The organism is Gluconobacter albidus, assembly GCF_002723915.1.
Classification (GTDB): Bacteria; Pseudomonadota; Alphaproteobacteria; order Acetobacterales; family Acetobacteraceae; genus Gluconobacter; species Gluconobacter albidus.
Genome location: NZ_BEWL01000010.1, coordinates 57672 through 111630, shown reverse-complemented (window position 1 = coordinate 111630; position 53959 = coordinate 57672). Strand labels below are relative to the sequence as shown.

At 57.0% G+C, this 53959-nt stretch carries 60 protein-coding genes, 1 tRNA gene and 2 pseudogenes (2 of these 63 only partly in view); 29 read left to right on the top strand and 34 right to left on the bottom strand.

Annotated features, from left to right (window positions below):
* From GAL01_RS11955 to GAL01_RS11885, 15 genes are all read right to left on the bottom strand, one after another.
* Positions 1 to 1095, bottom strand: the 5' portion of a protein-coding gene (locus GAL01_RS11955; protein WP_062028802.1) for a DUF3383 family protein. The gene continues 51 nt to the left of window position 1, outside the view; 1095 of the gene's 1146 nt are visible here — the first part of the coding sequence; the start codon lies at positions 1093 to 1095; its stop codon lies beyond the left edge, outside the window.
* 6 nt (positions 1096 to 1101) lie between these two features.
* The gene (locus GAL01_RS11950; RefSeq protein WP_145995635.1) at positions 1102 to 1665 is read right to left on the bottom strand and encodes a phage neck terminator protein; all 564 of its coding nucleotides are present in this window, start codon (positions 1663 to 1665) and stop codon (positions 1102 to 1104) included.
* Positions 1617 to 2003, bottom strand: coding sequence for a hypothetical protein (locus GAL01_RS11945; protein ID WP_062028805.1), 387 nt, complete (start codon positions 2001 to 2003; stop codon positions 1617 to 1619). The genes GAL01_RS11950 and GAL01_RS11945 overlap by 49 nt, the downstream gene beginning before the upstream one ends.
* Positions 1996 to 2490: a hypothetical protein gene (locus GAL01_RS11940; RefSeq protein ID WP_099253300.1), complete on the bottom strand. Its 495-nt coding sequence runs from the start codon at positions 2488 to 2490 to the stop codon at positions 1996 to 1998. The genes GAL01_RS11945 and GAL01_RS11940 overlap by 8 nt, the downstream gene beginning before the upstream one ends.
* Entirely contained in the window at positions 2490 to 2936 is a 447-nt protein-coding gene (locus GAL01_RS11935; protein WP_062028807.1) for a DUF4054 domain-containing protein, read from the bottom strand. Before GAL01_RS11935 ends, GAL01_RS11940 begins: the two co-directional genes overlap by 1 nt.
* A complete protein-coding gene (locus GAL01_RS11930; RefSeq protein ID WP_062028810.1) occupies positions 2936 to 3379 on the bottom strand; it encodes a hypothetical protein in 444 nt (147 codons plus the stop codon). The genes GAL01_RS11935 and GAL01_RS11930 overlap by 1 nt, the downstream gene beginning before the upstream one ends.
* Positions 3380 to 3381: 2 nt before the next feature.
* Positions 3382 to 4425 carry a hypothetical protein gene (locus tag GAL01_RS11925; RefSeq protein WP_062028813.1) on the bottom strand — a complete coding sequence of 348 codons (1044 nt, stop codon included), beginning with the start codon at positions 4423 to 4425 and terminating at the stop codon, positions 3382 to 3384.
* Positions 4425 to 4940, bottom strand: coding sequence for a structural cement protein Gp24 (locus GAL01_RS11920; protein WP_062028815.1), 516 nt, complete (start codon positions 4938 to 4940; stop codon positions 4425 to 4427). Before GAL01_RS11920 ends, GAL01_RS11925 begins: the two co-directional genes overlap by 1 nt.
* Before the next feature lie 12 nt (positions 4941 to 4952).
* Positions 4953 to 6119: a DUF2213 domain-containing protein gene (locus tag GAL01_RS11915; RefSeq protein ID WP_082790664.1), complete on the bottom strand. Its 1167-nt coding sequence runs from the start codon at positions 6117 to 6119 to the stop codon at positions 4953 to 4955.
* Positions 6120 to 6257: 138 nt separating this feature from the next.
* The gene (locus GAL01_RS11910; RefSeq protein ID WP_197458969.1) at positions 6258 to 7070 is read right to left on the bottom strand and encodes a phage head morphogenesis protein; all 813 of its coding nucleotides are present in this window, start codon (positions 7068 to 7070) and stop codon (positions 6258 to 6260) included.
* Positions 7067 to 8686: a phage portal protein gene (locus tag GAL01_RS11905; protein WP_062028820.1), complete on the bottom strand. Its 1620-nt coding sequence runs from the start codon at positions 8684 to 8686 to the stop codon at positions 7067 to 7069. The genes GAL01_RS11910 and GAL01_RS11905 overlap by 4 nt, the downstream gene beginning before the upstream one ends.
* On the bottom strand, positions 8686 to 9915 hold the full coding sequence (locus tag GAL01_RS11900; RefSeq protein ID WP_062028822.1) for a PBSX family phage terminase large subunit: 1230 nt from the start codon (positions 9913 to 9915) through the stop codon (positions 8686 to 8688). The genes GAL01_RS11905 and GAL01_RS11900 overlap by 1 nt, the downstream gene beginning before the upstream one ends.
* Positions 9916 to 9917: 2 nt before the next feature.
* The gene (locus GAL01_RS11895) at positions 9918 to 10373 is read right to left on the bottom strand and encodes a terminase small subunit-like protein (RefSeq protein WP_062028824.1); all 456 of its coding nucleotides are present in this window, start codon (positions 10371 to 10373) and stop codon (positions 9918 to 9920) included.
* Positions 10374 to 10375: 2 nt separating this feature from the next.
* Positions 10376 to 10720, bottom strand: coding sequence for a hypothetical protein (locus GAL01_RS11890; protein ID WP_145995634.1), 345 nt, complete (start codon positions 10718 to 10720; stop codon positions 10376 to 10378).
* A 60-nt stretch (positions 10721 to 10780) separates the two neighbouring features.
* On the bottom strand, positions 10781 to 11401 hold the full coding sequence (locus tag GAL01_RS11885) for a hypothetical protein (RefSeq protein WP_062028829.1): 621 nt from the start codon (positions 11399 to 11401) through the stop codon (positions 10781 to 10783).
* 61 nt (positions 11402 to 11462) lie between these two features.
* Here GAL01_RS11885 and GAL01_RS15505 point away from each other — a divergent pair, with 61 nt between their 5' ends.
* Entirely contained in the window at positions 11463 to 12062 is a 600-nt protein-coding gene (locus tag GAL01_RS15505) for a hypothetical protein (RefSeq protein WP_145995633.1), read from the top strand.
* Between the two features lie 394 nt (positions 12063 to 12456).
* Here the strand turns inward: GAL01_RS15505 and GAL01_RS11880 are convergent, their stop codons facing one another.
* From GAL01_RS11880 to GAL01_RS11850, 6 genes are all read right to left on the bottom strand, one after another.
* Positions 12457 to 13059: a hypothetical protein gene (locus GAL01_RS11880; protein ID WP_062028831.1), complete on the bottom strand. Its 603-nt coding sequence runs from the start codon at positions 13057 to 13059 to the stop codon at positions 12457 to 12459.
* Positions 13060 to 13061: 2 nt separating this feature from the next.
* A complete protein-coding gene (locus GAL01_RS11875) occupies positions 13062 to 13925 on the bottom strand; it encodes a hypothetical protein (protein ID WP_062028833.1) in 864 nt (287 codons plus the stop codon).
* Positions 13925 to 14281, bottom strand: coding sequence for a VRR-NUC domain-containing protein (locus GAL01_RS11870; RefSeq protein WP_145995632.1), 357 nt, complete (start codon positions 14279 to 14281; stop codon positions 13925 to 13927). Before GAL01_RS11870 ends, GAL01_RS11875 begins: the two co-directional genes overlap by 1 nt.
* A 4-nt stretch (positions 14282 to 14285) precedes the next feature.
* Positions 14286 to 14555 carry a DUF2312 domain-containing protein gene (locus GAL01_RS11865; protein WP_062028836.1) on the bottom strand — a complete coding sequence of 90 codons (270 nt, stop codon included), beginning with the start codon at positions 14553 to 14555 and terminating at the stop codon, positions 14286 to 14288.
* On the bottom strand, positions 14548 to 14778 hold the full coding sequence (locus GAL01_RS11860) for a helix-turn-helix domain-containing protein (RefSeq protein WP_062028839.1): 231 nt from the start codon (positions 14776 to 14778) through the stop codon (positions 14548 to 14550). The genes GAL01_RS11865 and GAL01_RS11860 overlap by 8 nt, the downstream gene beginning before the upstream one ends.
* Positions 14779 to 14938: 160 nt before the next feature.
* A complete protein-coding gene (locus tag GAL01_RS11850; protein WP_145995631.1) occupies positions 14939 to 15217 on the bottom strand; it encodes a helix-turn-helix domain-containing protein in 279 nt (92 codons plus the stop codon).
* 114 nt (positions 15218 to 15331) lie between these two features.
* On the opposite strand from GAL01_RS11850, the gene GAL01_RS11845 reads away from it, so the two are divergent.
* Entirely contained in the window at positions 15332 to 15514 is a 183-nt protein-coding gene (locus GAL01_RS11845; RefSeq protein ID WP_062028843.1) for a hypothetical protein, read from the top strand.
* Positions 15515 to 15516: 2 nt separating this feature from the next.
* Here the strand turns inward: GAL01_RS11845 and GAL01_RS11840 are convergent, their stop codons facing one another.
* Entirely contained in the window at positions 15517 to 15936 is a 420-nt protein-coding gene (locus GAL01_RS11840) for a hypothetical protein (RefSeq protein WP_145995630.1), read from the bottom strand.
* Positions 15937 to 16113: 177 nt separating this feature from the next.
* Here GAL01_RS11840 and GAL01_RS11835 point away from each other — a divergent pair, with 177 nt between their 5' ends.
* The 14 genes from GAL01_RS11835 to GAL01_RS11775 all read left to right on the top strand — a co-directional run bounded on the left by GAL01_RS11835 (position 16114) and on the right by GAL01_RS11775 (position 23924).
* On the top strand, positions 16114 to 16326 hold the full coding sequence (locus tag GAL01_RS11835) for a hypothetical protein (protein ID WP_062028847.1): 213 nt from the start codon (positions 16114 to 16116) through the stop codon (positions 16324 to 16326).
* On the top strand, positions 16323 to 17015 hold the full coding sequence (locus GAL01_RS11830) for a LexA family transcriptional regulator (RefSeq protein WP_062028850.1): 693 nt from the start codon (positions 16323 to 16325) through the stop codon (positions 17013 to 17015). The genes GAL01_RS11835 and GAL01_RS11830 overlap by 4 nt, the downstream gene beginning before the upstream one ends.
* Before the next feature lie 7 nt (positions 17016 to 17022).
* Entirely contained in the window at positions 17023 to 17916 is an 894-nt protein-coding gene (locus GAL01_RS11825) for a P63C domain-containing protein (protein WP_082790665.1), read from the top strand.
* 381 nt (positions 17917 to 18297) lie between these two features.
* Complete coding sequence (locus GAL01_RS11820) at positions 18298 to 18525, top strand: hypothetical protein (protein WP_062028852.1); 228 nt, start codon at positions 18298 to 18300, stop codon at positions 18523 to 18525.
* Positions 18525 to 18713 (top strand): hypothetical protein, encoded by a 189-nt coding sequence (locus GAL01_RS11815; RefSeq protein ID WP_062028854.1) that lies wholly within the window; start codon positions 18525 to 18527, stop codon positions 18711 to 18713. The genes GAL01_RS11820 and GAL01_RS11815 overlap by 1 nt, the downstream gene beginning before the upstream one ends.
* A gap of 28 nt (positions 18714 to 18741) precedes the next feature.
* On the top strand, positions 18742 to 19032 hold the full coding sequence (locus GAL01_RS11810; RefSeq protein ID WP_062028856.1) for a hypothetical protein: 291 nt from the start codon (positions 18742 to 18744) through the stop codon (positions 19030 to 19032).
* Positions 19029 to 19721, top strand: coding sequence for a lambda exonuclease family protein (locus GAL01_RS11805; protein WP_082790666.1), 693 nt, complete (start codon positions 19029 to 19031; stop codon positions 19719 to 19721). Before GAL01_RS11810 ends, GAL01_RS11805 begins: the two co-directional genes overlap by 4 nt.
* Positions 19721 to 20368, top strand: coding sequence for a hypothetical protein (locus GAL01_RS11800; RefSeq protein ID WP_062028858.1), 648 nt, complete (start codon positions 19721 to 19723; stop codon positions 20366 to 20368). The genes GAL01_RS11805 and GAL01_RS11800 overlap by 1 nt, the downstream gene beginning before the upstream one ends.
* Positions 20365 to 20538 carry a hypothetical protein gene (locus GAL01_RS15750; RefSeq protein WP_156476367.1) on the top strand — a complete coding sequence of 58 codons (174 nt, stop codon included), beginning with the start codon at positions 20365 to 20367 and terminating at the stop codon, positions 20536 to 20538. The genes GAL01_RS11800 and GAL01_RS15750 overlap by 4 nt, the downstream gene beginning before the upstream one ends.
* Positions 20538 to 20984: a hypothetical protein gene (locus GAL01_RS11795; protein ID WP_062028861.1), complete on the top strand. Its 447-nt coding sequence runs from the start codon at positions 20538 to 20540 to the stop codon at positions 20982 to 20984. Before GAL01_RS15750 ends, GAL01_RS11795 begins: the two co-directional genes overlap by 1 nt.
* Positions 20985 to 21169: 185 nt before the next feature.
* Entirely contained in the window at positions 21170 to 21334 is a 165-nt protein-coding gene (locus GAL01_RS15745) for a hypothetical protein (RefSeq protein WP_169926415.1), read from the top strand.
* Positions 21331 to 22164 (top strand): hypothetical protein, encoded by an 834-nt coding sequence (locus GAL01_RS11790; RefSeq protein WP_099253293.1) that lies wholly within the window; start codon positions 21331 to 21333, stop codon positions 22162 to 22164. Before GAL01_RS15745 ends, GAL01_RS11790 begins: the two co-directional genes overlap by 4 nt.
* A gap of 304 nt (positions 22165 to 22468) precedes the next feature.
* Positions 22469 to 22630 (top strand): hypothetical protein, encoded by a 162-nt coding sequence (locus GAL01_RS15740; protein ID WP_156476363.1) that lies wholly within the window; start codon positions 22469 to 22471, stop codon positions 22628 to 22630.
* A gap of 190 nt (positions 22631 to 22820) precedes the next feature.
* Complete coding sequence (locus GAL01_RS11775) at positions 22821 to 23924, top strand: tyrosine-type recombinase/integrase (protein WP_062027474.1); 1104 nt, start codon at positions 22821 to 22823, stop codon at positions 23922 to 23924.
* Between the two features lie 189 nt (positions 23925 to 24113).
* Here GAL01_RS11775 and GAL01_RS11770 read toward each other — a convergent pair.
* A tRNA-Val gene (locus tag GAL01_RS11770) sits at positions 24114 to 24188 on the bottom strand.
* A gap of 74 nt (positions 24189 to 24262) precedes the next feature.
* Here GAL01_RS11770 and GAL01_RS11765 point away from each other — a divergent pair.
* Entirely contained in the window at positions 24263 to 25099 is an 837-nt protein-coding gene (locus GAL01_RS11765; protein WP_082790607.1) for an N-formylglutamate amidohydrolase, read from the top strand.
* Positions 25100 to 25381: 282 nt separating this feature from the next.
* On the top strand, positions 25382 to 28225 hold the full coding sequence (locus tag GAL01_RS11760) for a hypothetical protein (protein ID WP_062027472.1): 2844 nt from the start codon (positions 25382 to 25384) through the stop codon (positions 28223 to 28225).
* A gap of 78 nt (positions 28226 to 28303) precedes the next feature.
* Here the strand turns inward: GAL01_RS11760 and GAL01_RS11755 are convergent, their stop codons facing one another.
* The gene (locus GAL01_RS11755; RefSeq protein ID WP_062027470.1) at positions 28304 to 29209 is read right to left on the bottom strand and encodes an SDR family oxidoreductase; all 906 of its coding nucleotides are present in this window, start codon (positions 29207 to 29209) and stop codon (positions 28304 to 28306) included.
* A 92-nt stretch (positions 29210 to 29301) separates the two neighbouring features.
* Between GAL01_RS11755 and GAL01_RS11750 the strand changes: the two genes are divergently transcribed.
* Entirely contained in the window at positions 29302 to 30144 is an 843-nt protein-coding gene (locus GAL01_RS11750; RefSeq protein ID WP_062027467.1) for a helix-turn-helix transcriptional regulator, read from the top strand.
* A gap of 7 nt (positions 30145 to 30151) precedes the next feature.
* On the opposite strand, the gene mgrA is transcribed toward GAL01_RS11750, so the two are convergent.
* Genes mgrA through GAL01_RS11735 form a run of 3 tightly spaced genes read right to left on the bottom strand, consistent with a single transcriptional unit; the run spans position 30152 to position 33097 of the window.
* On the bottom strand, positions 30152 to 31174 hold the full coding sequence (gene mgrA, locus GAL01_RS11745) for an L-glyceraldehyde 3-phosphate reductase (protein WP_062027465.1): 1023 nt from the start codon (positions 31172 to 31174) through the stop codon (positions 30152 to 30154).
* A gap of 44 nt (positions 31175 to 31218) precedes the next feature.
* Positions 31219 to 32061 (bottom strand): MetQ/NlpA family ABC transporter substrate-binding protein, encoded by an 843-nt coding sequence (locus GAL01_RS11740; RefSeq protein WP_231865214.1) that lies wholly within the window; start codon positions 32059 to 32061, stop codon positions 31219 to 31221.
* Complete coding sequence (locus GAL01_RS11735) at positions 32054 to 33097, bottom strand: isopenicillin N synthase family dioxygenase (RefSeq protein WP_062027463.1); 1044 nt, start codon at positions 33095 to 33097, stop codon at positions 32054 to 32056. The genes GAL01_RS11740 and GAL01_RS11735 overlap by 8 nt, the downstream gene beginning before the upstream one ends.
* Before the next feature lie 188 nt (positions 33098 to 33285).
* Here GAL01_RS11735 and GAL01_RS11730 point away from each other — a divergent pair, with 188 nt between their 5' ends.
* The 3 genes and pseudogenes from GAL01_RS11730 (at position 33286) to GAL01_RS11720 (ending at position 37203) form a co-directional block, all read left to right on the top strand.
* Positions 33286 to 35742, top strand: a complete 2457-nt coding sequence (locus GAL01_RS11730; RefSeq protein ID WP_062027461.1) for a TonB-dependent receptor plug domain-containing protein — start codon at positions 33286 to 33288, stop codon at positions 35740 to 35742.
* 11 nt (positions 35743 to 35753) lie between these two features.
* Positions 35754 to 36434: pseudogene (locus GAL01_RS11725) on the top strand (methionine ABC transporter ATP-binding protein); the annotation flags it as partial.
* A gap of 109 nt (positions 36435 to 36543) precedes the next feature.
* Positions 36544 to 37203, top strand: a complete 660-nt coding sequence (locus GAL01_RS11720; RefSeq protein ID WP_062029019.1) for a methionine ABC transporter permease — start codon at positions 36544 to 36546, stop codon at positions 37201 to 37203.
* A gap of 10 nt (positions 37204 to 37213) precedes the next feature.
* Here GAL01_RS11720 and GAL01_RS11715 read toward each other — a convergent pair whose 3' ends face one another.
* The 3 genes from GAL01_RS11715 to GAL01_RS11705 form a co-directional block, all read right to left on the bottom strand.
* A complete protein-coding gene (locus tag GAL01_RS11715) occupies positions 37214 to 38095 on the bottom strand; it encodes a LysR family transcriptional regulator (RefSeq protein WP_062029021.1) in 882 nt (293 codons plus the stop codon).
* A 35-nt stretch (positions 38096 to 38130) separates the two neighbouring features.
* Positions 38131 to 39000 (bottom strand): LysR family transcriptional regulator, encoded by an 870-nt coding sequence (locus GAL01_RS11710; protein WP_062029023.1) that lies wholly within the window; start codon positions 38998 to 39000, stop codon positions 38131 to 38133.
* Between the two features lie 85 nt (positions 39001 to 39085).
* Entirely contained in the window at positions 39086 to 40492 is a 1407-nt protein-coding gene (locus tag GAL01_RS11705; RefSeq protein WP_062029024.1) for an amidohydrolase, read from the bottom strand.
* 360 nt (positions 40493 to 40852) lie between these two features.
* On the opposite strand from GAL01_RS11705, the gene GAL01_RS11700 reads away from it, so the two are divergent.
* The 6 genes from GAL01_RS11700 (at position 40853) to GAL01_RS11675 (ending at position 49087) form a co-directional block, all read left to right on the top strand.
* The gene (locus GAL01_RS11700) at positions 40853 to 43177 is read left to right on the top strand and encodes a TonB-dependent receptor (protein ID WP_169926426.1); all 2325 of its coding nucleotides are present in this window, start codon (positions 40853 to 40855) and stop codon (positions 43175 to 43177) included.
* A 57-nt stretch (positions 43178 to 43234) separates the two neighbouring features.
* Positions 43235 to 44533, top strand: a complete 1299-nt coding sequence (locus GAL01_RS11695) for an MFS transporter (RefSeq protein WP_169926425.1) — start codon at positions 43235 to 43237, stop codon at positions 44531 to 44533.
* Between the two features lie 21 nt (positions 44534 to 44554).
* Positions 44555 to 45871, top strand: coding sequence for a CapA family protein (locus GAL01_RS11690; protein ID WP_062029030.1), 1317 nt, complete (start codon positions 44555 to 44557; stop codon positions 45869 to 45871).
* Between the two features lie 143 nt (positions 45872 to 46014).
* Positions 46015 to 46440 carry a VOC family protein gene (locus GAL01_RS11685; protein ID WP_062029032.1) on the top strand — a complete coding sequence of 142 codons (426 nt, stop codon included), beginning with the start codon at positions 46015 to 46017 and terminating at the stop codon, positions 46438 to 46440.
* A 33-nt stretch (positions 46441 to 46473) separates the two neighbouring features.
* Positions 46474 to 47766: a Zn-dependent hydrolase gene (locus tag GAL01_RS11680; RefSeq protein ID WP_197458971.1), complete on the top strand. Its 1293-nt coding sequence runs from the start codon at positions 46474 to 46476 to the stop codon at positions 47764 to 47766.
* Between the two features lie 139 nt (positions 47767 to 47905).
* On the top strand, positions 47906 to 49087 hold the full coding sequence (locus tag GAL01_RS11675; RefSeq protein WP_231865279.1) for an MFS transporter: 1182 nt from the start codon (positions 47906 to 47908) through the stop codon (positions 49085 to 49087).
* Between the two features lie 45 nt (positions 49088 to 49132).
* Here GAL01_RS11675 and GAL01_RS11670 read toward each other — a convergent pair whose 3' ends face one another.
* The gene (locus GAL01_RS11670; protein WP_062029034.1) at positions 49133 to 49810 is read right to left on the bottom strand and encodes a peroxiredoxin-like family protein; all 678 of its coding nucleotides are present in this window, start codon (positions 49808 to 49810) and stop codon (positions 49133 to 49135) included.
* Positions 49811 to 50101: 291 nt separating this feature from the next.
* Here GAL01_RS11670 and GAL01_RS11660 point away from each other — a divergent pair, with 291 nt between their 5' ends.
* Positions 50102 to 51010 (top strand): LysR family transcriptional regulator, encoded by a 909-nt coding sequence (locus GAL01_RS11660; protein ID WP_062029038.1) that lies wholly within the window; start codon positions 50102 to 50104, stop codon positions 51008 to 51010.
* A gap of 5 nt (positions 51011 to 51015) precedes the next feature.
* Here GAL01_RS11660 and GAL01_RS11655 read toward each other — a convergent pair.
* The 3 genes and pseudogenes from GAL01_RS11655 to GAL01_RS11645 all read right to left on the bottom strand — a co-directional run.
* Positions 51016 to 52658, bottom strand: a pseudogene (locus tag GAL01_RS11655) (urocanate hydratase).
* Between the two features lie 3 nt (positions 52659 to 52661).
* A complete protein-coding gene (locus tag GAL01_RS11650; protein WP_062029089.1) occupies positions 52662 to 53774 on the bottom strand; it encodes a DUF917 domain-containing protein in 1113 nt (370 codons plus the stop codon).
* A 55-nt stretch (positions 53775 to 53829) separates the two neighbouring features.
* Positions 53830 to 53959: the 3' end of a Zn-dependent hydrolase gene (locus GAL01_RS11645; protein WP_062029040.1), read on the bottom strand. Its footprint extends 1124 nt past the window's final position; 130 of the gene's 1254 nt are visible here — the last part of the coding sequence; its start codon lies off the right edge, out of view; its stop codon occupies positions 53830 to 53832.

Sequence of the window (53959 nt, the reverse complement as noted above, 5' to 3'; positions counted from 1 at the left end):
GGTGTACCAGAACTTGCAGGGGGGAGAGGTTCGGGCCACGCGATCGGCTGCCGGTGCGGTCGAGGCGTTGGGCTGGAAGTACCACCCGCGCGTCTGAAGCGTGCTGGCGATCGGCAGGCCGGCCGCGTTGTTGACTTCCTGAGCCTCGGCAACCGTGAGCGTCACGCCTGCGCGGATTGCGCCGAAGGCAAGCGCCTGGTTGATCGTATCCTGCGCGGCGGCGGAGATCAGGGCGTCTCCCTGCGTGTTGTACGGGATGTTGCCCGCCGAAAGCAGGAGCGTGAGCATGTCAGACTGGAAGGACGCATTCATCCAGATCTGGTTGATATAGCTGTCAGCCCACTTGAACTGACCCGACACCATCCCACCGCGCAGGAAGGTGAAGCGGCCCAGTCCGTTGGCGTGCATGCCGTAGAAGGAGTAGCCGTTGGCTGCCAGAGTGCTGGCCGTTGCGCCGTCTGTGACGGAAGCTGTGACGCCGGAGAACTGGCAGCCCAACAGGTTCTTTCGCCCGTTCGTCGCGTCAAAGGCCAGCGAGGCCATCCAGCCAAGCGCCCCGGCCGCCACCAGTGGGTCCTTGTAGAACACGCTGGTACCGTCGAGGTTCTGCGATGTCAGCCAAACGCCAAACGCCCCAGTGCTGTTTTGCGTAGTCGCCTGCGCGTCCGTATCCCACGCGGCATACCAGAAGCGGTCTTTCTGCTCACTGACCCATGTGGCGATCGCCTGCTTATCAGCCAGGACGGGTTCGAATGCCGTCGTGAAACCCGCGAAATCCTGAGACGTGCTGATCAGGGCATTCACATAATCCGGGAAGGCGGTTCCCGCCGTGTACCCAGCGAAATACAGCGTGCTGGGCGTCTCGGTGGCGCCGACGTACCCCGAGAAATAGACTGCGGCCATCTGGGCTTCCGTGGAAGTCGCACCAAAAGCCGTGGCAACGTCAGATGCCAGCGAGTAGGACACGACGCTTCCAGCCGGAACCACTGCGGTGTTCTCGGTGATGATCAGGCCGTTGATGAACGCCACACCACCAGCCGCAGTCAGCGCGCTCGGGGTGACGGAAACCACTTGTGAAATGGGGATGCCAGCCACTGGCTGTTACTCCTGCGTAGGGGAAAGGTCGGCCGCGTAGGTCGTGACCGTGATCTTGTCGGCGAACTGCTGGGGGATGGTGCGCTGGTAATTGACCTGCATTTTCAGATCGACGGACCAGGCGTCCTCGTACTGAGCCTCACCGTTCACGAAACCAAGCTGGCGCGGCTCTGCGGCGGAGAGGGGCGACAGGATCGGCGCGTAGGCCTGGAGCCAGTCCGTCGTGTAGAAATCGCGCCACAGACCGCAGACCTGCTTGAGTGCGTCACCGGCGCCTGTGCCGAATGCGCTGACCTGCACCGTGACCTCACGCAATTCCGTGACGAGGCGGGAGGCGTCCGTGTAGAACCAGCCGTTCGTAGCCAGCAGACGCGTGGTGATGAGCTGCATCACGCAGTACGGGCCAACCGGGGAGGGCGTTCTGTTCTGCTGGCCCTGCCTTATCCGGAAAGGCGAGGGGAGCACCGTCTTCAGATACTCGCCCAGAGTCTGATAGAGCGCGCTGTCCGTGGGGGTGAATGTTATTCCGGAGCTGGCGACGTCTGGCGCGTCACCGCAAGTTTCGACCATTGGCCGTATCCCCATTCTTCAAGAACATGCGTCACGAGCCAGTCCGACCCGTAGAAATGCAGAATATCGCCACCCGTTTTCAGGGCCCTGTTCAGCCCCTTGATGCCGCCCTTCAGATAGACGGCACGCATGTCGGAGGACTGGTTGATGTTCTGCAGGTGCTGGAGGTCGGATGCGCTGAGAGCCTGCACCTTGATGGAGACCAGGATTTCCAGAGTGCTCGGCGTCACGCTGAAATCGGGGTTGACCGTCTCACCGTCAGAGACCTTGAGAATGGCCTGAATGGGCGGATTGACCGCGTTCGTAACCGAGTGAGCGATCCCGAAAACGTTAATCACTGACCACCTCGTATCCGACGCTGTTCAGCATGTGCCCGGTGTCGATCAGGGGCTTGTCGAAACCCTTGGCCTTGATCGTAGATGCGGCAAGAGGAGGAGACTGAAGCGTTCTGATCTCTTCCTGGATCTGCGCCACGATGCGCTCAGATGCCATATCCAGCGCCTTCTCTAGATCGCCTCCTGACTGCTTGAGGCATGCAGCGAGAAGCTTCGGCCACTGGTCCTGATTTTTGGCGATCGTCTGCCGCATGAAAGGACGGGAGGGGGACCGCGATGTGCCGAACTCGTTCCAGTAGGCCACGGCGGCAACTGGCGTTCCATCAGGATATGTGGCGCCCTCAAGAAATCCTGCATTGAGGTGCATCTGTGCGCCACGCCTCAGCACCCGCTCCAGCAGCCGGGCCATCCAGTTCTTCTGCATGCCCTGAACCTTGCCGTTCAGCGTCGCCTGAAGACGGGCCATGCCCTTGATTGCTGTCTTTGCCATCAGGGCCAAATCCTTGCTCGGGGCGACCGGCCGGGAACGAAGCGCATCTGCCTGAGATACGCCGTCATCTGCCAGAAGGTCGCGCCATATTGCGTTTGCATGAACCAGGCTGATGACTGACTGGTCGGGCCCATATCGAGAGAAACCGAGGTCGAGCCCTCGGAAGCTGCGGCAACGCGGCCGACTACCCCTGCGCCGTTTCCCGCGGCATCAGCCGGCAGGTTGAGTTGCGCGATGTGAGCGGTCAGCAGATTGAGCAGCCGCGCCCTTCTGCCGAGGTTTTGAACCGGGCTGCGCGGGGTGTTGCTGAGGATATCCCCAGCCTGATCGAAATAGTCCGATGCCTGCGTCTGGTTGGTGCTCGACGCCAGCACAGGATAGAGGGCCGACCACGTCGAATAGTCGAACGTGACGACGCCCGGTTGTGACGTGGCCGACCCGCTCATCAGGCCGCGACCCGGGCTCGGGCGGCTTCTTCAGCCGCAGCGAGGCCCTTGCGTTTGATTTCCTCGGGGTCGAGGGGTTCAAAGCCGGTCTTCTCGGCCTTGAATTCGTCCGCCCTGGCATTCGCGCGGGCGTCTGTCTGCTCAGCGAACACACACCGGTTCTTCACCAGATCACTGTCCGCGTTCTGCTTCAGCCAGGCATCCCAGAACGCTTTATCCACTGTCGTGCGACCGACGCGGCCGAGAAGCACGTTGTCCTTCGGGTGGTAATCCGGCGCGCGGTTTGCACCCTTGATCTCGATTTCCTTGACGTAGCCGACCGGGCTCAGGTCAGGGCGCTTTTCCTCGCTCAGCTTGGCGCGGCGCTCTGCGTCCCCCTCGGGGGCGAGGCGCAGACGCAGGCCATGGGGCATACGGCAAAGTACGGTGACGGTATCAGCCATGTTCAGATCCCCACCATCTGGGCAACAGCCATCGGACGCTTCCAGATCGCGCCCCAGCCGCCACGCGACATCTTCTGCCGCGCATTCGTGGAATACTGCTCCAGGCGGTGCATGGTCAGACGCTCGGTGAACGCGGTGGTGACGGTCTCGACGCCATCGACTTCCGGCACGAACATCTGCATGACGTTGGCGCTGGTGTAGCCGCCCGACATGGTGACACCGGCTTCCGGCAGGAAGACGATCTCCATGTTCGGCCATGCCTTCTTCAGCATGTCCTCAAGGGTGATCCCGAACTGGTTGGTGTAAGCCATCACCTGCGACAGTTCGGACGGCGCGACAACCTTCAGACGGGTCTGATTGGTGATGTTGCCCATCATAGCCTTGTTAAGGGCGGCAAACAGCGTCACAAAGTCCGGATAAATCAGGTTCGGATCGCTGGTGCTGCTCCACGACGTTGCAGTTCCGGATTTCACAGAGGCCGTGATGGCAGCTGGAAGAGCCGGATCATTCAGGGCGCCGTAGTTCTCAAGGCCGGTGAGCCCGAACAGGTTCAGCAGGTTCTGCTGCTTTTCGAGAACCGACGAACCGGCCGTACGCTGCTCGGCAACCCAATCGATGCTGCCCATGCCCATCATCTCGGCTTCCAGATCGCCATACTTGGCCCAGGTCTGGAACGTGAATGACTGACGGCTGACCCAGTTGGCGTTTGCCGAGCTGTCACCGGCCTGCTCGTAGTCACCATAGGCCACGGCATAGCCGGACGCCTCGATGACCGGGAACATGACCGTCTTGATTGCGCGGTCGCCCTTCTTCTGAGAGCCGTAGATCTCTTCGGACTTGGTGGGCGTGACGAGCTGACGGATCAGCTGCGGATCGACCATCGTATTGATGACGACCGGAATACCGCTGTTCGGGGCCGTGACAGAGCCAAACGTTGGGGCCGCGTCATAGGCGTTCCCCTTCTCGCCCACGTAATGCGTCACGCCCGGGAGATTGATGCCCCAATCCTGCGCAAGGCGGGTCGCGTCTTTACGAAACGAAGCCATTATTCGTTGCTCCCTGCAATCGGCGCGACCGCACCGGAAATGATGATGGTGGAACCGGCTGCGCCACCCTGAGTGACTATCCAGCCTGTTGCGACCGTGCCTTCAGGAACCGTGCCCGCGACGCCCGTCTGAAGCGTGCCGTCCGTCGTGGAAGCATAAACGGCCTGCTCCGGCGTTGCGGCAGTGGCAGCGGACACGGCGAAGTAATCACCGCCCGTCATGAGCTGAACATTGAAGCCGCTCGGCAGCGTCATCGTGCTTTCGCCGAGATAGGGCGTAATCAGGCCCGTCTGGTCGCGCAGAACAAAGCCGGTCGGGGCTTCGGAGGCGATCGGCTTGTTCAGGACGGTCACGCCATCAGCCTGCACCCAGCCGAACGCAGCAACCGTGACGCCACCTGCACCGGCAACGAAACCCATCGGGCCAGGAATGGCAGAACGACGCGGGTTTGCCGAAGCGATGCCGCCCGGAAAGCCCTTGCCCCAGGTGTAATTGATCTTGGTAGGGAAACCCATCGGGGCCGCTCCTTACGCTTTGCGGCGAGCAGAGGCGCCCGCCAGAGGGGAATCAGTGTCGATGGCGCTGTCAGCCGCGAGACGGGCTGGACGCTCGGGACGCTTGGCGTTGATTGCCATGCTGACGAGGGCGGGCAGGGCGCTTTCATGAACGCTGGCAGCGTCCTGTCCGATCTGCTTGAGCGCATAGCGATAGATGTCGCCCGCGCTGTCCATGCCAACGACATCACCGACGAGGGGGCGGACGGCCTCTCGGGCGTCCTGCGCCTGCTTGTTGCGGCGACGTTCCTTAGAGACGGCGTCTTCAATCAGGCGAGAGACGGAAGCGGCATCCATGCCCTTCTTGTCGTCTTTCTTCTCGTCCTTTTTGTCATCGTCTTCATCGGCCGCCTGATCGTCGTCCGTGTCGTCCTCATCGCAGGCCTTGGCGTCTTCCGCCTTCTTGCCATCCTTGTCGTCGTCGGACTCGTCCTCGGCCTTCTTCTTGTCGTCGTCGGTTTTATCCTCGTCCATGCACTTCTTGATGTCCTCCTCGGACGCATCCATGGCGAGACGGCCGGACTTGAGAGCGGCTGCAACCTTCGCCGCAGCAGACATGGGCTTGTGGGCAGCCATGCTCGTTTCCTTCATGATGTTGGGGGACGCGCTGTCGCCGATGATGGCGGTCTTCACGCGGGGTTCTTCCACCAGGGCAAGGTGGTTGAAGCGGATATTGACCATCTTCAGCGTGTAGCGCTGACCGTTGATCTCACCGGTCTCAGGGACGGTCTCGTAGGCGTATCCAGCCGACACGCACCGCTTGGAACCGTCCTGAATTCGCTTGATGGCGTCTCCGTCCCAGATCGCCAGTTCCCCGATGAGGTCGGGCGCCTGAAACGTGGCGTTATTGACCGATCCAACCGTGATCTCGCGCGGATGATCGTCCGCACTGACTGGCTGGTGGATCTCGATCAGGGGCTTGCCGTTGATGCTCGATGCGGCTTCCCGCAAGGCACCGGCGTCCCGGTACATCCAGTAGATCGTGTCAGGCTCTAGCCCCAGACGCTCGGCACCATTGATCTCGCGCCCGTAATAGGGCGAGACTACAGCCGCGCTGAGCACGCAACGCTCGACGTGCAGATGCCCGTCCGGGTCGATGCGCCGCACCGACCGGTCCAGGGCCATGATTGTATCTGTCATTTTGGAGAGCCGTTGTGACTGAAGACGAACGCAAGCTGTTATTGATGCTCACGTCTGCCGTGAGGGGCATCTATGAACGGGACCATCCTGAAAAACCGCAAACAATTGAGCAGGAACTTGCCCGGCTAGCAGACGCCGTTAGGCGTCAAACCCCGGGATAATCACCTGGGACGTGCAGCGGCAGTTCGGTTCCTCGCCGGGAAAGATGAGCTTGCCTTCGCCGTCCACATCCGCGCCCTTGCGAATGTCATACCGAAGCCGCTTCCGTCCGGCCTCGACGTGCTTGGGCCGTGGATGTTTCCCCGCACTGGAGTGGCACCAGATCGCCTCGGTCAGTCCCAGCTCGATCTGACGGGTCCGCGTGATGAAGGACGTGGCCTTGTTGTTCTGGTCCCGGGCGATGAAAGCGGCACGGCGTTGCGTGATGCCGTACCGCTCTTTCAGCTCCTTCGTCAGCGTTTCAAGATCACGCCCGGCCATGACGGAACGTTGCACCATCCCGGACACTTCCGTCAGGTGGTGTTCGGCAATGCTTTTGATGAGGCCGACGTTCTCATTGACCAGGCCGTCCAGCGTGTCCGTTACAGCCTTCGAGGGCCTGAACCTCACAGCGAAACCCGCCTGCTTCAGCCGATCCATGAGGGATACGTCTGAATGGCGTTGCCAGCGCTTGGACTGCATCTCTGCCATCTTCCGCGCCCGGTCATCGAACAGCCCGCGCCACCGGGCCGTGAGCTTGTTCATGACCTTCTGAAGCTCGTCCGCCACGCTGTCCTGCGCGATGACGTCTTCATGCTTCCGGTAGTTGGCCTTGAGCCAGTAGGTCAGGCTGTCGTCCATTTCCCGGACGAGGCGCATCAGGTCCCGGTAATAGGCCGCCTCAAGCGCAGCACTGGCGCGGGTTGGCTTGAGGGCCTTCCCGGTGGCCGATGTGCAGCGGAACTGGGTCACTCTTCTTCCCCTTCGCCCTTCTTCAGCAGGCTTTCCATGTCCGGCATCTGCTCGTCATGAGGCGGCTCCGGCGGCGGACCCGTCAGATCAACGCCCTTGAAGATTGAGTGATCATCGGTCGCCTCACGCTCGCGACATTCTTCCGGCGAGACGATGCCCGCCGTGGACAGCACGGCCATGAGGTCAGCTTTGATCTTCTCGATCTCCGCAAGCTGCTTCTCATCCATCTGCCAGAGCGGGACAAAGTTGAAGGACAGCCCTTCATCGATCTCACCCCAGAGATGGATCTGCACGGCTTCGAAGATCCGCTGGAGCGACGGACGGATGTTCGCTTCCTGAAAGGCGGAAATCTCGTCGTAGAAGACGCGGATCTCGCCCTCTGAGGACGCATTCAGACCCTGCGGCTGGATGCCGAATAGCTTGACCAGCGGAATGCCAGGGATTGAGGCCATCGCCTCCATCGACTGAGCCTGAAGGCTGTCCAGCCCTGACAACGGCGTTGCGATGATCGAAGCGTCCTCACGCTCCTTATCCACCACGATCGTGCCCTGGCCCTCGGACACGTCCTGCATGTAGGCTGCGCGACCCTGTACCGACGCCATGTCCACATCGCCATAGGGCATCGGCTGGGCGTCCATGCCGGGGCTGATATCCGTCTGCATGTTCCCCGTCATGTCCGTTTTCAGGACCAGCTTGGAGAAGTTGCGGACGATGGTGGCCGTACTGTTACGCGTAGCCAGGTAGTTGTGGACGTAAGCGCGCAGCAGCTGTGTGAGCGACTGGCCACCGAAGTTGAACGCCGGGGCAAGGATCTGGCTGACAGGGTAGGGGATCGTGGTCAGCAGGCGTGAACTGTCCACCATCGTGCCGAGCACCCACCAGTTGTCCGGCTTGTAGAAGTTCGGAGCAAGGGGGTTGTTCGCATTGTAACTGTTCGGTGTGGTCCAGATCGGCTCGATATTGGCGAGGCGCTCCAGTGAGCCTTTCGCCATGCCGTTTTTGCCAATCACAAGCGGCTTGGACTGCGCGTCCGTGGTGAGGGCAGCGTTCTTGATGCCGATCCAGACATGCCCGAGACCGAACGTCAGGCCGTGCAGAACATGCGTCTGCATGACCCTGCGCACATTCAATCGCTTGAACTCACGCTCGACTTGCTGAATGCGCTGTGCCGCTGCCTCGTTCTCTTCCGCGTCGCCGCCCTGCTTGTCAGATCGGAGTTCGATCCATTCGCGGGTGGCTTCACGTGCAATGACTTCGCAGGGTTTGCGGAACTCGGCCCGCTGCGCCATCTGGGCAAGCTGCGGGTAGCCGAGAAAGGCCAAGCCGTCCTCGAAATAGTCGCGCAGGACCGGAGCGGCGGTTGCCGCCCACCCGCCCATGTCCGCGACCGCTTCGAGGCTGCCGCTGTCCATTGCCAGCGCATCTGGAGCTTCGCCGCGTACACCTTTGGGCGGTTCATAGGCATCAAAAGCAAGGCTCGGCTCACTCTGACGCGCCCCAGAACCATGCCCACGAAATGAGCGCAGGTTCAGGCGCCGGTCAGAGCGTGAAAGCACAGGCTCGCGCCGCTCGGGCAACGGCTTGCGCTCCCGGCTGCGACTGAACCAGTGTTTCATCAACGTGTCCTTGATTTGTAGCCTGCGAACGAGGGCATGGAGCGGCGGTTCTGGATGATGCCGTCCAGGGCGTATCGCAGCGCGTCGATCCAATGGTTCCAGGCATCGACAATGACTGGCAGAACCTCTTCGGTCTTCGGATCGACCTTGAAAGCGTATTTGCGGAACTCTTCAGCGATACGCGGGCAGCGACGATGCACAACGATGCGCTTGAACGCTTTCAGCCGGTCTATACCGTCTTCCACGCTCCCCGGCCACTTCTTGGCTGGGCTCATGTTGTAGCGGTAGCGGGTCGCCATGAAACTGATGTTCTGCGGTGAGGCACAGTCCGCCTTGATGGGCCAACGCCGCGTTCCGGGGATCTCGTCCAGAACCTCGGGCAGCTCATCCAGATGGATGCCTGTTCCGCCAGCTTCGTAATCAACGTAGAGCACTTCATCACGAATGAAGCACCGGACGGCCGCCGTCGGGTCCTGAGAGAAGCCCCAGTCCAACCCATAGAAGAACCGAGCATCCTCAGGCGTCTCGAAATCATCGACCGTGACTCGCTTACGGAAGATCACCGCATCGGAAATGGTGACGTAATCACCTTCCCAGACATGGTCATATTCGTCAGGCCGCGCCCTCTGATCTTCCTCGCGTTCGGTCGGTAGTGTGCCATCACCGAACCACGGATTGTCGGACCAGTTGGCCCGGACGGCCGTTAGATCGGCGCGGTCAGAGCCTTCACCGCGGAAGAATTCGTCAATCGGATCATCAGAAGACGCAGGGTTCCATGACGCCCAGATTTCAGAGCCCGGCTTGCGAAGCGTTGGCCGCAGCATTCGCCACGAGTAAGAGCTGATCGACTGCGCTTCTTCGATCCATGCCCGGTCGAAGCCCTCAAGCGACTTGATGCTGTCTGCCGTGTGGTTCTGGAGGCCCTGAAAGACAATCAGACCATCGCCGGGTGTCTTGATGACCTGGTCCTGAACGTCGAAATGCCTGTTCAGGTTGAACTGGTTGATCTTGTCCACGATCAACTGCTTGGACGAGCGCGCAATCGATTTCTGGATTTCGCGGATGCAGACCGTTCGATGGCCCGGAATGGCGAGGTGTTCTTCAACGGTCAGTCCGCCAAAGAAGTGCGACTTTCCGGACCCTCGGCCGCCATGAGCGCCCTTGTATCGGTTCGGCTTCAAAAGGGGCAGGAAAACGCGCGCCGTTGGGATCTCCAGCGCCTTCGTCATGCTCAATCCTTCTTGGGCACGTCCACGACCACCCGTCGAATTTCTGTGAACTCCAGAGGCCCGCCGTCAGCGCCGGTATGTTCCTGCGTGATCTTGTCGCCATACTTCTTCGGCGCACGCCGGGACATGGCCCAACGGATAATGTCGGCTCGGACTTTTATCGCGCTGGCGTTGTCAGCGTTGACAGTCCTCGCATCGGCAAGGATTTCTGCCTCCATCGCGTCAGTCGCTTCTTCCCGCGCGCGCCTGTACTGTGACGATAAGGTTTCGTCATTCCTGATCCATCGCCTGATCGTATCCCACGCAGGCATGTCGGCCATCGCCGCAATATCGCGGATCGTCTGCCCTTCCTCGATCAAGCAGAGGACACGATCCCAAAGCTCTTGCGTGAAGATGGAGGGCCGCCCGGTGGGGCGTGGAGCAGGTGCCGGAATGACTTCCGCCTTCTTCCTCGCCATAACTACCTCACCAGATATTTCGGGCACCCGGCCTCAACGCGACGTGCGTCCAGTTCCCGCCCGATCGCGCGTTGAACGCGGGACACAAGGGCAGGGGATAAAACCCCGTCTCTCGTCAGCTTGTGCGCATTATGAAACACGAAAGGCTTGCACCGGATCAGCGCGCCATCAACCAGACCGAGATGCAGCGTGTCAGGAAACTCAATCAGGATATCAGCGCGATGCCTGACCGTCCTTGTCGGAAGAACGGGACACAAAGCCGCGCTGCCTGATTGTATTCCTGCAATCACATGGAGCGATCCGCGCCACCTCACCACATCACCGGCTGTGATGGTGGGTGAGGGCATGGCGGATTGTCCAGAATGTCTTGCGCTACAGGCGCAATTCTTCAGTGTTGCCCAACCGTATCAGGCGCTGGGTCCAAGTACAAGCGCTTTGTTCCGCTCGATCCTATCGCTGATTTCCTTGCGGACGCCTGCGTAAGCTCCGCAAAGCTGCTCCAGGATCAGCGCGCACTGGCCGGACACAATTCGCCGCCCATGCGCTGATTTGTCAGGCACCAACGCCTCAGCCATCGCCGAGAATGACAGTTCCTTCGCCAGCATCATTTCCAGCCGAACGTGAGCGCAAAGTCCAAGCCGATCGCGGATCATGCCAATTCGTTCAGCAGCGTTCCCGCGGGAAATGGCGAACGTGTGGACGTCGCCCTTCACGTAATCGGAAGGCAGCACATCACTCAAAATGTCCAGATATCCGTGATTTGCGAACACATAATCGCAGATCCACCATTTCGCGGCGGTGACTGCGTCGCCGTTGATATCTCCGGCCATGTGCAGGGCGTTTACGGTGTTCAGCTTGATCCGCTTCTTGCCCTGCCATTCATAATCTACCTTCTCCAACCGCTCCGGCGTAGGCGAATTGTCCTCAGCTTTAGCTGGAATGAATGCCGTTTTTCGAACAGTCTTCGGCGTTGAAAACTGGCGGATCGTGGCGCCGAGTCCGGCGCGGGATTTCAGGGCTTCTGGCATACGAGTATCTTAGTACGGGGGAGGGTGGCTGTACAAGAGATTTGAATTACCCGATAAAGGAATGATGATAACAGAAGTACACCTTTGTGAATTTTTGGCTGGGATAGACTGCTGCCTTTTCGGATTCTATTTTTATGCTGTAAATTCCTTTCATGATTTTAAAAAAGATCTAATTTGCGTTTTAAAGATATATTCTGGATATTATTTATATCAGATTGCAAAGTCCATGCTAGATACAGGCAAAACAATAAAGCTTACATCAATAATATCTTCTGTATTATCTTTTGTAGCACTCTCAACCTCAATATATTTATATTATGGAGGGCATTATGAGACGCAATCTCTGTACACTGCGTTGAAGTATTTTTGTAAGCTAATTGCTATTTCATGCGCGATAAACGCAGCATTGTTAGGTTTGCGCGGAATAAGGGAGGGTTCAGACCCGCTTGTTACGGGATACGGCGCATCTTATTCAGCTATTGCTGCCTTATGCCTTGTTGAAACGAGCAGTCTTCTTAAAGTAGAGACAATATACTTCTTTAGGATTTCTATAGATTTAATCGAGCATATTATTGCTATATTTCTTTTTTTATTAATATTAGTTTCGGGTTTTTCAGAGAAAGTCCAAAATTTTACTTTTGGAAAAAATAATTCTAGCTGATGAATTTTGTATGGCTAGAAATACTTTCTTTCACTGTTTCCGTTTCAAGAAAACTAAAATTCCAGGCTTGGCACCTCAAGCCCTCACTCCCCACTCAACCCGAGATCGCCCTCAGTGTTTATTGTTCCACAATTCTCGAACAAAGACGCAGAGATATCGCCATCGCTTCCAGACGTTTCCACCCCATCGTGTGTCGTCTGACATTCTACATCGCACTCAGCGGGCAACGACGACATCTCTCCGTGCATGTCTGCGAGCAAGGCGCGACCGTGAGTGCCGATATCGCATCCATGACGTGCCTGAGTGGCCGCACACGCCGCTGCCCAGTTCCGTGGCTTGGCCAGTCCCGCCGCGTGTTCGCCGATGCAGTCGGGCCAGGTGTTGGATTGGTCGGTCACGGGTTCATCCCCTCGGCAGTTGCGGCTTTCAATTCCCGGATCACGGCGTCGGCCAGCGCACCAGCCCGAGCCATCTCCTGCGCATCAGGCCGCTTGCGTTCCGGCTCCCTCGGCTTTTCGGCGAGGGCGAGGATCTCCCGCAAGCCAGTGACCTCGGATCGGATCTGCTCAGCGAAAGGCCGGAGATGCGCGTAGAGTTCGCCTGGTGCGGGCCAGCGAGAACCGACGGGATAGCCGTTGCGATCTGCCTGCCGGGTCCATGCGATCCGGGTTTCTGGCGTCCAGGCGCCGTCGGGGATGTCCGAGCAAACCTCGGCAAAGACTGCGCAGATTTCACCGGACGGGACCGGAGCGTTCGACACCAGCGTTGCGAGCTTGGCCAGCCAGGTCTTGATCCCCTCGAACGGAGGCGGGTTCGCAGCAGCCTCGGCCATGGCGAGCTGCTGACGGACCGCTGCAAGGCGATCGGGCGTCAGGTCGGACCGCCAGAGATACCCTTCGCGCTTTGCCGAGATCAGGGCCCTGAGGTCGCCGCTTGCCGGGACGTAGCCGGCAGCCTTGGCGGTGGCCCCACGGTGGATTTTTGCGATGTCTGCCATGGTCAGTACCCCTCCAGCATCACGCCGGATTTCCACGCATCCGCGTTGTCGGCCCGTTGCTGCGCCTTGCTCGGGGCAGCCTGCGACCGCATCCCGTCCTCACGCCGAACCCAGTTCCGCCACGTCGCGTCCCAGTCGGCCTTGCAGCCCTTGGCGCCCGGCACGCCGAGCCAGTAGTCGCGGAAGACCTCGGCCGTCCGGATCGGATCGACCTGATTGGCCTCGGCGAACTGGACCTGCTCGGGGGTTGGCTGCCAGTCGGCAGGGAGGCGGGAGGCCCGTTTCGGCTTTTCCGATTTCGGTGCGGGGGCGGGCAGCGCGTCTGCGCGCTCTCCCTCTGAGCGAAGCGAAGAGGTATTACCTTCTTCCTTTCTTACCTTCCTACCTTCTTCCCTTCTGTTTTCGAAATCCGCGACCGGTACAGTACTGGTACGCGACTGGTCGCCGTTCTCGACCGTTTCCGTGGCTTCTGATCCTGTAGCGGTATCGTTTTTCTTACGCTCTTCCTTGCTCAGAACGTGTACCGTCCCTGCATATTCTCGTACTTCCGGGGGCATCGGACAGAACCGATCTGGTTTCTGTGCCCGCTGCCACTTGCCGAAATTGCGTACCGCTCCGAACCTTTTACCGTCCGCGTCATATTCCAGTACGAGATTGCTACTGGACAGCTCTTCGAGCAGTGCGGCCACATCGACATTATCAGCAGGGAAGATCCGCATCTTGAGGGTGAGGGGTTTCCATTCGAAACCACCGCCATCGTCTGCGTGATTCCAGATCCCCATAATGAGGACGCGAGCGGCCATGGACAGCGTGGCGAATGCTTCGTCCGTCCAGAGGCCAGGGTGAATGCTGCGAATGCGTGCCATCAGGCCATCACCTCCCCACGCAAAGAAATGCCCTCACGGGACAGGAAACTGATCACGTCATCCAGGCAGCGGCACACGGCGACAGGCGCGCCCGTGGACTTGAGGCGCTTGTGCAGCGCCCGCTGTTCCTTTGAGACGGTGCCCGTAGGCGTCTTGATCTCGACGTAGAGCGTGCGGCCTGCGTGCGTGAACTGCATGTCCGGCACGCCCGCGATGCAGCCGCGCGCTTTCCGTCGTGCGCCTTCGCGCTGTCCGTTGCGTCGGTTCTCATTGCTCCAGGCCACGACGTCCTCAGGCAGAAGGATCTGCATGGCGCGCCAGATGTGGGTATGGAGCCGGTCTTCTTCGTTGCTCATGGCGTCACATCCCAAGTGCACGGCGGTAGACGTCGAGCAGCGTTTCCTGCTCTTCCACGTCCGCCGGTTCCTGCTTCCGGATCCGGATGATCTGCTTGATGACTTTCACGTCGAAGCCCGCGCTCTTGGCCTCCGAGAAGATGTCTTTGATGTCGCCTTGGAGAGCCTTGCGTTCCTCTTCCAGGCGCTCGACACGCTCGATGATGGAGCGCAGACGGTCCGCAGCGATGCCGCCCGTTGCGGCAGAGTTATGGTCGGATGGGAAATCAGACATCAGCGTTCTCCACGAATTCAAAATGAACGGACACGACGCGGCGCAACCCGGCTGCCTTGAGCAGTTTGGGAGAAGGTGCACTGAGGCCGTGCATCACACGGCTTACAAAGGCAGAAGAAACCCCGGCTTTCGCAGCGAAGTCCTTCTGTGAACCCGCAGACATAATCGCGCGGTTAATTGCGCCGAACACATCTGCGGATCGGATCTCGTTGGAGGCGCTCATTTCCGAAGCTCCTCCCGTGCAGCATTGAGCGCGCGCTGATACCGAGCCATTTCAGCCTCAGCCCAAGCCGCCCAGGAATCCCAGTCGCGCCAGAGGATGCGCAGCCATGCGAACCGGTATGACGGGGGAGGGCCCGCGTGATGGCCGAACCCAAACCGGCCTAGTTTAAGGGTGAACCAGGGCATTGTGTGTCCTCACGCGCCTTGCGGCGCTCTGCGACGAGGCGTTCAACCTCGTCCGCAATGGAGTTGCAGGAGGCCATCAGCTCAATCAGCGCCTCGATGTCGGGCGCGCTTGATCCTGAGAGCCAATTCTTCGCAGTCCGGGGCGTCTTGTTCGACGCGCGGGCCAGCATCTCTTGAGCAAACCGGTACGGCTTGAACTCGCGTGCGATGACGTCGAGCAACGAAGCGCGGATCGGGCGGACGGCCGCGCTCACCGTGGCCCTCCTTGTGTCTGAAAAGGACCAACGTTGGTCTGTCTTGGGCCAAGCATTACGCATCGGTTTTCTCCATTCTCTGCCATGTCACTGAGCAGAGAAGGAGCAACCACGATGGAAGGAGACGCGCCCCAGACACCACAATTCGAGATCGATGCGGACACGCCGCATCTAGCCGTTGCACTGTGCCGGGATGCCCAGATCTGGGGCGCCCTGCACAGTCGGCAGCCGCAGGAGGTCAAGGACCACCTGGCGCTCAAACTGGCGATGTTGATTGGAGCGGACATCTGGGGGTGAACTCAGCCGTACACGCCGATAAGCGGGCGAGGGGTGCGAGTACCGAAGATGGCGCGGCTTGCTTCAACGGGATCGGCGCCAGATTGAATGTCGCGGTCGAGCCTCGACAGCAGACTGAAAGGAGCTAACCCTCCAATCCATGACGGTGCCACCTTCCTGGCTTGCGCCTTGGCCTCTCTGCGCAGAGCATCCCGAACGGCCTTTTCCCGTTGTGCTTTCCGGATCTCCGCAGCGGTTTTCCGGGACTTGGCCCGGGCAACCGTCGCGCCACGGACTTTCATCGCGTCCCGAACCGACCATCCCGAACAGCCGTAAACGAGGCCAATCTGGCTATAAGAAAGACCCTCACGCCGCATCTTGCGCACGTTTTCAGTCTCGACGGTCCAGTTAATGCCGACACGTTTGCCGTGAGGAGCCATCACGCGACCCTCCCGGCAAAATGCGCACAAATGAACGCGACGAAGGACAGGGCGCAGAAGGCGCAGGTCAGGAGGTCAAGCATTGGCTGGCTCCTTTGCGGGCAAAAAGTCATTGAAGGTGACTTTCCCCGCCGTAAATTCTGAGATGCGCTGGATTACCGGGAGTGCTGGAGTGCGCTCATGCTTCAGGTACCGATATACGGTCCTGATGCGGTGGGGCCCGGTCACGCCAATGGCATCGGCGAGATCCGAGACGGTAACGCCTTCTTGGCGTCGGTATTCGTCAAGGGTCATGGCCACGAAGATATGGCCGAGGTGGCCAAAGTGTCAATCAATAACGGCCATCATGGCCATATATTTTTTAAGCCAAATATGGCCAGACTGGACACATGACCGACGAGACCCCAGAAAGCCGCGTTCAAGAGATCCGCTTAAGGCGTGAGATGAGGGCGGCAGACGTCGCACGTCGCGCCAATATGGACCCATCAACCTACAACAAGATCGACAAGGGCAAGCGCGGAGTGTCTCCGCAGTTTGCGAAACCGCTAGCGCTTGCGCTTGGAGTAGGGCGGCTGGATCTCCTCACCGAAATTGGTGCGCCCATCTCCTTCGAGGAAATCGAGGAGCCTGCGCCTGCTTCAGTTAGGGTGGCCGGAGACACACTCAACGTACCTGAAATCGACGTCACCCCTCAAGCCGGGATGGGCGCCGTGGTCTCAGATATTGTTGAGCACCAGCAACCCATTGATCACTGGAGCTTCCCGCGAGCACTGGTGAGCGCTTTCATCTCTGATCCGTCGAAGCTGACGATTATCCGGGTGGCCGGCGACAGCATGGAGCCGGATTACTGCGCCGGAGATCGCATTCTGGTCGATACCGGACACACCACGCCGTCACCGGCTGGCGTCTATGTGCTTTGGGACGGCCTGGGTGTCGTCTTGAAGCGCGTGGAAGTTGTGATGGGATCAGAGCCCAAGCGCATCAGGATTATGAGCATCAACCCCGCATATCCGGCCTACGAGCTGGCTCTTGATGATGTGCGGATCAACGGCCGTGTCGTTGGGAAGTGGACTTGGAAGTGAGGGTAGGATGAGTGATCAGCAAAGTAACATCAAAGATATTACTCCAGAAGAAATCGCAACTCTTCCATTTGCAAAATGGAAGGGAAAGCTGGACCTCGGTGGGAACGAGTTAGATTGCTATGTTTTAGGAGATGGCCGTCGTGTGGTCTCCTCTGGCTCAACAACAAAGGCCATAGCAAATATCGAACGCGGAAGTCTGCAGGATTATATAGGACAGAAGGCGCTTAACCCGTTTATAAACCTAGAGAAAATCCTGCAGGAAACCATTAGATTCACAATCCCTGGAACGCAATGGGTAGCAATTGGAATTACCACAGAGCATTTTGAGTTAATTTGTCGGGGCTATGTACAGGCCCTTTATCAAAATGCGAGCGGCTTAACAGAACGACAGAAGGAAATCGCAATACGTTGCGCGGTTCTCACCGCAGGTCTCACGCGTACTGGCCTAGATGCTCTCGTTGATGAAGCAACTGGTTACCAATATGAACGTGCAGAAGATGCACTGCAGGTAAAGCTTCGCGCTTTCATTGCTGAAGAGCTCAGAAATTGGGAGAAAACTTTTCCAGACGAGTTATGGGAAGAATTCGGACGTTTGACCAACTGGTCTACGCCACTACAAAGTCGACCAAAATGGTGGGGAAAACTCGTCACAGAATTAATATATGATACGCTAGATCCAGATGTGGCGACATATCTCAAAGAAAATAAGCCAGAAAAAGGAATTCACTGGCATCGGCAATTGACAGAAAATGTGGGCGTCCGTGCTCTCGTTTCCAGGTGTTGGGAGGTCGTAGGGTTAGCTAAATCTTGCAGTGATATACGAGAATTACGAGATAAAGTCGCAGAACATTATGGACATGAGATCGTTCAGCTTTCGCTCTCATTGCCGAAATCGAAATAAATTATTTTACCCGGCTCCGGTCGGGTTTCTTTTTACCCCAATCGAACCGCCACGACAGACAGGCTTTGAATAATCGTCACCCATCAAGGAGACGACTATGCCCTACACTCGAACTGGCTGCGGCCAGCCACCAGCACCGCCGCCAAGCCCTCCCGGACCACCGCACCCCAATCCATACCCACCGACAGGTGAGGGGCCGCCACCCATGCAGGAACCGCCCCAGCCAGTAAGCTGACAGAGACCCGGTGAGAGCCGGGTTTCTTTTTGTGAAAATTTATGGCCACAAAAATATGGCCACGATGGCCAAATAGATGTTGACGGGCTGGCCATAACGGCCATAAGGTTCTCTCACACCGCACGAAGCGGCGAGGGAGAACCACAATGGCGAACCTGCCTGACAATTTCTCACAGAGCGCGTTTGATGCCCGCTACGGCGCTGGCAACACGGCTCTGGACGACGAATACGATTACCTGCGTGGATTGCAGGATGCGTATGACGCGATCGACGTTCTGGAAGATCCGAACGACGATCAGCTTTCCGAACTGCTGGCCCTTGAAAATCAGATCGCAGACCAGCGCATCACCATTTCGATGATGGAGGATGCGTGATGGCTCAGGTCCTCGAAAAAGCCATCAGCGACATGCACGCGGCCCGCAACTTCATGATGCGCCCGGACGTCGCAGAAGCCCTCAAGCACCTGAACTCTGATGAAGTGTTCGACGTGAAGTTCAAGCTGGCCCGCTCGGCAATCAATCTCCGACACGAGATCAACGCAAAAGCCCTCGAAACCGCCTGACCGGCAAATAAACCCAGGAATTTCTGAAATGCGTGAAACAGCAAACGCCCGAAGTGCGTCTGGCGAACTGGAGTTCTTTCCGCCTGCGGTACGGCGGGAGATCCTGAACCTTGAGAGCCTGATCACCTACCACAGCAATCAGGCGATCATTGCGCCGCTGGAGAATGACCGGCGCGTGGCTCGGGACGTGAAGACGTCCGCACTGACGCGGCTGAACGAGATCTACGAGCGCCCCGACGTGAAGCAGATCATGCGGACGCTCGGCGCGGTGCAGGCCGGTCTGGCTTTTATCATGATGGAAACGCGGGGGGTGGCATGAGCCTTCGCATTTACACCGATCTGGAGCAGGGCACGGACGAATGGCTGCAGGCGCGCTGCGGCGTTCTGACGGCAAGCGTGATCGGCAAGCTGCTGACCCCGACAGGGAAGGCCGCCAAGAACGAGACCGCGCGCCGACTGGTTCTGGATCTTCTGGCGCAGCGCATCAGTGGCGTGGTCGAGGAAGTGCCTCAGACCTTTGCCATGCAGCGCGGCCATGAAGACGAGATCGAGGCCAAGCTGCTCTACGCGCAGAACATCGCGCCGGTGGCGGAAGTTGGTTTCATGACCGAAGACCGGTTCGGCTTCACGATTGGATACTCGCCAGATGGACTGGTCGGGCAGGAGGGTCTGCTGGAATGCAAGTCCCGCGCCCACGGCCTGCAGCTCGGGGTGATCTGCGGCGGAGAAGTCCCGGTCGAATACATGGCCCAGATCCAGACCGGACTGCTCGTCTCTGGCCGGAAGTGGCTCGACTTCATCAGCTTCCCGGCCATGGGCGGCGGCAAGATGATGATCCGCCGCGTCTATCCGGATCCAGTGATGCAGGACGCGCTGATTGATGCCGCGATGGCCTTTGAAGGCGAGATCGCAGCCAAGCGCGCCGAATACGAAACAGCCCTGAAAAGCCCTGACCTGCGGTTCCTGGAAACGGAACGGCGCAGCATGGAAGAGGAGATCGTTCTCTGATGGTCGATCTGTCGAAAACCATTATTGCCAAGTCGGATCAGTTGAATGCTGACGATCTGATGGGCGGCCCGCTGACAGTGCGCATTCAGGATGTGCGCGAAGGCAACGCAGACCAGCCGATTGCCATTTTCTACGATGGTTGCAACGGCAAGCCTTACTATCCGTGCAAGTCGATGCGCCGCGTTCTGGTGAACGTCTGGGGCAAGGACGGGAAGACATATGCGGGGAAGGGCATGACCCTTTTCCGTGAGCCATCCGTCAAGTTCGGTGGCATTGCGGTTGGCGGCATCCGCATCAGCCACATGACTGACATCACGCAGGATACGCCGCTGGCGCTGCAGGTCACGCGCGGCAGCAAGAAGCTCTACACGGTCAAGCCGCTGCGAGTTCGGCAGGAGCCGCCGAAACAGGCATCCGGCGATGCGTGGACGCCTTGGGTCAGCCGCTGGGTTGCTGCCCTGTCTCAGGCGCCGACCTTGGTGAAGCTCGAGGAACTGACGGCAAACGAGAAGTACCGGGAAGGGCTGGAGAAGCTTTCTGGCCGAGAAGACCCAAGAGCACTGGAGCTGCAGAACGCGGCAACGCAGCGGGCTGAAGAACTGATGAAGGCTGCTTCTGAAGAAGCAGATGACATGGTGCCGGCATGACCCACCCCCGCGAGATCAACGAGGACCTGAGCGACGTGATTGCGCGCTCCCTCCTCATGGAGCGGATCGAGCGTGCGGCGGCCCTGCCGTGCCTCTCCGACCTCCGACACGACGACAACGAAATCCGCCGTGAGAGCGGCCTGCTGAATGCAGAGAAGTGGAGCGCGTGATGAGTGAAGCGAAGTTTACGAAGGGTCCGTGGGCGTGGTTCGGGAACGCCAATGGCAATCAGGTTTACCTTGCGACGACCCACTCAGGACGTAGATACGTCATGCAGTTCCGTCGCTGGGGGATGCGTGGCGCACAGCCAGTATTCCAGCCAACTCAAGGAATGGTTGAAGCCAAGAATCTACTCAAATTCGAAGTTGGCGATAGATCAGTCACCGGCGTGGATGAGGCAAAAGCAAATTCGTCTGTTTACCGGACGGATATTCGCGGCATTGCTGCCCCGGACGCCCACCTAATCGCCGCTGCGCCTGAGCTTTATGAGGCTCTGCGCATGGCTGCGAAAGATCTGAACACGGCTGCGCATTTGCTACCGGACATTGGCCCAGCTCTTCTTGAAACTGTGAAGCAGGCGCATGCCGCCCTCGCCAAAGCCCGAGGTGAAGCATGACCTCCCAAATTCCCACCCTGATCGAGGCGCTGGCCCTCGTGATCCTGCTCCACCTTGCGGCCGGCTCGCGGCCGGGGAGTGTTTGAGATGATCCGGCTTCTCAGGAAAATCCGCCGGTTCTTCACAGAGCCAGACGCGGGCCATGACGAAAATTTCGACGATTGGGCACAGAGGATTACGTGGTGATGACCCAGAAAGACCCGACCAATCACCTCGGCCTGAACGATGGCCGCTGGCACGAAGTCCAGTCCCACCATGCCGGGCTATCCGCACCGGACTACGAATTCCGCTGGTCAGGCACCGGACGGCAGATCCGTGACGTGGCAGCCAGCCGGAGTGCAGCAGAATGACGCAGGAACAGAACGTGCGGACGCGGGATGAGCAGGTGATAGCCTTGGCTAAGGCTATTGGTCCGGAAAGGATTTTCCATCTGCTTAACCAATCCTATCAAGAAGAAATCTGCCAAAGGGCTTGGGCCCACATTGAGGAAGCCGAAGCCCGAGGCGCGGAAGAAGCGCGGCGGGTGGATGCGGTGGCCAGCTTGCGGCCAATGTCGGAGGCAAAAAAAGACAGATCCCCGATCCTTGCCAAGATCCATGATGATCTCTTTCCGCGCCTTCGCCCTGAACGCGCAGATTTGAAGCCGTGGAATGGAAGATGGGTTGTCGTGTCTCATCCCGGCATCCCCGAAGATGGCTTTGATATCGGATGGGGTGTGGCCGCTCCCGTTGGCTATGGCGGTCTCCCTGATGACTGGTTCGTTGGATGGAAGCCCATTGAATGCCCCGCCAACGTCGCCGCGCTGGAGGCGAGGGTGAAGGTGTTGGAGAAGGAGCAGCCCGACGCCGTATGGGCGGTCCTAACAGGAAATACCTCGTCAGACCCAAAATTGCCGAGTTGCCGCTTGAGCCGGCTTTTTCAGGAGGGCGACACTTTTCCCCGCTTCAAGCAGGCCGCCGAGGAATTCGGAATTGAAGTCATTCTGAAATCTGATGAACGGGAGGAAGAAGACTGGGACAAAGAGTTATCGGCTGAAATACTCGCGCGATTTGACCAGCGTGGAGACCTGATCGCGGATGGCTGGTCATTTGTGGATGTCTGGGATGATGAGGACGGTAATATCATCCGTCTGTTCGCGCGCCCGATCCGCGCCGCCCTCACACGCGAGGGAGGGGAGTGATGGGATTTTGCAGTGAGAAGTCAGTAACGGCCCGGAAAAGGCATCAGTGTGATGCGTGCCTGAAAATTATTGAACCCGGCGAAACATATCTTCGGGTCGCTGGCGTATGCGATGATGGTTTCTGGAACGGGGCCTATCATGCTGATTGCCGGGAATGGGAAGTTAAACTCAACCACGAGAACACCGACCGCTTTCCTGACGAATGGTACGCCCTACATGAGCACATCTTCGAAGGATCTATTGATGTTCTGGACGGTGCTCCTCAATCGGTAAGAGATCGTTTCAAGCCCGCAGGAGGCCCGGCATGAGCGGGCGGACGGATACGGAGCTTTTGAACTGGCTTGAAAGGCAGGGCGAATTCGCAGTTCTTGATAGTCATGGTGAAGAATACCCCATTGACTGGGTATGTGCTCGCAATGCCCGTCAGGAGATCAAGGCAGCCATGGACGCGGAGGAGCGGGGATGAGTGAGACACTCGAAGAAACCCTGACCTTTCAGGATGTGCTGAACCGCCTCAAAGGCCGCGTCGGACGCACGAAGCTCCGCGAGCACCTGAACCGCGTGCGGGACTTTCATGGAGGCCCCACGCATCGTCGCTGGGGTCACCGCATCATCTTTTACCCGGCGGATTTCAAACGCCTGCTGCTGAGCCTGGAATGTCACTCAAACTCGTCAAACGTGCCAGATCGGAAACCTACTACGTTCGCGGAACTGTCAAAGGACAGAGCATTTACGAAAGCTCAGGAACTTCTGACCTCGAGCAAGCGGAAGAATACAGGGCGAAACGCGAGGCCGAACTATGGCAAGAAAGCATCTATGGCAAGCGGTCCGTTGTAACCTTTGCCCATGCGGTCTCTGCCTATGCTGAGGCAGAGCCGCGCTCCGAGGCAACCAAGGCCTATCTGCGTCGTCTGCTGGACCATTTCGGTACCACGCGTCTGGCAGACATCGACCAGATAGCGCTCGACCAAGCCTATCGGCATATTCTGCGCGATGGAGCCGAAGCCAGTCCTGCCACAAAGGTCAGGTCTGTTCTCACGCCTCTGCGGTCCGTTCTGGAATTTGCCGCTGTTCGGAGATGGTGCGAGCGGCCGGCGTTCGACAAACCGCGCATTCCGATAAGCCGGACGGTTTATCTCAGGCCCGAGCAGGTGACGAGCTTGATCGATAACGCAGCGCCACACCTGAAGCCACTACTGGTCTTTCTGTTCGGAACCGGTGCGCGCATGTCAGAGGCTCTCGAACTGGACTGGTCCTGCGTGGACCTAAGGGGAAGGCGGGCCGTCGTCTGGCAGAAGCAAGGGAACGAGCGGCATATCGATCTGCCGCCTCGCGTCTGTGCATCGCTGGCATCTCTGCCCAATCGAGACGGCCGCGTGTTCCGTCCGGTCCGTGCCCGAAAGTCGAGAAACGGGAAGGGGAGGGAAATCGGTCAGGCGTACTCGGAAAACGGACGCACTAGCGGTGGTCAGATCAAATCCGGATGGTCGGTGGCTTGTCGCAAAGCGGGTCTGCCGGGGCACATGCGCGTCTGGATACCCAAGGGGCAGGAGAAACCAAAGAGCGTATTCGTTCCGGACGTCACTCCGCATGATGCCCGTCACACCTGGGCAAGTTGGCAATACTGCCTGCACAAGGATCTGATGCGCCTCAAGGCTGACGGTGGATGGGGTAACATCACGACAGTCACCCGTTACGCCAAGGTGATGCCGGAGGCTTACCGGGCCGAGATATTGGAATGGCTAGGCATCAGGGATTGAGCTCACCGCCCCCGATTCGCAGGAGTACGCAGATGCAGAGAAGAGTGCACGGATTTTGCACGGATTTGCTCGGTCACATCCGGCTTTATGTGGCACGAAGCGGCTCTAAGCGACCCAGACTAATCAGCCCAATGGACTGAAGGGATCACCAGAAACTCTATATTTTCAATGAGTTATCACCGGACCGAGTGGTGGGCGCAACAGGGATTGAACCTGTGACCCCTACCATGTCAAGGTAGTGCTCTACCGCTGAGCTATGCGCCCCCGGTCCGGTGAGGTGGCTTTTAGATGCGTCTGCAAAACCTTGCAACCCCCCTTGAGGCAGAATATGAAAAATTATGAAAATTTCTTCGCCTCTAACATCTTTCAAGGTAGATTATCCCCGGAATACCGCCATTCCTGTCATTGTGTCTTCACCACATTCCGGGCGGTTTTATCCTTCTGATTTCCTCAGTAGTGCGTCCCTGTCTCTTTTCGAACTTCAGCGGATTGAAGATCGGTTCATGGACCAATTGCTGGAGGATGCTCCCGATTTCGGGGCGACCTTGTTGAGCGCAAATTTTTCCCGCGCTTGGTGTGACGTGAATCGGGACTGGCGCGAAGTCGATGGAGAAATGTTTAACCCTGTGCCTCCCGAAGATGAGGTTATTTCGAGCGCCAAGGTACAGGCCGGGTTTGGAGTTATTCCGCGCTGCATTTCACAAGGACGTCCGATCTACAGGCACCCTCTGGAACTTTCCGAATTAAGGAAAAGAATTTCTACAGTATGGTTGCCTTATCATGAAGCTCTTGATGCTCTTCTAGAGGAAACAAGCCAGCGTTTTGGCTATGCTATCCTTCTCGACCTGCATTCAATGCCGAAATTACCATATGCACGTTCATGCGACGTCGTACTTGGAGATCTGCATGGCAAAAGTTGCGATCAAAACATAATTGATAAAATAGAAAATATAATAAAGAATAAATATCACTCGGTTCGCAGGAATATTCCTTATTCTGGTGGGTATATTACGCAGCATTACGGAAGGCCGGAAAGGAAAATTCATACTGTTCAGATAGAAATATGCCGGTCTCTTTATCTGAACAGCGCGACCCTTCAGCCAGGGGGCGGTTTTATGGAAACAAAGCAGAATATGCGGCATTTTCTTGCCGCCATATCGGACTGGCTTTTATAAATACTCGAGGACTGTCCTGTATTGACGCATCATTTTTCTTGGTGCGCGCAGGTTCGCTTCGCTATCGCCAGACTGCCGCTTCCAGGCTGTTTCCGTCGATGAAGCAAAGTGCGTCTTTCCACTGGAAACACTAAGCGCTCCCTGTGCCGACAAGGCGGGTCGGTACAGGAAATTGTGGATTATCACCGGATCAAACTGGATGGAGGCAAAAAAAACAGCGCTGTGAGAGCGCTGTTTTTTTTGCCTCAGAACCCTCATGACATTGAGTAATGGAGACTTGTGATGGTCCAGAATTTTACGCCACTCTGGAAATCCGCAACAGATACGTCGGATATGATTGGTCTGGTCAAATCTCCTCAGATTGCCAGCGCGCTTGGTAACAAGGTCGATGCAGATGGCGGTCAGTCCATCCGACAATCAATCCAGTCCGGCGCGCTTGATGCGTCCAGTACGCTTGATGGTGTGACAGTTGCGGATGTGCTGGCGGCCAGCAGTCAGGCACAGGTTTCTTCAGTGGCGCAGTTCAGGGCGCTGCAGAGCGCTCCCGTCGCGGTTACACTCACATCGTGGGACGGGACGGCACAGACGCGGGGTGCGGCCGGCATTTTCCTGCAGGCACCTGACGGGTTGGTGGCAGACGGGGGCGTGGTCATTGCAACGGCCGGGGCCGGAACCTATCGCCGTGTTTTTCAGGGCGGTGTGGACCCGGCCTGGTATGGTGCGATCGGAGATGGCACCTCACACCCGGCTTCAACGCTCTTTACCACGTTGGCAGATCTGCAATCCGTTTTCCCCAAGGCCTATAGCCTGTCGCAGGAAATGGACTGGCTGGCCGTGCAGGCTGCTTCGCTTTCAGGGTATGGGGTTTCCAGCCCAAAGCGGGCCTATATGATGTGCAACAGCGCGGTTGCGTCCGATGACAATCCGCTCGTCTGGATCCCTGGCATTACATTCGGGTCATTTGGCGGGTCGACCTTAGATTTCACCACGCTGAAAACTGCCGCGGATACACAGGATTTCGTGACGAACGGCACGTTCACCGATACCAGCGGGGCAGGTTGGTCGAACGCCACGGTCTATCCGGCAATGCAGATCACGGATGCAACCTTCACGACGGGCGCTGCCATATTTACGGATCCTGCTGCTCACGGAGCATGGACGGGAACAGTCTCGGGTGGTGTCATGACCGTGACCGGGTTTTCCGGCAATCCCGCACTGGCGGTAGGGTCTGTCGTTTATGACGTTAATGACTCACTCGCTTCGGGGACGACCATTACGAAGCTTCTGACAGGCATGGGGGGCGATGGCACTTACCAGATATCCGATAGCACGGCGTCCATCGCCACTGCGGTCGCCATGTCGAATTCGACCGGTCATTATGGACAGTTCGGTCAGAAGCTCACCTTGCCAGCCGGAAACTACATGCTGGACGTCCAGTATGAGGTCACGCTTGGCGCATCGTATGCGAACGGAAACGGGCAGCCGGGAAATGTTGGGGTTTCGTTCAGTGCAAACAGTCCGGGTTCTGGAGCAAATCCCTGGAACAACAGTGTTTCCAAGGATACCGGGTGGCCTGATCCTGCCGTGGAAGGTAAGATTTCGTTTGCCTTCAATGTCGCGGAAGCTGGCAGTGCCTGGCTGACGATTTCGGTCTCGGGGTATATCAACGTCCGGGTCAAGAGCGTCTCCGTGAAGGCCCTGCGCTGGAACTGCGCCGTTCTCTCCACCCGCGATGGTGCACTTGAACACTATCCGAACAATGTTCTGATTGAAGACGCGGCCATTCTTGGACCAACGGGTGACGTTGGGCTGACAGGCGTGTTTTACAATTCATTCCAGAATACGGATGGTACGATCCACAATTTCAAGGATTTGTCCATCCAGGGGTTCGGGGTCGGAATTGACTGGCGTAATGGGGCCTATCTTGCGGAGTACTGGAACTGCTCCGTAACGTCCTCTGCGCTGTACGCGCTCCAATTCCTCGCAGGCAGTGTCAACGCGGGTGAGAATTTCCGTTGGTATGGTGGCAGTCTGGGCAATTCGGCTGGGATTGTGTTCAATCCAGGCGGAGCTGAAATGACGTTTTATGGAACGTCTCTGGATTATTCGGACCAGATTTTCATCCAGAACACCGGCCGCATCGAGATGCATGGGGTGCATTGCGAAATGTGGGGACCGCAGGCCGAGAACAAGCCGCTGTTTCATTGTACCGGAAGCGGATATCTGGGGTGGTTCGGCGGGATGATCCTACTGGCGGGAAATTCAGCGACCTATAAGACGCCACCGGTCTGGATGGAGCAAAACCTCTCACAGATCTGTTTTTACGGCACACAGCTTTACAATCTGACAAGTGCGGATGGTCGGGCGGGTTACGGTTCCGGGTCGATCAAGACCTTCAACATGCTGAATACCGGCAACCCCAATGTCGGGACGTTCATCAACGGTACGTCCGATCGGCTGGGACTGGCAGGGAAGTTTATCCCGCAGTCCAAGTCCGTATTGTGTCGGGACGGAATTGGACTGGCGGGCGGTCTGTATTCCGATAACTCCGCTGCGGTCTCGCAGTGGGTGTCGGACGGTGCATCGGTTGCCATGACCACGGCCTATACCGTCAACGGCAATCCTGCTGCGCTTGCGGTCACGACCCAGGGTGGCGGCCGGAACGACCGTGTCGTGCTCTGTATCCCGATCGATCGCTATCAGTCCGGCTTTTTCAATATTCAGTGCCTGTTTCCCTACGACCTGACACAAAGTGGCAAGGTTGTATCGACGAATTCGCAGTCGGCAGCTTACTCGGATGATGTCTTTCCGCTCTATGCGCGGGCGTTTTACGTGTCGATCGTGGGCTATGACGCCTTCGGGAGACCGAATTTCGGGGCACGGGATCTGTTCGCGGGGGAAGCGGATTTCAGGATTCCAAAACAGGGCTGCACCCAGTGGATGGAGGCCGGTTTCGCGTGTGCGTATCTCGGACTGCCATCGGCGGGGACAGGAGAGGATGACATTTCACTCGTCGGTGCGGGCGGGGCACCATCTTTTGCGACGCATATCGCGATTGTTCTCGATAGCGAAAGTCTGCCTGCCACCACCTATTATATCGGTGAATTTGGCGGTTCCGTCTTCTGACGGCACCGTCGTGAGTGTCTGATACAGGGATCGCCTGACACGCCACAAACAGGATGTCCGGCGATCCCTGAGCAGCCCTCAGGGGGAGAAAACTGTACTCTGGAAATCGAGATTGGCGATATCAGTTAACAATCTGGGTCCCATGGGCTGCCAGTTCAGGCGCATTTTTGTCTTCTCGCTGGAGGCCGTCATGTCTTTGGAGATGAACCCGTTCAGCCATCCAAAATGTGTGGCCGCCTCCTGTGCAGATAAAGCCACAACCGGCAAACCGAGGCGATGTCCGATTGCTTCCGCGATGGATCGGATAGAAACGCCTTCTTCATCTGTTGCGTGATAGCGTGCACCGGGATGCTGTCTTTCCAGCGCGAGGCGGAACACGCGCACCGCATCGGAGACATGGGCGGCGGACCAGCGGTTTGAGCTCCCTTCGATATAGGATGACCGACCGGTACGGCGGGCAAGGTCGATCATGAAGGTTACAAGACCCTGTCGCTGGGTGTCGTGGATCTGGGACAGGCGCACCAGAGAGACATTGGCCCCTCGCTCCATCAGGGCTTCGGCGGTAATTTCGGACGTGACACGCGGGTTGCTGTGTCCGGTATTGAATGTATCTTCATCAGCCAGCTGACCAGCAATCGGTTCACCGAACAGAGTTGTGGAGGTGATGACGAAAGGGCGATCAGAGCCTTCCAGTGCGGCTCCCATGGTTTCGATGGCCCGTTGATCTTTCTGACAGTTGGCAAGATAATTTGAAAAATTGTGGTCAAAGGCCGTATGGATGACTCCATCGCAGCTTTCGGCGCCCACGCGCAGGCTGTTGAGATCTTCAAGATCGCCCCGATGGGCTTCAGCGCCCGCAGCAGCGAGATGTTGTGCTCCTGCGTCCGAACGTGTCAGTCCCACAACCTCATGGCCGGCACCAATCAATTCACGGACGAGTCTGGATCCGATAAAGCCGTTGGCCCCTGTGAGGAAAATTTTCATCAGCTAATTTCCATTGTTGTCTGCTGGGCACCGTGATCCTAATTTTTATCCTGTTACAGTAGTGACGTTATCGTAGTATAAGAATTAACGAGATGACCGTGATCGTTCCCACTTCGCTTGGCGCCTATCTGAAGGACAGGCGAACCCGCCTTGATCCCGCGGCGTTTGGTTTCTCCGGGACGCGGCGTCGCACACCCGGACTGCGTCGGGAAGAAGTCGCGCAACGCGCCAATATCAGCCCGACTTGGTATACTTGGCTGGAGCAGGGAAGAGGGGGCGCGCCCTCGACAGATGTGCTTGATCGTATCGCCAGGGGGCTGTTGCTGACGGAACCGGAACGCGAGCATCTGTTCATGCTTGCGCGCGGTCATGCTCCGGAAGTCCGCTATCGCGTTCCTGATGGAATTACTCCGCGTCTGCAACGTATCCTTGATGCTCTTCAGGACAGTCCCGCAATCGTCAAGACGCCGTTATGGGATGTCGTGGCCTGGAACAGGGCGGCTGCAGCCGTGCTGACTGATTACAGCAGACTGCCGCCGGACCAGCGCAATATTCTGCGGATTGTCTTCTGTACGCCTCGGGTGCGTGAGATGCAGATGAACTGGCCCAGCCTGGCACGATCCGTTGTCGCGGCCTTTCGTGCCGATGCCATACGGGCCGGGGCGTCCTCCGAGGTCGATGAGCTTGTGAAAGAGTTGAGTGCGCGTAGTCCGGAATTTGCTGCACTATGGCAGGATAACGATGTGCAGAGCCACGGAGAAGGAACGAAGTGTCTTCTTCATCCGGATGTCGGACTGATTGAACTGGAATACTCTGGCTTTGCCGTGGATGGACGTCCTGATCTTGGTCTGATCATCTACAATCCGGCCACCCACGCGGACCTGCACCGTATCCGTACGCTGATTGCTAACAGTCAGGCTGACTTTCTCCCATGATGGAGGTCTATTCCGACAGATTTCGCCACAGGTCGACGTTGCCGTCTTTTGCGTAGCGATCAATCGTTGCCAGCTCTGCGGAAGTGAAGTCCAGATTTTTCAAGGAATCCAGAGACTCATCCAGTTGCTGGACATTCTTTGCGCCGATGAGCGCCGACGTCACACGTTCGTCGCGAAGAACCCAGGCGATTGCCATCTGGGCCAGACTCTGCCCCCGCTTGTGTGCAATTTCGTTCAACGCCCGCACATGAGTCAGATTTTCCTCTGTCAGCATTTCTTGCGAAAAGGAAGATCCTGCCGAGGCTCTTGAGCCTTCCGGAACGCCCTTGAGGTATTTTTCTGTCAACAGGCCCTGCGCCAGAGGCGAAAAGGCAATGCAGCCGACGCCCAGCTCTTCCAGCGTTTTCAGAAGTCTGACTTCTATCCAGCGGTTCAGAAGTGAGTACGAGGGCTGATGGATCAGGAGCGGCACGCCCTCGCGCTGGAGAATTTCCGCGGCTTGCTGCGTTCTCTCGGGGCCATAGGACGAGATCCCGATGTATAGCGCTTTGCCCTGACGGTGCATCTGCACAAGCGCGCTGATCGTTTCTTCCAAGGGAACATCGGGCGTCGGCCGATGCGAATAAAAGATGTCAACATAGTCGAGCCCCATCCGTCTGAGGCTCTGATCCAGAGAGGCCAGCAGATATTTGCGTGAGCCCCCACTGCCATAAGGACCGGGCCACATGTTCCAGCCGGCTTTGGACGAAATGATCATTTCATCGCGGTAAGGTCTGAAATCGCGTCGGAGGATTTCGCCGAAGTTTTCTTCGGCTGACCCGTAAGGTGGGCCGTAATTATTGGCCAGATCGAAATGCGTAACGCCCCGGTCGAACGCCCTGCGGATGGTTGCGCGCCCCGTTTCGAACACGTCAACGCCTCCGAAATTATGCCATAATCCCAAAGAGATAAGAGGCAGTTTCAGGCCCGAACGACCTGAACGGCGAAATGCAGCGCCATCATAGCGCGAAGGTGAAGGAAGCCATTCCATGGTGTGATGTCCTTACTCGATCGTGGAAGCAGGCTGGATGGACATTACGTCCAGGAGGGAATGATGGCTCCGTGATAGGCTTCAAGCAGCTTGGCGCGGATATTGGGTTTCTGAAAGGCGCTTACCAACGGCTGAACCCAGGCGGCATGTGCATCGGGTTCGTTTACGGCGATGAAATTGATGTATGGATTATTGTCCATGCTCTCACGCGCAAGACGTTCCGATTTGAGATCAATTCCGGCTTTGTAGGCCCATTCCGTAATCACTACTCCAGCATCCAGATCCGGCAGGGAACGTGCCAGTACAGGGTCATCCAGTTCCCTGATCGTCAGATTTTTCGGGTTTTCGGAAATATCGAGCGCTGTTGGCATTTCGCCTGCTTCAGATGAGATCTTCAGCAGTCCGAGAGATTGCAGAAGCTTGAGCGCACGGCCTTCGTTCGTCGGATCAGCGGGAACGCCGATCGTAGCGCCATCTGGAATTGTGGAAAGTGTCTTCCATTTTTTCGAATAAAAGCCAATCGGTGCGAAATAGGTATTTCCAACCGGCACGATATGGGATCCAAGCGCAGTATTCTGGGCCTGCAGATAGGGGCCGTGCTGAAATGCATTGGCTTCCAGATCTCCTGCTGCAAGGGCCGCGTTGATTGGATTGCCTTCAGAAAAGGTAACGATTTCAATGGTCAATCCTGTTGCGCGGGTGTTTTCCTGCACAATGCGCCAGATATCCTCGTCTTCTCCGGACAGGATCCCGACCCGAACAGGCTTCGGTTGAGCTTTCGCGGATGCTCCCATCAGGGACGTGGCGGCAACCAGTGTGAGCAGTCGACGGCGGCCCAGAAGACCCTCCGAGGCGGACTGCGGTTGCGTTTTCAGGCGATTATGCATGATGCAGGGCTTTCGATGAAGCAGCAGACAAAAGATCGCTATGATGCCGTGCCGCGACATCGGGATGAGAGCGCAGCCGCCCTTTGAGCGTGTTCTGTCCGATCTGAGAGAAAAGAGGGTTTTCGGGATCCTGGGTAATACCGGTGCTGAAATTGACCAAGGCGTCCGGCAGGGGGAGGATCGGCATCGTGGCATCGAGTTGGGCCCCGAGGAAGAAGGCCGCAGAAAGCCTGTCTCGCCCTGAGTGCGGGCTGACGACACGATGGATTGCTGCCTTGAAATATCCGCTCGTGGCAACTTCCAGCAATTCGCCGATGTTGACGATGAACGTTCCCGGCTGGGGTGGCGCCTGAAGCCATTCACCGCTCGCCAGCTCTACCTCCAGGCCGCCTTCATTGTCCTGAAGGATCAGGGAGAGCAGGTCGCTGTCTTTGTGGGCGCCCACGCCCTGTCTTTCTCCATCGCCAAGATGGCCAGGGTAATGAATAAGCTTCAAAAGCTGATAAGGCGTATTGCTGACGACGGAGTGAAAGGCGTTCGCCGCTTGACCCAGAGACAGGGCAAGCGCCTCAAGCAGGCGTCGTAAGACCTCCAGAACCTGATCCTGCCATGACAGAACGGCCGCTCTGAATTGTGGAAGTGTCTTTGGCCACTGGTTTGGACCCTGAAGGCGGAGATAAGCCGGCTTGCCCTTCAGATCTGTGACGATGGCTCTTTCGGGCCCGATATCGAGTTGCTCGCGCCAGTCCGCTTTGCCACGTGTGATTTCCCGGCCTGCATGATTATACCCTCTGAAATGCGGGGAATTAACCATGGAAATCTGTTCTTTCTGCTCCATAGGCAGAGAGAAGAACCTGTTCGCCTGCACCATGAGATCGGCATTCAGGTCAGCCGAAACTCCATGCCCTTTCAGGTAGAAGAAGCCATATTCATGGGCAGCATTCCGCAGAGAGGCAAGGAAAGTGTCGTCAGGAGCTTGCCGGTCCTGCCACAGGGACAGGTCGATCGTCGGTAGAGAAAGAGTGTTCTGCGTCATACACGTAACCGCTTTCGGCTCTGAATTTTTGCCTCTGAGCCCCGCTTACAAGCAGGAGGCAGAAGCATTTGTCTTCATATACCCCTCCATAAAACGCGATATATATTAAATCCACATCAATATGTTGCTTGACTCGAAAAACACTATGAAACAATCAATAAAAGAAAAATATCCTTGAAAGAACTTTTATGCGTAGTGGTTATATCCTGGCGCCACTTCTTGTTGGCCTTTCGTTTTCTACGGCCGTCGCGGCCGAGACCACATCGGGTCAGGATAGCTCTGGCGAGAAAAATCCCTCCGGGAACAAGACTGTTGCCAAAAAATCCGTGCCTGTCGTCAGGGCGGAACAGTCTGTAGCTGACGAACCGGAACAGGTCATTGTGACCGGAACGCGTGATCCATCCCAGACGGCAGCACGAAGCATCAGTCCCATCACCATCATCGGGGGCAACCAGCTTCGTTCAACAGGAATGACCGACATCCGGGAGGCGTTGGTCCAGCTTTCTCCTTCCATCAGCCGTGAGGTTAACGGGTCGGATCAGGGATCGGTCATAGATGCGCTGAGCCTGCGGGGATTGAATGCCGATCAGACCCTGGTGCTGGTGAATGGCAAAAGACGGCATACGACGGCCGCAATTGCGGTGGATGCTTCATCGCAGCAGGGAACCACTCCAGTTGATCTGGATATGATACCGATTTCTGCGGTCGATCATATCGAGATCCTGCAGGATGGAGCGGCTGCGCAGTACGGATCGGATGCGATTGCAGGCGTAATCAACGTCATTCTGAAATCCAACAATCACGGACTTCATCTTCAGGCTGTAAATGGTGGTTACGCTGCGGGAGATGGCTTCACGACCGGTGAGAACCTGAACGCAGGATTCAAGCTGGGTCATCGTGGGTTTCTGAACCTCAGTGCCGAATTCAAACATCAGGACCGCACACAGAGAACCGGTATTGACCCCCGGACCGGCAGAAACAATGATCTGGCCACGGGCCAGCCTCAGGTTACGCGTGAGTCCATCGAGACGAATTTTGGCTATCATTTAACGGATGCGATAGAGCTTTACGGTTTTGGGACATTCACGCACCGTGATGCCGAACGTTGGGCATTTTTACGGGCTCCAAGCACGACAGCGGCGGACGGGCTATCCGGGATGTATCCGAACGGCTTCGAACCTGTTGAGACGATGCCTGAGAATGATTATGGCTTTACTCTCGGGTTCCGGGGAAAACGGCTTTACGGCTTTGACTGGGATCTGAGCTCCACGATTGGTGGAGACCATGACACGCTGGGGGACTACAACTCCGCCAACGCGGACGCCTATAAGGAAACTGGCTATTCTCCTTCACGGTTTTATCTCGGGAATTATTCCAACCAGCAGTGGACGAACAATCTTGATATTCGACGGGGCGTAGATCTTCCGTTTCTTTACAGTCCGTTGAATATCGCGTTTGGTGGCGAATATCGCCGTGATACCTATTCCATTGGTTCGGGAGAACCGTTGTCATATTACCTGAGTGGTGCACAGGGATACCAAGGTGAAACGCCTCAGGATGCTGTTAACGCAGCCAGACACGTTGCAGCAGCCTATGTCGATTTCTCGACACAGATCGTCAAGCGCTGGCGGGTAGATCTTGCGGGAAGGTTTGAGCATTATGACGACGTCGGAAATGCCCGAACAGGCAAGATCTCCACGCGATATGATATCAACCGCTTCATTGGATTTCGTGGCACCGCCAGCACCGGCTTTCGTGCGCCGACCCTTGCGGAACAGAATTTTGCGGCCTTCATCTCCAGTCCGAACTACGCAACCGGGCAGATTGCGGCCAACTCGCCCGCCGCGCGCGCTCTGGGCTCACCCGGCCTCAGACCAGAGACGTCTACCAACTTCAGTGCAGGCATGATCCTGAATCCGTTGCCGCGGCTTCATATCAATGTTGATGGGTATACAATCTATATCAAGCACCGGATTGTTGACGGCGGTTATGCTTCAGGGGCCCGTGCTGTAGAAGCTTATGCAGCAGCAGGCGTGGATACATCCGGTTTCTCGGGCGATGAATCTGCTGTCAGTACAAACTACTTTACGAATGGTGCCAGTACCCGGACAACCGGCCTCGATATCACGGCCCGTTATTCTTCAGATTTTGGGCGCTATGGGAAAGTAGACTGGGACGCCGCCGTCAATTTCAACCATACCAATGTGAAAAATATTGCACGGACAGGGGAAGGGGCCCCTGTTCTGAATGCCCAGCAGATCAGTTTGATGTCAACGGAGAACCCGTCCAACAAGCTGATTTTCGGAGGGATCTGGCGTCAGGGAAAATGGACGGTAGCTGTTCATGAAATCCGTTACGGTCATACGACGTCCAACCTGACATTCGTCTCGGGAAGCCATGCTTTTTCGACAACGGATTTTTACCATCAGATCAATCGTCCGCGTTTTGTGACTAATCTTGAAGTCGGCTATCAGGTTCTTCCCCAACTTCATCTGGCGCTGGGCGGTAATAACGTTGGGAACGCCCATCCCAGTCGCGTACCTTCCTTCACGGCCGATTATAACAACAATCTCTACGATACGCTCAGTCAACAGCTCTCCGAAGAAGGTGGTTTTTATTATCTTCGCGCTGATCTGGCTCTTTGAATATTATGATCATGCAGAATACCAGTCCGGCTGAAACAAATGAGACGTTGAAGATTGAAGGGCTGTCAAAGGCTTTTGATGGCCGCTATGCGCTGGAAAATATCAGCTTTTCTGTTCGTCGTGGCGAAATTGTCGGGCTCATTGGGCGCTCGGGTGCCGGGAAAACCACGCTGCTTCGGTGTCTCAATGGCGCAGACAGTGTGGATTCAGGTCGTGTTCTCGTTGAAGGTCGCAACCTCAGCACTCTGAAGGAGCGGGAACTCCTTGTTCTTCGACAACGGATCGGGCTTGTTTTTCAGGGCTTCAATCTTCTTCAGTCCCGAACGGTAAGCGGAAATATTTCCCTTGCTCTGGAGATTTTGGGCGTTCCCAGAAAAGAGCGTCTCCATCGCATTCAGCAACTGATCCATCTGGTCGGCCTGGAAGGGCACGAGGCAAAGTACCCCTCGCAGCTTTCCGGAGGGCAGAAGCAGAGAGTTGGGATAGCAAGAGCACTGGCAGGTCATCCCGCTATTTTGTTGTGTGACGAAGCGACGTCAGCGCTGGACCCTGAAGCGACGACTTCAATTCTCACGCTTCTTGAAACGATAAACACAGAGCTTGGCGTCACGATTGTTCTTATTACGCATGAAATGGATGTTATCCGCCGGCTGGCTCATCGGGTTCTTGTGCTTGATCAGGGGCGTATCGTTGAAGATATTTCAGGAGAGGCTCTGAGCAGGGGCGAAGCGGAACATTCTTTAACGCAGTCCTTCATCAGCCGTTTATCGAATAATGCAGAGGATATGGAGGTCGCGGGATATGCATCGTCAGGTTTTTGATCTGTTTTTCAAGGCTACACTGGCGACGCTCGAAATGGTTTTTGCGTCAGCAGCAATTGCCGTCTTTTTCGGATTGCCTCTCGCTATTCTCCTCACCGTCACGAGGCCTGGGGGGCTCTGGCCAGTTCGTCCCATCGGTCGGATGCTTGGGATTGCTGTTGATCTGACAAGGGCGGTACCGTTCATTATTCTTCTTGTCGTCCTGATCCCTTTTACGCGTTTCGTAATGGGGACGGCTCTGGGCACTGCTGCGGCCATCGTTCCTCTTTCCATCACCGCGATCCCATATTTTGCGCGGATTGCGGAAGTTTCGCTGAAAGAGGTGTCTCCGGAGCTGATTGACGCGGTTCGTGCCATGGGCGCAACCCGGGCAAAAGTCGTGCGCTCGGTTCTTGTTCCGGAGGCTTTGCCAGGGCTTGTGTCCGGACTGACAGTCACGCTGGTAACTCTGATCGGTGCATCTGCCATGGCGGGTGTTGTCGGTGCAGGCGGCTTGGGAGATCTTGCCATCCGCTATGGATATCAAAGATTTAATACTGCCATGATGTTGTGGGTGGTGAGTATTCTTGTTGTGCTGACAATTCTTGTTCAGCTCGGCGGGAACTGGATTTCGGCCCGATTGAGAAAAAATTTTATATAGTCCCCCTCGATTATGTAGCGGCGCGTTCAAGCGGAGACTGGAGAACGCCAAGAAGGCGGTTGATAAGACGTCTTCCAGGAGCATTTCTCTGGGAAAAAAATCCGAGTTTTCTGCAAGGGGCGGGGTCAGGCAGGAAGACCTTTTTCAGATGGAACCCTTCCGGCCAGGGAAGAGCCCAGTCCGGGATCAGTGAGACGCCGGTTCCCTGATTGACAAGCGTCGTAATCGCATCAAGTGCATCCAGTTCCAGGCGTTCGTGCGGCCAGATACCGGTGCGTCTCAGATAGTCATCTGCCAAACGCCCGCCCCACTGATTGCGATCGTAGCGGATGAAGGGGTAGGTCCGCAGAATTTCGTGAGGATCGGTTTGTGTAACATGTCCGGGAACAAGAACGATGAGAGGCTCGGAGCGCAGGGTTTCCCACACATGGCTGGCAGGAATGTCGAACGGCGGTTCGACGATAAACGCGGCATCCAGCGTTCCATCGAGAACGGCGTTGTAGAGCGCTGAGGAGGAGCCGGGCATGATGTGAAGTTCGATTTCAGGGAAACATTCGAAAAAACGTTTCAGATAGGGGGGAAGCAGGCCATTTGCCGCGCTCGAAATCGCTCCCAGCCTCAGTTTTCCAACCGGTGTGTCGCTTGTGGCGATGGTGCAAAGTTCACGGACAGACGTGATGATCCGGCGACTCTGTTCGAGAATGGCGAGCCCGTGTTCGGTGGGACGGACATTCCGGCCGTCCCGTTGTACCAGAGAACAGCCGATTTCCTCTTCCAGTGTCCGGAGGCGCTGCGCCACGGTTGCGGGGGTCAGATGCTGCTGACGGGCGGCAGCGGCAATGGAGCCCTGTTCGATCACGATGAGCAGGCTCTCAAGGAAACGTGTGTCCATGAATGGTTTTTCCGAAAATGGTGGAATGGAAGCTTTCAGGCCCTCTGGGTGGCGAGAAATGGCTCCAGGGTCTTGATGAGATGGGTGTGCGGAGACGAATGCAGCCAGTGCAGGCCGATATGACGTTGAGGGGGCGTGGTGGAGACGGGGATTTTTCGCACTGCCAGTCCTTCCGGCCATGGCGGCAGCCAGTCCGGAAGCAGGGAAATGCCAATGCCCTGACTGACCATCAGGGCAATGGCTTCAAGAGAGTCCAGTTCAAGCTGTTCTTTGGGAAAAATCCTGTTGTCCTTGAGGAACGTATCCGCGACACGGCCGCCCCACTGATTGCGGTCGTAGCGAAGGAAGACATTGTCCTTGAGGATCTGCAGCGGGTCTGTCTGGGTGCAGCTTTCGGGAACCAGAACGATCAGCGGCTCTGACAGGAGCCTTTTCCAGCCGCAGGTCTTGGGAATGGCGAAAGGGGGCTCCACGATGATCGCGCAGTCCAGTTGTCCTTCCAGAACCTCATGATACAGCTTGATGGACTGTCCGGGAGTGACGTGCAGGTCGATCTGTGGGTATTCGGCGAAGAAATCTTTCAGCATGAAGGGAAGCATGCCGGTCAGTGCCGTGGAAATGGCGCCGATTTTCAGTTCACCGGCAAATTCCTCCTGAAAAGCCAGTGATCTCAGCTCTTCGACGCCCCTGATGAGCTGTCGGCTTTTCTCGATGATCGCCAGCCCGGCAGCAGTGGGTGTTACGGTCCTGCCGGCACGGATCAGCAATGGCTGCCGGATCTGGTCTTCAAGAGCCTTGATGCGTTGGGAAACAGCCGCAGGCGTGAGGGAGAGCTGACGCGCTGCATCGGCAATGGAACCCCGTTCCACGATGGCGATGAAGCTTTCCAGAAAGCGTGTATCCAAGATGCGCTGTCTCTCGTTTCTGATGCGGAGGCGATGTCTCCAGACATCATGATATGGCAATCACCGAAAATTCAGAACAGACGTTTCAGCAGTTCCCCTGAGGCGGCAAGGTGCTCTCGGGTATCGGGCAGATATACGGTGTGCGCAGCAGGCGTTGTGTGTGATCGTCCTGCGCGGCTTTCAGGAGTTCGGGAGACTGGAAAAGGCGAATGGCGGTCATGGCCATTGCTTTTGCAACATGAACCATCCCTTTATGCGCCACATCCGAAGTACCCTGTGCCGTCATCTGCCATGAATGGAGAGGGGTGCCGATGGCGCAGGTCGCTCCGAGAGCCTGAACTGTCGGCACGGTCCAGCTGACATCCCCGACATCGGTAGAGCCGAGGGAAAACCGGCTTCCCACAGGCAGGATAAAGTCAGCCAAAGGCGCATCGCATGTATGCCATCCTATCTGACGAAGAGCCGAAGCGATGTCTTCTGCCGAGAGGGTCTCCTGTATCTTTTCAGCGAAAGCCCGATCTTCCGCATCGAATGGAGGTGGCCCGAGCTGCTCGAAGCTCGCCTGCATCACTTCTTCAAGGGGCCGGCAGGGCAGCAGGTTTGCAACCCCTGAGGTTATGACGCCCTGAACCTGCGTCCCGCTCATCAGGGCTGCTCCCTGTGCAACCTGCTTCACACGTTCTGCCAGCGTCAGCATCTCCGAAAGGTCTTCCGCACGTACCGAATAACGAACCGTCGTTTCTGCCTGCACCACATTGGGAGCCACGCCCCCCGCATTGATGTAGGCATAATGGATGCGGGAGGTGGGAAGCATATGCTCACGCAGATAATTGACCCCGACGCTCATCAGTTCGACTGCATCCAGAGCTGACCGCCCAAGATGTGGCGCCGCAGCCGCATGTGCCGCCCGACCGGTGAATGTGAAGTCCATTCGTACATTTGCCAGAGAGGACGGCGGCAGCACCCCGCAGAACGGAGAGGGGTGCCAAGAAATGGCGGCATCTACGCCCTGAAATGCTCCGCCCCGGACCATAAAGCCCTTTCCTGCTCCGCCTTCCTCTGCGGGGCATCCGTAATACCGGACCCGTCCGGGAAGCTGCATGACCGCAAGCCAGTCCCGGACGGCCAGGGCCGCGAGAAGAGACGCAGCTCCGAGCAGGTTATGCCCGCATCCATGGCCGTTTAGCGTGGTTGGAGTATGCACAAAGCTACCCGCTGCCGCTGCAAGGCCGGGGAGGGCATCATATTCCCCCAGAAAAGCAATGACCGGGCCGCTCTCCCCGCTTTCTCCCATCAGGGCTGTCGAAATTCCCGCAATATCAGGTGTTATGGCAAAACCGTGAGCCAACAGCATTCTGCGGTGCAGCGCGCAGGATTGCACTTCGTCGTAACAGAGCTCCGGAACAGCCCACACGCTATCGCTCAGGGCGATGGCCTCGTCCGCCAGTGCATCCACATGATCCTGCACATTCCCGGTGTTTCGTATCGACATGGTGATGTTCCTGATCTTTGGACATGGATTGTTTGAGTGGGGACTCGGAATATTGCGAAGAACGATCATCCTCTGGGAAAACCAGCATATTTCCCACATGGATAATCTGCAATAAAATGTTTTTCTCATCTTTTCGGGTGATAAAATTGCTTCATTCCCCGAGGATATCCAAGATATTTTGTTGATATATCCTCCGATAAGATAGTTTTAATATCTTTTGAACCAAACAGGACCCTCTATGCCCTGAACGCTGAATATGTTCTGAATATGAAACATAAAGAGCGCCGGTCTGCGGGATGATCGGTTTATGAGCAGGAGTTCAGAATGATGATGGTTCGGGCTGAACGGCAGGGTTCTGTTATGAGAAACGCATTCCGCAGCGTCCTGATGCTGTCCGTCTGTACGGGGTGTCTTTCCATGACGGGGGCATCTGCCGCCACTTCAAAAAACGACAAATTCCGTCGGGTTGCTCCCTCCAGGCATACGGATGCGCACGTCCCCCCCGCACACCATGCGGTTGCCAGGCAGGATCATCCTGAAGTCATCAGCGTGACGACGACGCGCCGGGCGTTTGGTTTTGGTACGGATCAGCACAGGGCGGGCAACACCACCAATCTGACGGCCGAGGACCTCGTGACGCACCACGTCACGACTGTCGAGGATATCCAGAATCTGGTGCCTAACCTGACAATTCAGACTGAAGGCGGCTCGAACGTTCCGGATTATTACCTGCGCGGTATCGGCATGCAGGACTATACCCAGAACAACATGTCTTCGGTCATGACCTATTTCGACGATGTGCCGTATACCATCACGGCGATGAGCTCCGGTCAGATGTTTGATGTGGCCTCCGTAGGGGTCGAGCCCGGTCCTGTGGGTTTTGAGCACGGACTTGCCGACACGGGTGGGGAAGTGCGGATTACGACCAACGATCCGACCAAGACCCTTCACTACGGTGCATCGGAAGACATCGCGAGTTACGCACGAAGCAAGACGAATTTCTATGTGTCCGCACCGATCACGGACCGGCTTCAGTTCCGGCTTGCCGGTCAGATGCTACAGGGGGGCGCCTTTCGCTATAACCGGGTGAATGGTGAGTCGATCGGACGGGCGAACGAAGGTGCGCTTCGTGGAAAACTGGCTTGGCAACCTGATGACAAGACGAACATCAAACTGACCGCCAACTGGTCACAGGATTCCTCGGAAGCGCAGGCAGGGTTCATTCTGTCCGACAGCAACAATATCCTTCCGCGCGATCAGGATATCTATGCGACCGGCTGGAGCCTTAACCCGCAATACGCCAAGATTCTGGGGATCTCTCCAGACAGCAAGCCGTCTTATAACGACATGCAGTGGAGCATCAATCTCAATGCCGACCGGGACCTCGGATGGGCCCATCTGGCAACGATTTCTTCATTCCAGCAACAGCAGCGCCATGAGTATATTGATCGTGACGCCGAAGCCTATCGCTCGGGAGACAGTTATCTGACGGGGAGCATGAATGTGTTCTCTCAGGAAATACGTCTCTCAGGACTGGCGCTTCACAACCGTCTCGAATGGGTGGCCGGCATGTATTACAACCGTGTACGGGCCTCGGGCGAAAACTGGTTTGATTATACGGATCGCCCCGGAAAATATTATTTTCAGGACAGTGCGCATGTTCAGCCGCAGCAGAACTTTTCGCAGTTCGCGACCCTGAAATATGCCCTGACACCCAAACTTCACCTGATTTTCGGTCTGGAGCATCAGAGCGACGATCGCCAGTTTCTCGATGACGCCGTTTATCGGTACAATCCTGTGACGTTGGGAAAAACCTACACAAAGGTTTTCCCCGACCACGGTGCCCTGACAAACCAGTTTTCGGGCAAGGTCGGCATTAATTATCAGGTGATGCAGAACGCGATGCTCTATGCCGATATTCGGCGCGGTGTGAAGCCTGGTGGCTTCACCGCCAATACAACCCTGACCGAGCAGCAGGCTGCGGGCTTCAAGCCGGAATGGCTGATGGCGTATGAAGTCGGGTTCAAGAGCGAATTCTTCAATCACCGCCTCCGCATCAACGGCGCTGCGTTCTGGGATTCGTACCACGACCAGCAGTATTTCTCATATATTCTGGTGCCCGGATGGGGGACGGTGGGGTCTTACGTCAATGTGCCACGGTCGCATATTTTCGGAACGGAGCTCTCCATCAGCGCGCATCCTTTCCGTGGGCTGACACTGACGCAGAACGTCGGATATCAGCGCGGGACATATGACGATTTTCAGGTTTTGAACGTGCAGGCTGTCACGGCCTATTACGCCAAAACCGGACAGTACAGATCCATTACGGACAACTATGATGGTGCGGATACGGGTATTCCCAAGCTGACGCTGAATGGCAGCGTATCCTACGAAACAAAACCCGTTTTCCGGAAATACACCATTACGCTTCAGGGAGATTATTCCTATCGCGGAGCCCAGAATACTGTGCCGCGGGGAACTGGAACTTACCTGCTGCCTGCATATTTCCTGATGAATGGCAGTGTAACCTTCAAGCCGGCCAAGGGGCGCTGGGCTGTTACGGCCTATGCCACGAACATTCTCAACCGCGACTATATCGTCAGCCGGACTCTCGCAACAACGGTCAACATGGGCATCTCCGGGCAGCCCCGGTTTGTGGGAGGACGTTTTTCCTATGATTTCTAAAGCCGGAATATTCCGGTTAAGGTTTAAATCATGCCCAGCGTGGGAGGAGAGACGGCATTGACGAACGAGTTACAGACCAGACTGTACCATCGCCTGAACTGGCGGATCATGTCATGGATTATCGTGATCTATTTGATGGACAGTATCGACCGTACTAATCTGGGCTTCGCACGCAGCCACATCTCGCAGGATGTGGGACTGACTGCGGCGCAGTTCGGGTTTGCTGCCGGAATTTTCTTCGTCGGTCTGGTATTGTTCGAGATTCCCATCAGTCTCTGGTCCTCGCGTGTGGGCGCCCCCAAGACATTCGCCAGAATCATGGTGCTGTGGGGCATGACATCAGCGGCGACAGGTTTCATTCACAGCCGTGACAGTTTTTATGTCCTGCGTTTTCTGCTGGGGGTTTTTGAAGCCGGGTTTGCTCCGACCTGCACTTACTATCTTGCCCGCTGGTATCCCGAAAACCGGATGTCCGCAGTCATTTTCTGGCACCAGCTCTCGTTACCTCTGGCCGGGATCATCATTGGTCCGATATCGGGGCTGATTCTGGTCCATTTCGATCAGGTCGCCGGTCTGGCAGGGTGGCGGTGGATGTTTCTCCTCGAAGGTCTTCCTTCCATCCTGCTGGGAATCATCGTTGCATTTGTATTGCCCAGGGCTCCAAAGGATGCGCGCTGGCTGTCCGCGCAGGAACGTGACATGATCGAGACATGGAGCGTGCGGCAGAACGTGCGTCATGTGAAGTTCTCCGCAGTCGTACGGGATCCGGCCATCTATTTTCTGGGCCTCGGCTTCTTTGCGCTTATGGCCGGAATGTACATGCTCAACTTCTGGCTGCCGTCCATCATTCATGAGTCCGGTGTCCATTCTTCCGTGGCGGTCGGACTATACTCTTCCTTCCCGTATGTGGTGTCTGTCGCTTCGATGGCGTACTGGAGCGCGCGTTCGGACAGGCTGAAAGAACGAAGCTTTCACTGCTATGCACCCGCAGTTCTGGCCAGTCTTTGCTTTCTGCTGACAACTGTAATTCCGGACATCTTCGTTCTGAAGATGATCGTTCTCGCAGGCGCTACGGCCGGGATCTACGCCTCTTACGTGGTGTTCTGGGCCATGGCTGCCAACGTATTTCAGGGAAGTGCCGCAACTGGCGGCTTTGCTCTGATCAATGCCATCGGTCTGTGGGGCGGAGTGATCAGCCCCATGGTTGTCGGAAAGCTGACCTCCATGACAGGAACACTGTCAGTAGGAATGCTGTGCATGGCCGTAACAGTCGCCTTCGGCGCGCTCATCCTGTGGTCCGTGACGCGCAGGATCACGGCACCTTCCGTTTCTCCTGTTCTTTCTGAAATTCTGTAACTGTAATTGAAAGATTTGACTATGAAAGTCTGCCTCACGGGTGACAGTATTGTTCTGCGTCGACTGAATACAGGTGTTGATCCGGTCTGTGCTCCGCTGTTTGACATGATCCGGGACTGTGATGCGTCCTTCACGAACCTTGAAATCATGCCAAGCGACTTTCAGGGCGATCCAGCCCTGGACCACGGTGGCTCCCATTTCAGCGCACATCCCTGGATTTTGGACGAACTTTGCGATGCCGGTTTCGACCTGTTTGCCGCAGCCACCAACCACTGCCTTGATTATGGAATTTCCGGTCTGCGTATCGCGATCGAGGAGCTGAAAAAGCGTGAAATCCTGTATTCCGGCGTCGGTTTGACCCTTGAGGAAGCGCGTCGGCCAGCCTATTTCAGCCATCCCAAAGGCACGGTTTCAATGCTGTCCTGCTGTTCAACGTTTGCGCGTGGGCAGGAAGCCGCCGATCAGACCCGCAGCATGCAGGGGCGCCCCGGCCTCAATCCGCTGCATTTCAGCACGACCTATCAGGTCAGACCGGAAGAGCTTTCCGTGCTGCAGCAGATTTCCGCAGGCCTTGGACTGGAAAAAATCAAGCAGGAACAGATCAAGCTCGGCTTCGGCTATCCCGCTCCGGAAGGGACGCTGACACTGGATGGAACACGTTTCGTCGAAGGCAGCGCAACCCGTATCCTTACCACTCCGAATGCGCGGGATCTTGAAGAGATCGGGCGCTGGGTCCGGGAAGCCCGGGTCGTTTCTGATGTGGTGATCGTCAGTGTTCATACCCATGAAGTCGGATATGACGCGGATGGCACAATCAGTTGGGAAAAACCGGGAGAGTTTCTGGAAGTTTTTGCCCGTGACGCTATCGATCAGGGCGCCGATATAGTGGTCTGCCACGGTCAGCACCTGCTGAAAGGCATGGAGCTCTATAAAGGCAAACCGATCTTCTACAGCCTTGGAAATTTCATCGGCCAGAATGAACTCGTCGATATGCTGCCCGAGGATTCCTATACCTTCTATAAAGTCAGCACCGATGTAACGCCCCATCAGGTCTACAAGACCCGGACCCTGAACGACAAGAAGGGCTTCCCTGCTGACCGCCGTTTCTGGGAAACCCTGCTGCCGATCTGCAAATTCGCGGAAGACGGGACATTGTCATCCATGGAAATCCATCCCGTTTCGCTCGGACTGGGCAAAAGCGCTCATACGCGCGGCCTGCCTTTCCTGGCGGAAGGCGAAGAAGGCGAGAGTATTCTGTCACGCTTTGAATCCCTCTGTGCGCCTTATGGTGTCAGCTTTACGCGGGACAAAGGAAAGCTGATCCTGAAACAGGAGTGATACAGCATATTGTTTGCAGGGGGTTCCAAAGTGAAACGCCCTGCAAAGACAATATTTTCTTTCATTAGAAGCCATATAATCGTTCTGTAGTGCGCTGTTTTTGCGTGTTATTTCTGTATTTCTTCTTAATTTCCGGTGTAGAGATGCCTAATCCGTTTCATATTGCCTTCCCGGTCGACGATCTTGATGCTGCCCGTGCCTTTTACGGTGAAATTCTGGGATGCCCGGAAGGGCGCAGCACGAACAGCTGGATTGATTTTGATCTGTATGGCCACCAGATCGTCACACATCTTATTCCCGGCGCATGTCGTAAAGGAGATGCCGAAGGCGGAGCAGTGGACGGACACAATGTTCCCATTCCCCATTTCGGTGTCGTTCTGGATATGGACGACTGGAAAGATCTTGCTCAACGCGCCAAACGCCACGGAATTACTTTCGGGCTGGAACCACAGATCCGCTTTGAAGGCCTGCCCGGGGAACAGGCGACGATGTTCTTCTGTGATCCGGCAGGTAATGCGCTGGAGTTCAAGGCATTCGCTGACATGAAACAGCTTTTTGTGAAGCAGTAAGTCTCCATTAGCCCGGTCCAGAGAGGAGTTTTCGTGTCCCGTTCCCTGATATCTTCCAATACCGCCGCTGTCGGTCCGGTTCCTGATCCCGAACTGGCGAAGCTGATATTCGATCGCCTGTATGATATCGGCTTTGACGGGAGGGGAATGACCCGTCCGTCCTACGGTGAAGGTGAGAACCGGGCACATGCCCTGTTTGATGAAATCGCCAGGGAACACGGACTGGAAATCCGCAGAGACTGGGCATCGAACCTGTTCATCACGCTTCCGGGGCGTAATCGTAATCTGCCTGTGGTCATGACCGGTTCGCATCTGGATACGGTGCCATGCGGTGGCAACTTTGACGGTGCGGCCGGAGCGGCGGCCGGACTCCTGATCCTTTGTGCATGGTCCACGGCAGGCTTTCAGCCGGAACGGGACACAACGCTGATCGTAACCCGCGCGGAAGAGAGCGTGTGGTTTCCGGTTTCTTATCTGGGAAGTCGGACGGCTTTCGGTCTGCTGGATGCGGATGCTCTTGAAACACCGCGCAGTGATGACGGTGTGACGTTACGCGAGCATATGCAGGCCTGCGGCGCAAAACCGGAAGAATGTGGCACGGCGCCTGTTCTGGACCCGACGAAAATCGACTGTTTCGTGGAGCTTCATATCGAGCAGGGACCGGTTCTGCTGGAGGCCGACGTTCCCGTGGGAATCGTAACAGGCATCTGCGGCAGCACACGATACCGTTCAGCCGTCATTCACGGTCAGTACGCCCATTCCGGCGCAACGCCGCGCCGTTTCCGTTCGGATGCTGTCATGGCGGGTGCCAGCATGATGATGGCCCTTCACACGGACTGGAAAACGGTTGAAGCCGCAGGCGAAGACATGACGCTGACATTCGGTGTGTGTCAGACGGACCCTGCACAGGCCAATTTTGCCGCCGTTCCTGGAAAGCTCGACCTGGTCATCGATATCCGTTCGCGTGATGAGGCGTTGCTGGAACGCATGAACGCACGGGTCATCGAACAGGCGCGTCGGGTGGAAGCCGAGTTCTCGGTTCGTGTCGAACTGGGGCCGCGCACGCAGAGCACGCCTGCACTCATGGATGAGACGATTCAGGAGCAGGCGAAAGATCTGGCTGCGGAAATGGGCATTGTGGTCGTTTCCATGGCCAGCGGAGCCGGACATGATGCGGCAACATTCGCAGGGCAGGGCGTTCCTACGGAAATGCTCTTTGTGCGCAATGAGAACGGAAGCCATAACCCTGATGAAAGCATGGAAATGCCGGACTTCCTTGTAGGCGTCGGTCTGCTGGAACGGCTTCTGCGTCAGAGGGCTTCCTGAAACTCACAGGGATTGAAAATCCTTGTTCTGCTGGCGGCTCCTGCTTCAAAAACGTGGGCAGCCGCTTTTGCGCTTTACAAGGCGGCTTTATGGTCGCAGGACTACGATGTATTTTTCACAAACTCTTGGCAAGAGGGTTTTGAATCTGCGTCTGATGGACAACCCCAATCCTGCTTCGCTGAAGGCACAGCACGCGACCCGGTTGGCATTTTTCAGTGCCGGGTTTTCGGGTGCGGCATGGGCCCCGATTATTCCCTACGTCAAGTCGCGGTGTGAACTGACTGACGCTCATCTCGGCCTGCTCCTTCTGTGTCTGGGGATGGGATCGATTGTTGCCATGCCGATTGCTGGCAGTCTGGCCGGGCGTTTCGGTTGCCGGTGGATCATTGCGATTGCCACTCTGGCGGTCTGTTGCAGTCTGCCGGTTCTGGCGTCTTCAGCCTTCCTGCCCGGTCTGGCCATCGCGCTGACAGTCTTTGGGGCCGGTGTCGGGTCAATTGACTGTGTCGTCAGTGTGCAGGCCATCATCGTCGAGCGCGCCAGCCAGAAAACGATGATGTCCGGCTTTCATGGTCTGTTCAGCGTGGGCGGCCTACTCGGGGCCATGGGCGTAAGCAGTCTGCTCGGTCTCGGCCTGTCACCTGTTCAGGCCTCTCTTGCGGTCGTTCTTTTATTGCTTCTGGGCAGTGGGCTAGCGTTGTCCGGACTGCTGACCGGACGAAACAGTTCAGGAAAGGGGCCTGCATTTGCGGTGCCGCACGGCATCGTTCTGATCATCGGGATCATGTGTTTTATCGTTTTTCTGGCCGAAGGGAGCGCCATAGACTGGAGTGCCGTATTCCTGGCCACGGTGCGGCATGTCGATATGCGCTATACCGGCCTGGGATATGTGGCGTTTGCCACTACTATGACGATCGGCCGACTATTGGGAGACTGGCTGGTGCGGCGTGTTCCCGGTCGTATGCTGATCACGGGCGGAAGCCTGCTGGCCGCATCAGGGATGCTTCTGGTGGCCGCTATCCCGCTCTGGCAGGTCACATTGCTGGGCTATGCGCTGGTGGGCGCAGGGTGCGCCAATGTGGTGCCAGTTCTGTACTCAGCCGTCGGACGACAGACTTTCATGCCTGAACATCTCGCCGTGTCGGCCATAACGACGCTGGGATACTCTGGCATTCTGGTCGGGCCGGCCGCGCTCGGCTTCGTCGCTCAGGCTGCAAGCCTTCCGCTCGCTCTCGGAATTGTGGGCGTGTTTCTCGGTGGGGTGGCGGCAGTAGGAATGATTCTGCCGAAGGCTCTCATCAATGGTGAGACCACGTCATGACCCTGTTCATATTGAGCAGCGTCATGACCGGCATCTGCGTCGAGATTATCCGCTGATCGACTGTGCCGCTTTCCGCAGAGCCGGAAGCATATCTTCCGGTTCCGGCCGGCGGGTATAATCCGGATTGACCTCGGCATAGAGAATTACGCCGTCCTGACCGATGACGAACCGTCCAGGCATTGGAAGGGTCCAGCTATCATCGCCATTGAATGACGGCAGGTCGTTTTTCAGGCTTGTGTAGAGTTGCACAAGATAGTCCGGCATTATAAAACGCAGACCAAAAGCGGCTGCAATGTCGTTGTGCACGTCCGACAGGATGGGGAAATCCAGATTATTCTGGCGGACCGATCTACGGCTGTTCACGGCTGTCTGGGGTGAAATGGCGATCAGGTTTGCGCCCAGCCTCCGGAATGCAGGTAAGGCGGCGTCAAGGGCCTGAAGCTCCATGTTGCAGTACGGGCACCACACGCCGCGATAAAAACTGAGGACCAGCGGACCTTTCGCCAGAAGTTCGGACGAAGACACCGGAGCGCCGTCAGGGTCGTTCAGGATGAAAGACGGAGCCGTGTCGCCCGCTTTGAGCGCATTCCCCGCTGCGCCCGAGGCGATCAGCTCTGCGGTTGCACGATGCATGATTTCAATGACCGAGGCCGGAACATTGTAAGGCGGCTTTCCGGCTTCAAAATCGGCTTTGAAAGCATCAAGTTTTGCCTGAAGAGACATGGGTATTTCCTTCCAAAGAGGATGCGGCGTCTGATGTCAGGGCCGCTGACAGGCCGGAGAACATATGTCCCAGCAGGGTGGAAGCGACGTGCAGCAGGCTGCCCGTCAGATGAAAAGCCACAAGACCATCCGTTATGGCGGAGCCAGACGTGATGCGTATGAGTGAACCGAACATCTCTGAACCCTTCCTTCACAACCCGGCCTGTTGGGGTGACGAATGAAAAATGCCTCTTCCATGCTCGACAGGGCAGAGGGCCCAAGGCGATAAGGATCATTCCCTGGAGGAATATTATGGATCGTTATCAGGCAATGGCCACCTTCATACGGGTGGTGGACACGGGATCGTTTTCGGCAGCCGCACGACAGCTTGGTGTAGGACAGCCGGCGGTTTCCAAAACCATAGCGCAGCTTGAAGCCCGACTTCAGGTCAGTCTTCTCATCCGCTCCACCCATGGTCTGACACCGACAGAGGCAGGGCAGAATTTTTATGAGCGGGCACGGAATGCGATTCAGGAAGCCGACGAGGCTGAACTTGCTGCAAAAGGCGCGGGGGCGGGTCTTTCAGGCCGGTTAAGGGTGTCAGCTGCGACAACGTTCGCAAGGCTGCACATCATCCCGAAACTGCCGCTGTTTCTGGCGCAGAATCCTCATCTGACAGTTGAGATCATTCTCGATGACCGGATGATCGACCTTGTAGCGGAAGGCGTGGATATTTCGCTGCGTATGGGAACGCTTGCGGACTCCACGGCCGTTGCCCGGAGGGTGGCGACCGGGGGACGCTCGGTCCTCGCCACCCCCGCCTATCTCAAACGCGCAGGCATACCCCAGTCTCCTGCGGATCTGGCGACCCATGAGGCAATTATCTACAGCCAGTTGCCAAGTTCGTGGTCATTCCTGCGAGATGGAGCCGCCGTGTCAGTCTCTGTCAGCGGACGTCTCAAAGTCAGTGCTGCGGAGGGCATCAGAGCCGCCGTTCTGGCCGACATGGGACTGACCATCGCATCCGACTGGATGTTCGCGCCCGAGCTTGAAGACGGCGCCGTTGTTCGCGTTCTCGAAGCCTGGTCTCTGGCTTCGATTGATCTGTGGGCGGTATTCCCGGCCGGACGGATGATGACGGCCAAAGCCCGGCAGTTTGCGGATTTCGTGGAAAGCATCATGAAACCCGCGAATACTCCCTGTTCTGTTTCCAGGGCTTGATTTCGCTACAGGGAAAGCCATCGGATGCCACGCTGCTCTGCTTCGTCGTGGGCGTCTTCATAGCCCGCATCGGCGTAGCGCATGACACCCAGACTGGTATCGTTGGTCAGCGCAATTTGCAGACGCTCATCCGCATCGCTGGAGCCGTCGGCGACGATTGTGACACCTCGCTGGTCATGTATCCCGCATAACCGCCGCCTCCGGAATGAATGGCGACCAGATCGGCCTGTGATGAACAGGCCAGCATGGCATTCAGGAGCGGCCAGTCTGCAATGGCGTCCGATCCGTCCTTCATGTTTTCCGTCATGATGTTTGGATGCGCCATTGCGCCGGCATCCAGATGATCGCGCGTGAATGCGACCGGTCCGGCCAGTATGCCATCACGAACCATTCCGTTCACGGCGAGGCCGACCTGCGTACGGGCGTCGTGGCCAAGCCAGGCAATCCGCGCCGGAAGCCCTTCAAACGGCACATGCGCCCGGGCCAGCGTGATCCAGTTTACAACGGATGGGTTGTCCGAGAATGTTTCCAGAAGATAGTCGTCGATCCTGCGGATATCGTTCTCGTCGTTCGACAGCGCAATCCAGCGGAAAGGTCCGATCGCCCGTGCAAAAAGAGGCCGCAGATAGGCTTCCGTAAAGATCGGAATATCGAACGCATTCCCGATCCCCGCCTTCTTTGCCTGCGTACGGATCAGGTTGCCATTATCGAAAACGATGGACCCGGCGGACTGGAAATCCAGCATGGCCTGCACATGACGGGCGATGGATTTCATGGAAAGCGCGGCGAGTTTTTCGGGCTCGCTTTCTCGCAATGCCTGAATTTCGGCGGCGGACAATCCGGCGGGAAGATAGCCGTAGACCAGATCATGGGCGGATGTCTGGTCTGTGACGATGGCGGGAACGATGCCGCGGGCATGGATTTCAGGGAGAATGTCCGCCGAATTTCCCAGAAGACCGATCGAACAGCCATTGCCCGCGCGCTGCGCATCCGCCACGAGTTTGAGGGCTTCGTCCAGCGTCTCTGCCCGATGCTGGAGATAGCCTGCTTCAATCCGCTTGTTGATGCGTGCGCCATCCATTTCTACACACAAAATTACGGCACCAGCCAGACGTCCGGCGAGGGGCTGTGCGCCCCCCATGCCGCCAAGACCGGAGGTCAGGATCAGCTTTCCGGACAGGTTCGAGCTGAAATGACGCTCCGCGATACAGCGGAAGATCTCATACGTTCCCTGTATGACGCCCTGAGAGCCGATATACTGCCAGTCGCCGGCTGTCAGGCCACCCCAGCAGATCAGGCCTTTCTTTTCGAGCTGGTAGAATTCCTCAGCCTTGGCCCACTGTCCGATCATGTTGCAATTGGCCATGACGACAATTAGCGCACGCTCATGTGTGCGTACTACGCCGATGGGCTTTCCGGACTGAACGATGAGCGTTTCGTCATCGCGCATGGTCTTCAGCGTCTGGACGATGACATCATGTGACGGCCAGTCCCGTGCAGCTTTGCCCAGAGCAGCATAGACCACGAGATTTTCGGGATCTTCAGCCACAGACAGGACGTTTTCCAAAAGACGCAGAAGCCCTTCCTGTCGCCATCCCCGACAGCGCAGCGTGTTGCCTGACGTGACGTCGAAATGCCGTTTGGTCATATTTCAGGTGTCCTTGCCAAGAGGAGAGGGCGCAAGCGCATAGCTCGCCAGATCAATGCCCAGAGCACGCTCGACAGGCGGATAGACGGCCGGATCCACAACACTTGAGGAAAGCGGAAACTTGGTTTTCTCGACATGAAGGACAAGGATTTCCATGCCTTCCTCGATTTCCCCGACGCTCAGCGGATAGCCGTCCGGAGCAAGCGTGGTGATGATATCGGGGAACGAGGCCAGACGCTGACCGTCCGCACCATCCACCGCCATGTATTCGTTCATAACATGCAGGGTCACGGCAGAAGTGCCCTGTCCGACCGTAATGGTCCCCACATCGAAGGCCTCGGGCGTATAGGTGACCGACTTCCGGCTGACTATACCTTGCGCGATAATGGCTCCGTCGAGCGTTTTTAGAATGGCGTCGACGACGGCATTTCCGCTTTTGCCCGAGGCTTCGAGGATGGCTTCTCCCAATGCGAGGGCATGGGAAATTCCGCCCCATGCGGCATGGCGTTTGACGTAAGACGCGGGAAGCGGGTTGCGGCAGGATGCGATGAAGCCGCCCGACATATCGGAGGCGGTCCGCAGAATGGGCGAAATCCGTGCAGTCGCGCCTTTTGCGACCATCTCGATATAGGAATGGCGGGAGCGGTTGCCGCCGACAACGGCCTGAATCATTGTTTCGGGCGAATTGGCCATGCCGATGGACCCCATGTCGCCGGTGGGATGAGCGCGCATGTCGCCAACCGCATCCACGACCTTCGTGCCCAGGATCGCTCCGGGAAGCCAGGCATTGAGCGTACTGGACTTGCCATTCTGTCCGATCATGAGACCGTAAATTGGTTGTCCCAATTCCTTCTGGACGAGCTTTACGGCGTTGACGTAATCGACACCCAGCATCTGCCATTCCGTCGTACTGGCAGGCGCACCGATCGCTGCCGCCGTGGCGATGATGGCATCGTCTTCAATCTCTTCCGCGGAGACGAGCTCAGGCTGTCCGGCATTAACCGCTGCCATACCCAGCATCCGCCCATGTTCAACCCAGCCACCGCCGCCACAGGCGAAGACCGATCCGCCCCGGATCGCGGCTTCGACGTCTTTTTCAACCAGTATTCTGCCCATCGTGACCATTCCCGTATTGCGGCGTCTCACTCCTGCGCGGGGAGACAACCATCATTCAAAAATCCCGATCAATGTCCTGAAGAGCCTGTGTCAGGATGCGCGCGGCGTTGGCTGCGTCCTCCGGCGAGCACCATTCTTCCGGGTCATGGCTGCGTCCATCCCGGCATGGCACGAACACCATGGCG

What these genes read in the sequence shown, in the direction of transcription:
- GAL01_RS15505 (WP_145995633.1), top strand. Translation starts at nt 11,463, where the DNA reads ATGATGATAACAGAAGTACACCTTTGTGAATTTTTGGCTGGGATAGAC.
- GAL01_RS11935 (WP_062028807.1), bottom strand. Translation starts at nt 2,936, where the DNA reads ATGAGCGGGTCGGCCACGTCACAACCGGGCGTCGTCACGTTCGACTAT.
- GAL01_RS11825 (WP_082790665.1), top strand. Translation starts at nt 17,023, where the DNA reads ATGAGTGATCAGCAAAGTAACATCAAAGATATTACTCCAGAAGAAATC.
- GAL01_RS11875 (WP_062028833.1), bottom strand. Translation starts at nt 13,925, where the DNA reads ATGGCACGCATTCGCAGCATTCACCCTGGCCTCTGGACGGACGAAGCA.
- GAL01_RS11845 (WP_062028843.1), top strand. Translation starts at nt 15,332, where the DNA reads ATGGAAGGAGACGCGCCCCAGACACCACAATTCGAGATCGATGCGGAC.
- GAL01_RS11750 (WP_062027467.1), top strand. Translation starts at nt 29,302, where the DNA reads ATGACCGTGATCGTTCCCACTTCGCTTGGCGCCTATCTGAAGGACAGG.
- GAL01_RS11650 (WP_062029089.1), bottom strand. Translation starts at nt 53,774, where the DNA reads ATGGGCAGAATACTGGTTGAAAAAGACGTCGAAGCCGCGATCCGGGGC.
- GAL01_RS11950 (WP_145995635.1), bottom strand. Translation starts at nt 1,665, where the DNA reads ATGGTCGAAACTTGCGGTGACGCGCCAGACGTCGCCAGCTCCGGAATA.
- GAL01_RS11810 (WP_062028856.1), top strand. Translation starts at nt 18,742, where the DNA reads ATGCGTGAAACAGCAAACGCCCGAAGTGCGTCTGGCGAACTGGAGTTC.
- GAL01_RS11870 (WP_145995632.1), bottom strand. Translation starts at nt 14,281, where the DNA reads ATGAGCAACGAAGAAGACCGGCTCCATACCCACATCTGGCGCGCCATG.
- GAL01_RS11915 (WP_082790664.1), bottom strand. Translation starts at nt 6,119, where the DNA reads ATGACAGATACAATCATGGCCCTGGACCGGTCGGTGCGGCGCATCGAC.
- GAL01_RS11835 (WP_062028847.1), top strand. Translation starts at nt 16,114, where the DNA reads ATGCTTCAGGTACCGATATACGGTCCTGATGCGGTGGGGCCCGGTCAC.
- GAL01_RS11900 (WP_062028822.1), bottom strand. Translation starts at nt 9,915, where the DNA reads ATGACGAAGGCGCTGGAGATCCCAACGGCGCGCGTTTTCCTGCCCCTT.
- GAL01_RS11860 (WP_062028839.1), bottom strand. Translation starts at nt 14,778, where the DNA reads ATGAGCGCCTCCAACGAGATCCGATCCGCAGATGTGTTCGGCGCAATT.
- GAL01_RS11715 (WP_062029021.1), bottom strand. Translation starts at nt 38,095, where the DNA reads ATGGACACACGTTTCCTTGAGAGCCTGCTCATCGTGATCGAACAGGGC.
- GAL01_RS11735 (WP_062027463.1), bottom strand. Translation starts at nt 33,097, where the DNA reads ATGACGCAGAACACTCTTTCTCTACCGACGATCGACCTGTCCCTGTGG.
- GAL01_RS11730 (WP_062027461.1), top strand. Translation starts at nt 33,286, where the DNA reads ATGCGTAGTGGTTATATCCTGGCGCCACTTCTTGTTGGCCTTTCGTTT.
- GAL01_RS11815 (WP_062028854.1), top strand. Translation starts at nt 18,525, where the DNA reads ATGGCTCAGGTCCTCGAAAAAGCCATCAGCGACATGCACGCGGCCCGC.
- GAL01_RS11830 (WP_062028850.1), top strand. Translation starts at nt 16,323, where the DNA reads ATGACCGACGAGACCCCAGAAAGCCGCGTTCAAGAGATCCGCTTAAGG.
- GAL01_RS11940 (WP_099253300.1), bottom strand. Translation starts at nt 2,490, where the DNA reads ATGGCAAAGACAGCAATCAAGGGCATGGCCCGTCTTCAGGCGACGCTG.
- GAL01_RS11765 (WP_082790607.1), top strand. Translation starts at nt 24,263, where the DNA reads ATGAAAATTTCTTCGCCTCTAACATCTTTCAAGGTAGATTATCCCCGG.
- mgrA (WP_062027465.1), bottom strand. Translation starts at nt 31,174, where the DNA reads ATGGAATGGCTTCCTTCACCTTCGCGCTATGATGGCGCTGCATTTCGC.
- GAL01_RS11740 (WP_231865214.1), bottom strand. Translation starts at nt 32,061, where the DNA reads ATGCATAATCGCCTGAAAACGCAACCGCAGTCCGCCTCGGAGGGTCTT.
- GAL01_RS11820 (WP_062028852.1), top strand. Translation starts at nt 18,298, where the DNA reads ATGGCGAACCTGCCTGACAATTTCTCACAGAGCGCGTTTGATGCCCGC.
- GAL01_RS11920 (WP_062028815.1), bottom strand. Translation starts at nt 4,940, where the DNA reads ATGGGTTTCCCTACCAAGATCAATTACACCTGGGGCAAGGGCTTTCCG.
- GAL01_RS11795 (WP_062028861.1), top strand. Translation starts at nt 20,538, where the DNA reads ATGAGTGAAGCGAAGTTTACGAAGGGTCCGTGGGCGTGGTTCGGGAAC.
- GAL01_RS11930 (WP_062028810.1), bottom strand. Translation starts at nt 3,379, where the DNA reads ATGGCTGATACCGTCACCGTACTTTGCCGTATGCCCCATGGCCTGCGT.
- GAL01_RS11660 (WP_062029038.1), top strand. Translation starts at nt 50,102, where the DNA reads ATGGATCGTTATCAGGCAATGGCCACCTTCATACGGGTGGTGGACACG.
- GAL01_RS11905 (WP_062028820.1), bottom strand. Translation starts at nt 8,686, where the DNA reads ATGAAACACTGGTTCAGTCGCAGCCGGGAGCGCAAGCCGTTGCCCGAG.
- GAL01_RS11885 (WP_062028829.1), bottom strand. Translation starts at nt 11,401, where the DNA reads ATGCCAGAAGCCCTGAAATCCCGCGCCGGACTCGGCGCCACGATCCGC.
- GAL01_RS11880 (WP_062028831.1), bottom strand. Translation starts at nt 13,059, where the DNA reads ATGGCAGACATCGCAAAAATCCACCGTGGGGCCACCGCCAAGGCTGCC.
- GAL01_RS15740 (WP_156476363.1), top strand. Translation starts at nt 22,469, where the DNA reads ATGAGCGGGCGGACGGATACGGAGCTTTTGAACTGGCTTGAAAGGCAG.
- GAL01_RS11760 (WP_062027472.1), top strand. Translation starts at nt 25,382, where the DNA reads ATGGTCCAGAATTTTACGCCACTCTGGAAATCCGCAACAGATACGTCG.
- GAL01_RS11720 (WP_062029019.1), top strand. Translation starts at nt 36,544, where the DNA reads ATGCATCGTCAGGTTTTTGATCTGTTTTTCAAGGCTACACTGGCGACG.
- GAL01_RS11670 (WP_062029034.1), bottom strand. Translation starts at nt 49,810, where the DNA reads ATGTCTCTTCAGGCAAAACTTGATGCTTTCAAAGCCGATTTTGAAGCC.
- GAL01_RS11775 (WP_062027474.1), top strand. Translation starts at nt 22,821, where the DNA reads ATGTCACTCAAACTCGTCAAACGTGCCAGATCGGAAACCTACTACGTT.
- GAL01_RS11890 (WP_145995634.1), bottom strand. Translation starts at nt 10,720, where the DNA reads ATGCCCTCACCCACCATCACAGCCGGTGATGTGGTGAGGTGGCGCGGA.
- GAL01_RS11690 (WP_062029030.1), top strand. Translation starts at nt 44,555, where the DNA reads ATGAAAGTCTGCCTCACGGGTGACAGTATTGTTCTGCGTCGACTGAAT.
- GAL01_RS11800 (WP_062028858.1), top strand. Translation starts at nt 19,721, where the DNA reads ATGGTCGATCTGTCGAAAACCATTATTGCCAAGTCGGATCAGTTGAAT.
- GAL01_RS15745 (WP_169926415.1), top strand. Translation starts at nt 21,170, where the DNA reads ATGACCCAGAAAGACCCGACCAATCACCTCGGCCTGAACGATGGCCGC.
- GAL01_RS11705 (WP_062029024.1), bottom strand. Translation starts at nt 40,492, where the DNA reads ATGTCGATACGAAACACCGGGAATGTGCAGGATCATGTGGATGCACTG.
- GAL01_RS11925 (WP_062028813.1), bottom strand. Translation starts at nt 4,425, where the DNA reads ATGGCTTCGTTTCGTAAAGACGCGACCCGCCTTGCGCAGGATTGGGGC.
- GAL01_RS11895 (WP_062028824.1), bottom strand. Translation starts at nt 10,373, where the DNA reads ATGGCGAGGAAGAAGGCGGAAGTCATTCCGGCACCTGCTCCACGCCCC.
- GAL01_RS11790 (WP_099253293.1), top strand. Translation starts at nt 21,331, where the DNA reads ATGACGCAGGAACAGAACGTGCGGACGCGGGATGAGCAGGTGATAGCC.
- GAL01_RS11700 (WP_169926426.1), top strand. Translation starts at nt 40,853, where the DNA reads ATGAGAAACGCATTCCGCAGCGTCCTGATGCTGTCCGTCTGTACGGGG.
- GAL01_RS11755 (WP_062027470.1), bottom strand. Translation starts at nt 29,209, where the DNA reads ATGAAAATTTTCCTCACAGGGGCCAACGGCTTTATCGGATCCAGACTC.
- GAL01_RS15750 (WP_156476367.1), top strand. Translation starts at nt 20,365, where the DNA reads ATGACCCACCCCCGCGAGATCAACGAGGACCTGAGCGACGTGATTGCG.
- GAL01_RS11805 (WP_082790666.1), top strand. Translation starts at nt 19,029, where the DNA reads ATGAGCCTTCGCATTTACACCGATCTGGAGCAGGGCACGGACGAATGG.
- GAL01_RS11865 (WP_062028836.1), bottom strand. Translation starts at nt 14,555, where the DNA reads ATGTCTGATTTCCCATCCGACCATAACTCTGCCGCAACGGGCGGCATC.
- GAL01_RS11685 (WP_062029032.1), top strand. Translation starts at nt 46,015, where the DNA reads ATGCCTAATCCGTTTCATATTGCCTTCCCGGTCGACGATCTTGATGCT.